The following is a 56,499-nucleotide window of genomic DNA, read 5'->3' as shown; positions in this document are numbered from 1 at the left end:
CGCCGTTGATCGTCTTCGAACCGCTGCCCTCGGCGAGGAGGTAGAAGAAGTGGTTCGCGACGCCGGACGAGTAGTGCACGTCCTTGTTGCCGACGGTGGAGGACCAGTAGTCCGCCGAGCCGCCGTCCTTGCTGGGCTTGTCCATGTAGCGCAGCGGGGTGCCGTCGCCGTTGATGTCGATCTCCTCGCCGATGAGGTAGTCACCGACGTCGTTGGAGTTGTTCGCGAAGAACTCGACACCCGTGCCGAAGATGTCCGAGGTGGCCTCGTTCAGGCCGCCGGACTCGCCCGAGTACTCCAGGCCGGCGGTGTTGGAGGTGACACCGTGGCTCATCTCGTGGCCGGCGACGTCCAGCGAGGTGAGGGGGCTCACGTTGCCCTCGCCGTCGCCGTAGGTCATGCAGAAGCAGCTGTCGTCCCAGAAGGCGTTCACGTACGAGCTGCCGTAGTGGACGCGGGAGTAGGCGCCGACACCGTTGTTCTTGATGCCGCTGCGGTTGAACGTGCTCTTGTAGAAGTCCCAGGTCTCCTGGGCGCCGTAGGCGGCGTCCACGGCGGCCGTCTGGTCCGTGGAGGAGCTGGAGGCGCTGCCCGTGCCCCAGACGTTGTCGGCGTCGGTGAACAGCGTGCCCTTGCCCGACGTCTTGTGAGCCAGGTTGTACGTCTTGTGGCTGCCCCGCGTCGCGTCGCTCAGCTGGTACGTCGAGCCCGAGAGGGTGGTGGTGAGGCTGACGGTGCCGGAGTACAGGCTCTTGCCGGTGCCGGTCGCGTTCTCGATGCCCTGGTACTCGAAGAGCTTCTTGCCGGTGGTGGCGTCGGTGATGACGTGCAGCTGGTTCGGGGTGCCGTCGTCCTGGAGGCCGCCGACGACGGTCTCGTAGGCGAGGACGGGCTTGCCGGAGCCGGCCCAGATCACCTTGCGGGCGCCGTCCGCGGCGGTCTTGGCGGAGCCGAGCGTCTTGGCGGCGGACACCGCCTGCTGCGCGGCCTTGGCGGCGGTGACCCGCGGCGTGAGCGAGGCCACCTTGATGGCGGACTTGTTCGCTCTGGTGACGCCCTGGGTCTTGCCGGACCTGGAGTGGACGATCAGGTCGCCGCCCAGCACCGGCAGGCCGGCGTAGGTGCGCTCGTAGCGGGTGTGCACGGTGCCGTCGACGTCCTTGACGACGTCCTTGACGACCAGCTTCTCCTGGGTGCCGAGGCCTATCTGCTGCGCGGTCTCGGTCGCGCCGGCCTGGGCCTGCTGGATCAGGGTGGTGCGGGCGGCCGCGGACAGCGTGGTCGGGGCTGCGGCCAGGGGTGTGGCGGCGGCTCCGGCCGGGGTCTGGGCGCTGGCACTGGTGGTCAGACCGGTGGCGAGGAGGGCTCCGGCCGCGACAGCGGTGGCGATGGCCAGAGAGGTGCGCTTGTGACGCGCGTAGAGGGGGCTCACGCAAGCTCCTTCTTGTGGGGAGTCCAGCCAGAGTGGGGTCACTGGCCGACTGTGTGGGGTGGTGAAGTTGCTGTGCTGCGGCGGGTGGAGAGAGAGTGACACCCAGGGCGCGTACATGTCAGGACCCTGAAGTGATGTTGGCTGGAATTCGACTGTCCGATAAACATTTCGGCAATGTGAACGGGCGTTGCCCGAGGAGGTCGAACCCTCGGGCAACGCCGTGATTCCGGGCCTGTTGCGTCCGGTTTACGGGAACGTCAGCTTCCAGCCGTTGATCGTTCCCGTGTCGTAGGTGGCCTGATCCTGTACCCGCAGCTTCCAGGTTCCGTTGGCCGTTTCCGCCGCGGCGTTGACCGTGTAGGTCTCGTTCACGTTGTCCGCCGAGTCGCTGCCGCTGAAGTTCTTCAGGCGGTACGCGGTGCCGGACGGGCCGACGAGGTCGATCACCAGGTCGCCCCGCCAGGTGTGCGTGATGTCGACGGCCACCTGAAGGTTGCTCGGCGCGTTTCCGGTCCTGCCGGTGACGCTGATGTTCGAGGTGACGGCCGGTCCGTTGTCCGGGACGGACACGGGCGTGGTGTTCTCGTACGACGTGCCGCCGCCGCCCCCGCCACCGGAGCGCGAACCGACCGCGACGCCCGCCCAGGCGTCCTGCACCGCCTTGTACTCGGCGCTGGAGGTGCCGTACAGCTCTCCCGCCGCCGCCAGGGTGCCGGTGCGGGCGCCCGCGTAGTTGGTGGTGGACGTCCACTTGGTGGACAGCGCCCGGTACCAGATCTGCAGCGCCTTGTCCCGGCCGATGCCGGTGACCGGGAGGTTGTCCGCGGTCGGCGAGTTGTAGGTGACACCGTTGACGACCTTGGTGCCGCTGCCCTCGCTCAGCAGGTAGAAGAAGTGGTTCGCCGGGCCGGACGAGTAGTGCACGTCGACGCCGCCGATGCCCGAGTACCAGTTGTCCTTGGACGCGCCGTCCTTGCTGGGCTTGTCCATGTAGCGCAGCGGGGTGCCGTTGCCGTTGATGTCGATCTTCTCGCCGACGAGGTAGTCGCCGGGGTCGGTGGAGTTGTTCGCGTAGAACTCCACGCCGGCGGCCATGATGTCGCTGGTCGCCTCGTTCAGACCGCCGGACTCACCGCTGTAGTTGAGGTTCGCGGTGGCGGAGGTGACGCCGTGGCTCATCTCGTGGCCGGCGACGTCGATCGACGTCAGCGGCTTGGCGTTGCCGGAGCCGTCGCCGTAGGTCATGCAGAAGCAGCTGTCGTCCCAGAAGGCGTTCACGTACGAGTTGCCGTAGTGGACGCGGGAGTAGGCGCCGACGCCGTTGTTCTTGATGCCGCTGCGGCCGAACGTGTTCTTGTAGAAGTCCCAGGTGAGCGCCGCGCCGTAGTGGGCGTCCGCGCCGGCCGTGGCGGCGTTGGAGTTGCTGCCGTTGCCCCAGGTGTCGTTGTTCTGCGAGTACAGGGTGCCGGTGCCGGAGGAGCCGTGGTTCAGGTTGTACGTCTTGTGGCCGCCGCGTGCCCCGTCGTTGAGCGTGTACGTCGAGCCCGACTGGGTCGTGGTCAGCGTGACCTGCCCGCTGTACTGGGTGTTGCCGATGCCGTTCTTGACGCCCTGGTACTCGTAGAGCTTCTTGCCGGTGGCGGCGTCGGTGATGACGTGCAGCTGGTTCGGGGTGCCGTCGTCCTGGAGGCCGCCGACGACCGTCTCGTACGCCAGCACGGGCTTGCCCGTCGCCGCCCAGATCACCTTGCGGACACTGTCCGCGGTCGACTTGGTCCCGCCGAGCGCCCTGGCCCGCTGCACGGCCTGCTTCTGCGCCGCGGCCTTCGACAGCGCGGGGGTCAGACCGGCGACCTTCAGCGTGGCGCCGGTGGCCTTGATCACGTCCATCGTCTTGCCCGACGAGGCGGTGGTGACGATCAGGTCGCCGCCGAGCACCGGCAGGCCCCCGTACGTCCGCTCGTACCGGGTGTGCAGCGTGCCGTCGGCGTCCTTGACGACGTCCTTGACGACCAGCTTCTCCTGGCTGCCCAGGCCGATCTGCCGGGCGGTGGCGGCGGTGCCGGCGCCGGCGTGGCGTATCAGCTCGGCGCGCTGCGAGGGGGTGAGCTTGACCGCCGCGTGGGCCGGGTTGGCCCGGCCGGTCTGCGGTGCCGCCGGGGTGGCGCTGGCCGCGCCGGACTGGACGGCGGCGGCGATCAGGGCGGCGACGCCGGCGAGGGCGACGGTGGCGGTGCGGCGGTGCGAGGTGTGGGAGGTGCGTCCGCGAGAGGAACTGCTTCTCAACACTGACTCCTTCTGCGGGACCGCGGGTCGCGCGGCCAGGGGAGACCGGACGGTGGGTTGGGGCGTCCGGGCAGAACAGGCGTTACGCGGAACCAGGTGCAGGTGCGGGTGCAGTTGCTGAGCCGGCCCACACGGGCGTGCACGAACTGTGGGGTTGCTGTGAGTCGGCCAGGGAAGAGTGACAGGAATCACCGGACCTGTCAGGACCGCGTCACAAATTTGGCCAGAAATGCTCCGTTGACCGGATGTTCATGTTCGGTATGCGAACCGGCCGGTCGACGGCGGGGTTTGCGCCATGGTCGCCCGGCCGGTTCCGGCGGGACCGGACCGGCTCCCACCGGCACCGGGAGGGGAGCCGGGCGGGGCGCCGGTCCCGCCGGGCTCAGTTCTTCCCGGTGCCGCCGTGCCACGTGTGCCACAGGGCCGCGTACGGGCCGTCGGCCGTCACCAGGTCCTCGTGCGTGCCCAGTTCCGTCAGCAGGCCGTTCTCCATGACCGCCACCCGGTCGGCGTCGTGGGCCGTGTGCAGACGGTGGGCGATCGCGATGACCGTGCGGCCCCGCAGCACCGCGGCCAGCGCGCGCTCGGTGTGCCGGGCCGTGGCGGGGTCCAGCAGGGCCGTCGCCTCGTCCAGGATCAGGGTGTGCGGATCGGCCAGCACCACCCGGGCCAGCGCGAGTTGCTGGGCCTGGGAGCCGTCCGTACGGCAACCGCCCGCGCCGAGAAGGGTGTCGAGACCGTCCGGCAGGGCGCGCACCCAGTCGTCCGCGCCCACCGCCCCGAGCGCGGCCCACAAGTCGGCGTCCGTGGCGCCCGGTTCGGCGATCAGCAGGTTCTCCCGGACCGTGCCGAGGAACACGTGGTGCTCCTGAGTGACCAGGACCACCTGGCGGCGCAGCACCTCCGGCTCCAGCTCCGCGACCGGCACCCCGCCCACCGTCACCGTGCCGCCGCCCGGCCGGTCGATGCCCGCGAGCAGCCGGCTGAGCGTGGTCTTGCCGGCACCCGAGGGGCCCACCACCGCCAGCCGCTCCCCGGGCCGCACCGTCAGGTCCACCCCGCGCAGCACCTCACCGCCGCGCTCGTACGCGTACCGCACCCCGCGCACGTCGATCCGGTCGTCCGCGGGCACCGGGGACCCGCCCTCCGCCTCCCCGCGCGGCGCCTGCGCCAGACCCTCCACCCGCGCGAACGACGCCCCGCTGCTCTGGAGTTGCTCCACCCGCATCAGGATCTGGTCCAGCGGCTCGGTGAACTGCCGCAGATACAGCGCCGCCGCCACCACCGCGCCGACCCCGACCCCGCCCCGCGCGTGCAGCCACCCGCCGAACAGCAGCACCCCCGCCACCGGGACCGTGTACGTCACCTCGACCGCCGGGAAGAACACCGTCCGCAGGAACAGCGTGCGGAAGCGGGTACGGCGGGACGTCTCCAGCGCGTCCCGGCTCGCCGCGATCCGGCGCCGCCGGAGCCGGAACGCCTCCACGGTCCGGGCCCCGGCCGCCGTCGAGGCGACGACCTCCGCGATCTCCGACGTCGCCGCGCCCTCGGCGAGATAGCCGTCCCGGGCCCGCCGCAGGTACCAGCGCAGCGCCAGCCAGATCGGGGCCAGGCCCAGCACCCCGAACAGCCCGAGGAGCGGGTCGAGCGCGAACACCGCCCCGAGCACGAACAGCGCCTGCACGCCGTTGACCAGCAGATCCGGGCCGACGTCCCGCAGCGTGGTGCCGACGGTCGCCACGTCCGCCGTACCGCGGGCCGTCAGATCGCCGGTGCCGGCGCGCTCCACCGCCGACGCGGGCAGCGCCAGCACCCGCTCGACGTACTCCTCGCGCACCCGGGCCAGCGTCCGCTCGCCGAACCGGTGGCCCACGTACCGCGCCCAGCGGGCCAGCAGCAGCTGCGCCACCGAACACAGCAGGATCCACAGGGCAGGCCGGTCCACCGCGTCGACGCCGTGCCCGGCCCGCACCTCGTCGACGATCCGCCCGACCAGCCAGGGCCCGACCAGTCCCGCGCCCGCCGCGAGCGCGTTCAGCAGCAGCGCCGCGGCGAACGCCCGGCCGTCCGCTCGCACCAGCCGCAGCGCGGCCCGCCGCACCCGGGCCCGGTCCGCGACCGGCAGCAACCGCTCACCCGCCGTCATCGCACAGCCTCCTCGGCGTCCGTGTCCACCGTTCCCACCGCGTCGCCGTTGTCTCCGGTGTCTCCGGTGTCTCCGGTGTCCGAGGTGTCTCCCGTCTCCCCGGCGTCCCGCGCCACCAGGGCCCGGTAGCCCGCCTCCCGGTCCAGCAGCCGACGGTGCGGGCCGGTCGCCGCGACCTTGCCGTCGACCAGGAACACGACGGTGTCCGCACGGTCCAGCACCAGCGGCGAGGTGGACGCCACCACCGTCGTACGGCCCTCCCGCGCCGCGCGCAGCCGGCCGGCGACCGTCGCCTCCGTGTGCGCGTCCAGGGCCGAGGTCGGCTCCACGGCGAGCAGCACCTCGGGATCGGCCAGCAGCGCCCGCACCAGCCGCAGCCGCTGCCGCTGGCCGCCCGAGAGGCTGCGGCCCTGCCCGGCCACCGGCGAGTCGGGCCCGTCCGGCAGGCCGCGCACGACGTCCTCGGCGGCGGCCGCGTACAGCGCCCGGGCGAGGGCCGCGTCGCCGGCCGGACGCCCTGCCGCCACCACGTCCCGCAGCGGCCCCGCGAACAGGTCGGCCTCGTTGTCGGCGACCAGGATCCGCCCGCGCACCGCGTCCAGCGGGACCTCGTCGAGCCGTACCCCGCCCCAGGTGGCGTCGGTCGGCCCGTACCGGCCGAGCCGGTCGACGACGGCGGCGGCCTCGGCCGGCCGGGCCGCGGCGAGGGCGGTCAGCCGGCCCGGCACCACCCGCACCCCGGACGCGGGGTCGTGCAGCTCGGCCGGCCCGTCGGGGGCCGGCCGCCCGCCGGTGTCGGGCTCCGGCTCCAGCCGCAGCAGCCGGACCACCCGGCGCGCGGCCACCACGCCCCGGTTCAGCTCGTAGGCCATCATGACGAAGAACGCCACGGGCCCGATCAGCACCGCCACATAGCCGTACACCGACACCAACTGGCCCACCGTGATGGCGCCCTGGGCCGCCAGCCGGGCCGCGAGCCAGGTCACCACCGCCAGGAACAGGGTGGGCAGGCCCATGCCGAGCGCCTGCACCCAGCTGGCCACCGCACCCACCCGGTAGCCCTGCTCCCGCAGCCGCTGCGAGTCACGCCGGAAGGCGTCCGCGAACAGGCCCTTCCCGCCGAGCCCGTTGAGGACGCGCAGACCGCCCGCCAGGTCCCCGATCCGCGCGGTGAGCACCCCCTGCCGCTCCCGGTACTCGCTCTCCGCACCCTGCAGACGCCGCGTCAGCGGCCCGGTGAGCAGCGCGATCACCGGCACCCCGAGCAGCACCACGGCCGCGAGCGGCACGGAGACGGCCAGCAGCAGCCCGGCCACCACCGCGTACACCACGACCGAGCCGACACCCGGCCCCACCACGGTCAGCGCCTGCGCCAGGGTCTGCACGTCACCGACCCCGATCGTCACCACCTCACCGGCCCCGGCCCGGCGCGGCAGCGCGGCCCCGAGCCGTACGACGTGGTCCACAACCACTTTCACCGTGCGGAAGTTGGCGTCCATCCGCACCCGCGTCATCGTGCGGTGCCGCATGATGCTCAGCCAGGCGTTCACCGCCCCGACCACGAACATCGCCACCGTCCAGCCGGCCAGCACCCCCGGCCGCCCCGGCACCAGACCGTCGTCCACGGCCCGCGCCATCATGTACGGCTGCGCCGCCAGCAGCACCATCCACGTACTGCCCAGCAGCGCCCCGGCCGCCGACCGGCCCGGCTGACGCAGCACCAGCCACCACAGATAGCGCCAGCCGCCCCGGGTGTCGGGCCTGCCCGGGTCCTCGTAGGCGTCGATCATCCGTCCCCCGATCCGCTCGGCCGTGCCGGGAGCGGGGCCCGGCGGCAGACGTCGAACCTATCCAGGGTGGGGAAGGGGCTCCATGGAATAAAGAGCGCCGCCCGGCCGAACGGCCCGGCTCCCGCGGCGGCGCGTACGGCCTCCCGAACGAGCTGGTCGTAGGACCGACGGCGGAGGCGGGTCCGGCCGAAACTCAGTGGGCGTTGTCAGTGCCGGTCCGTAGGCTCGCGGTGATGCCCACGACACGTGCAACCCCCGAGGACCGTTCCGCCGTGCGCACCCTCGCGCGGTTGTGGCCGTACGTCCGGCCCGTCCGCGCCCGGCTGCTCACGGCCGCGTTCGTCGCGGTCGTCGCCTCCTGCACCGGGCTGGTGATCCCGCTCGTGCTGAAGTGGATGGTGGACGGACCGGTCGCCGACCGCGACCCGGCGGGCGTGTGGCTCGGCGCGCTCTGCCTGTTCCTGCTCGGCATCGCCGAGGCGGTCCTGTTCGGCATACGGCGCTGGCTGGTGGCCCGGCCGCTGTCGCACGTCGAGGCGGAGATGCGGGCGGGGCTCTACCGCCGGCTGCAACGCCTGCCCGTGGCCTTCCACGACCGCTGGGCGTCCGGCCAGCTGCTCTCGCGCGCCACCACCGATCTGATGCTGCTCCGCATGTTCCTGGCCTTCCCGTTGACGTTCCTGCTGGTCAACGGGGTCACGATCGTCGCCGGCGTGGTGATCATGCTGGTGCAGGACTGGACGCTGGGCCTGGTCATCCTGGTGCCCGCCGTCCCCGTCCTGTGGACCTGCGTGGTCTTCGAACGGCGGTACGCGGAGGTGGCCCGGCGCGCCCAGGACCAGGTCGGCGACCTGACCACGGTGGTCGAGGAGAGCGTGCTCGGCATCCGCATCATCAAGGGCTTCGGCCGCCACCGCACCCAGGCCCGCGCCTTCCGCGAACTCTCCGGCCGGCTCCGGGGCACGGAACTGCGCAAGGCGCGGCTGCTGGCCACCATCTGGGGCGTCATCGTGACGCTGCCCGAGGCGGCGATCGGGGCGGCGCTGGTGCTCGGCGCCGTCCGGGTGGCCGACGGCGAGCTGTCCGCGGGCACCCTGGTCGCCTTCCTGAGCACGGCTCTCGCGCTGCGCTGGCCGGTGGACTCCATCGGTTTCCTGCTCGCGATGAGCCAGGAGGCGGCGACCGCCACGGAGCGGTACTTCGAGGTGATGGACGAGGAACCGGAGAGCGCGGACGAGGGCGCTCCCGCCCCTCGCACCGCCCCGGGCGGCGACACCGGTCTCCGCTTCGAGAACGTCCAGTTCCGCTACCCCGACGCCGCCCCCGGCTCCCCGCCCGTCCTCACCCGCGTCGACCTCCACATCCGCCCCGGCGAGTCCATGGCGCTCGTCGGAGCCACCGGAAGCGGGAAGACCACCCTCACCGCCCTCGTCCCCCGCCTCCACGAGGTCACCTCCGGCCGGATCACGCTCGACGGCGTGGACATCCGCAAGATGACCCGGGAGGAACTGCGCACCAAGGTCGCCGTCGCCTTCGAGGAACCGACCCTCTTCTCGGCGAGCGTCGGCGAGAACGTGCTCATGGGTGCCCCGGACGACGCCGGGAAGCCCGAGCTGGACCGGGCCCTCGCCATCGCCCAGGCCGACTTCGCGCACACGCTCCCGCAGGGCACCGACACCCGCGTCGGCGAGCAGGGCCTCAGCCTCTCCGGCGGCCAGCGGCAGCGCCTCGCGCTGGCCCGCGCGGTGGTCGGCCGGCCGGGCTTCCTCGTGCTCGACGACCCGCTGTCGGCCCTGGACGTGCACACGGAGGCCGCCGTGGAGGGCGCGCTGCGCCGGGTCCTCGCCGGCACCACCGCGCTGATCGTGGCCCACCGCCCGTCCACGGTGCTGCTCGCCGACCGGGTCGCCCTGCTGTCGGAGGGCCGGATCACCGCCGTGGGCACCCACCAGGAACTGCTCCGCCACAACAGCGAGTACGCCCATCTGATGTCCGGGGAACAGGAGGACTCCCGTTGACCACGACCGCCTCCACCCCCGCCGTCGCCGACGACGACGAACCGGCCCGCCCGCAGGACCCGGGCGACCCCTTCGACCGGGACGTCCTGCCCACCCCGCCCGGCGCCACCGCCGCCCTGCTGCGTTCGCTGCTCGCGCCCATGAAGGGCCGGACCGCGCTCACCACGTCCCTGCTGCTGCTCCAGCAGGCGGTGGTGCAGGCGGGCCCGCTGCTGGTGGCGTACGCCATCGACACCGCCGTACCGGCCTTCCGGGAGCACCGGCACGGCCCGCTGATCGCGGTCGCCGTCGGCTATCTGCTGTGCGCCCTCGCCTCGGGCCTGCTCCAGTTCGCGTTCATCGAGAGCTCAGCCCGGGTCAGCCAGGACGTCCTGCTCGACCTGCGCGGCCGGATCTTCCGGCACGCGCAGGCGCTGAGCGTCGACTTCCACGAGCGGTACACCTCGGGCCGGCTGATCTCCCGGTCCACCACGGACGTCGAGTCACTGCGCGAACTCCTGGAGGAGGGGCTCCAGGAGCTGGTGACCGTCGTCCTGTCCTTCGTCTACATCTCGGCGATGCTGCTCTGGCTGGATCCGGGCCTCGGCGCGGTCGCGGTGGCCTCCTTCGTGCCGCTGTACCTGCTCGTCCGGGTCTACCGGCGGCGCGCGCAGCGGGTGTTCCGGGCGCGGTCGACGGCCATCGCCGCGGTGATCGTGAAGTTCGTGGAGACGATGAACGGCATCCGGCCGGTGCGCGCCTTCCGCCGGGAGGCCGCGAACGACGCCGATTTCGCCGTGCTGAACGAGCGGCACGAGCGGGTGAACGGGGACTCGCTGCTGGAGATGGCCCGCTACGTCGTCGGCTCCCGGCTGGTGGCCAACACGGCGGTCGCGGCGATCGTGCTCTGGGGCGCCCACCGGGTGGTGTCCGGCTCGCTGGAGCTGGGCGTGCTGGCGGCGGCGGTGCTGTACCTGCGCCGGCTGTACGACCCGATCGACCGGCTCGGCATGTTCCTGAACTCCTACCAGTCGGCGGCGGCCTCCCTGGAGAAGATCGCCGGGCTGCTGGCCCAGACGCCCTCCGTGCCCGAGCCCGTCCGGCCGCGCGAGCTGCCCCCGCTGAAGAACGAGTTCCCGGGCCGCGAGGTCGTCTTCGACGGGGTCCGGTTCGGCTACCGCACCGGCGGTGAGGTGCTGCCCCGCTTCGACCTCACCCTCCCCGCCGGGCAGACGGTCGCGGTCGTCGGCACCACCGGCGCGGGCAAGTCGACCCTGGCCAAACTGCTCGCCCGCTTCTACGACCCCTCCGCCGGGCGCGTCCTGCTGGACGGCGTGGACCTGCGCGAGCTGGCGGTCCCCGAACTGCGGCGCGGGGTGGTCATGGTGACGCAGGAGGCGTTCCTGTTCTCCGGCACGGTCGCCGACAACATCGCCATCGGCCGGCCCGACGCCGGCCGGGAGGAGATCGAGCAGGCCGCGAAGGCCATCGGCGCGCACGAGTTCATCAGCGCGCTGCCCGACGGCTACGACACCGACGTACGCAAGCGCGGCGGGCGCATCTCCGCCGGGCAGCGCCAGCTGGTCGCCTTCGCCCGGGCCCTGCTCGCCGACCCGGCGGTGCTGATCCTGGACGAGGCGACCAGTTCGCTGGACATCCCGGGGGAACGGGCGGTGCAGCGGGCGATGTCGACGGTGCTGCGGGGCCGTACCGCCGTGGTGATCGCGCACCGGCTGTCCACCGTGGAGGTCGCGGACCGGGTGCTGGTGATGGAGCACGGCCGGATCGTCGAGGACGGCCGCCCGGCGGAACTCATCGCGGGCACCGGCCGGTTCGCCGACCTCCACCGGGCATGGCGGGACAGCCTGGCCTGACCGTCCGCCGTCCGCCGGGCGGGATCACGGCACGCCCAGCTCGAAGAGGGCGTAGCCGGCGTACGAGCCGGAGGCCAGGGCCGCGATGCCCAGCAGCGTGCACTGCACGGGCAGGCTCAGCCGGCGCATGCCGACGGCGAGCGGCAGGAACAGCGGGAAGCAGGGCAGCAGATAGCGGGAGATGTTGGCGACGATCTGCTGGCTGCCGAGCACCAGGACCAGCGTGAGGACCGTGTACACGACCAGCACGGGCGGCGGGCGCAGCCGCACCAGCAGCGGCAGCAGCGCGCAGGCGAGCAGGATGACGCAGACCGAGATGACGTCCGCGAAGGGGTAGGCGAAGAGATAGTCGAACTTGCCCACGGGCACGGACGTCAGCACGTCCCAGGTCTGTTCGCCGTAGTCGAAGCTGTGCGCCCAGGCGCCCGACTGGAGCTTGAAGTAGCCGCCCAGGTCGCCCATGCGGTTGCCGACCCAGAGCAGATAGCCGAACAGGCCGAGCGGGGCCATGCCGAGGGCCAGCAGCGGGCGCAGGGCACCGTCCTCGCGGTCGCGCAGGGAGAGCAGCGCGGCCACGCCGAGCGCGGCGATCAGCGCGGCGGCCGTGGGCCGGTTCAGACCGGCCGCGAACGTGACCACGCCGGCGGTGAGCCAGCGGCGGGTGAGCACGGCGTAGCAGGCCCAGGCGGCCAGGGCCACGTAGAGGGAGTCGGAGTAGACCGCCCACTCCACGCCCGAGCCCGGCCACACCGCCCACAGCCCGGCCGCCGCGAGTCCGGCCCGCCGGCCGCCGAACCGCTCCGCGACGGCGTAGATGCCGAGGGCGGCGGCGAACGAGGCGAGGATGGACACCAGCAGGCCGGCGCCGTAGGAGCCGAGCCCGGTGACCGCCGAGGCGAGCCGGACCAGGGCCGGATAGAGCGGGAAGAACGCCGCCGAGTTGCCCTCCAGCGTGATCAGGCCGGTGGCGCCCGGGACCGGGACGAGCTTGGGGTCGTAGCCGTGCAGCGCTATCTGCTGGTACCACCAGCCGTCCCAGGTGGCCAGCACGTCCCAGGCGTGCGCGCCGCCGCCGAACCGGGGATGCCTGGTGCGGTAGTCCCCGGTGGAGGACAGCAGGTACATGAAGGAGCAGAATCCGGCCAGCTTCAGCGTGCCGAACATGGCGAGGACCGGTCCGTGCCGGCGGGCGGCGGCCCTGAACCGGTCGCCGGGCAGGGTGCGGCCGGCGGACGCGCGTATGTGGGGGAGGGTGGCGGTCACCGGGCCACCGGCCTCGGACCGCGGCCCAGGGTGCGCCGCATCCGGGCGATCCCCCGCAGATCCGCCAGCGCGGTGGCGAGGATGTCGACGCTGCTGTCCGGGTCGTCGACCCAGTCCACCGGCACCTCGTGGATCCTCAGCCCGGCCCGCTCGGCGAGCACCAGCAGTTCGGTGTCGAAGAACCACTCCCCGTCCCGCACCAGCGGCAGCAGGCGCTCGGCGGTCTCGCGCCGGATCGCCTTGAAACCGCACTGCGCGTCGGAGAAGCCGACGGCGAGCGTGCAGCGCAGCAGCACGTTGTAGCAGCGGGATATGACCTCGCGCTTGGCCCCGCGCACCACTCGCGCCCCGGGGGCGAGCCGGGTGCCGATGGCCACGTCGGAGTGGCCGGAGATCAGCGGGGCGACGAGCGGCAGCAGCGCGGTGAGCCCGGTGGACAGGTCGACGTCGAGGTACGCCAGCACGGGCGCCCGGGACCCCGACCAGGCGGCCCGCAGTGCCCGGCCCCGGCCCTTCTCGGGCAGCCGCAGCGAGTTCACCTCGGGGAGCTCGGCGGCGAGCCGGGCGGCGATCTCCGGGGTGCGGTCGGTGCTCGCGTTGTCGGCGATGGTGATGCGGAAGGGGTAGGGGAAGGTGTCCCGCAGGTGCGTGTGGAGCCGCCGCACATTGGGCTCCAGGTCCTTCTCCTCGTTGTACACCGGCACGGTCACGTCGAGGACGGGATCCTCCTGGGGCGTCCGCAGGGGGGTGCGGCGGGGCGCCGGCGCCCCGGCCGGAGGCCGGCTCGGTCGGATGTATGTCACGTGTTTCCCCGTTTGTTCTGGAGTGTCGGGCATGCCGAGGGCACGCGCGGGCGTGGTGGACACGAGGTCTAGCCGCTCGGGCTGATCGCCGCCGAGGGGTCGTACGACGGCTCGGAGGTCTCGCTCGCCGATGCCGTGGCCGGTGGCGTGGTGCCGCCGGCGGTGGCGGTGGCGGTGTCCGTCGGCGGCGACGGGTACGAGGCGGTGGCCGAACTCCCGCTGGTCGAGGGCGGTTCGGAGGTGGTCGGGGTGTAGCCCGGAGTGGGGAAGCCCGTCGGCGTCGAGGACGGCGTACCGCTCGGCGCTTGCGACTCGGAGGTGCTCGGCTCGGGTGCCGGGCTGATCACGGGCCGGGGCTGCGGTGCGGTGGGCCGGTCCTCGGTGTGGCCGTGCGGCCACAGGAACAGCCCCAGGCCGACCCCGGCCACCGCCAGTACCGAACCGGCGGCCCGGCGCGCCGCCCGCGCCCGGCGCCGGACCCGTACGCCCGCGCGCAGCGCCTCCCGGTGCCGGGCCTCGAAGGAGACCGGCCGGCCGTCCTGCTGCATGAGGCGTGTCAGCTGCCGCTCGAAGTGATCCATGCGATCCGTCTGATCCATGCGGTCCATGGCTTCTCCCTCACCCCACCGGCTCGATGACGTCGGCCAGCAGGCCGCGCAGCCGGGCCACCCCGCGCGAGGCGTGGGACCGGGCCGTGCCCACCGGGCAGCCCAGCGCCTCGGCCACCTGCCGGTCGGGCAGGTCCTGGTAGTAGCGCAGCACGACGGCGGCCCGCTGCTGCGGGCTCAGCTGCGCGAGCGCCGCCTCCAGCCGGGAGCGCTCGGCGACCGTGGCCGACAGGTCGCCGTCCGCCGCCGTCTCGGGCAGCTCCTCCACGGGCCGCTCGCCCCACCAGCGCCGGCGGGCCGAGCGGGCCGCGGCCCGCGCCAGCACCTTGCGCACGTAGGCCTCCGGTGCCTCGTCGGCGATCTTCGGCCAGACGAACCACAGCTTCACCAGGGACTCCTGCAACAAGTCCTCGGCACGGTGCCGATCGCCCCCGGTGAGCAGACGGGCCAGATGGAACAACACCGACCAACGGGCCGCCACGAACGCGTCGTACTCACCGGCCCGAGCCTGCTCCATCCTCACGGTTCCTGTCCTCGCCGGCTGTCTCTCACAAGGGGAAAGGCCCTGGACCCCCTCCCGCGCTGCACTCGGCGGGCGTGATCCGCGTCACGCACAGCCGGGACACAGGCCCAGGGGATTCTCCCGCACAGCCTTGGCCAAGGATTCAGGCGACCCGCAGCAGCAGCACCGACCGCTCCGGAACCGTGATCCGGGCCCCCGCCGGATGCACCGCGCCCGGCGCCTGCGCCTGCTCCTCCGCGGCGGTGTCCACGACCACCTCGTACCGCTCCGCCCACGGCGGCCCCGGCAGCACGAACCCGGTCGGCCGGTCGCCCGCGTGCAGCACCGCGAGGAAGCTGTCGTCCACCACCGGCGCGCCCCGCTCGTCCCGGCCCGGGATGTCCCGCCCGGACAGATACATGCCGAGCGTGGCCGCGGGCGCGTACCAGTCGCCCTCCGTCATCTCCGCGCCCCGCGAGGTGAACCACGCCAGGTCCCGCAGCCCGTCCGCGGTCTGGGACCGGCCGGAGAAGAAGGCCCGCCGGCGCAGCACCGGATGCCGGTGGCGCAGCGCGATCAGCCGCGCGGTCAGGTCGTACAGCGCCCGCCAGCCGGGATCCTCCAGCAGGGACCAGTCCAGCCAGCTGATCTCGTTGTCCTGGCAGTAGGCGTTGTTGTTGCCGCGCTGGGTGCGGCCGAGTTCGTCGCCGGCCACCAGCATGGGCACACCGGTGGACAGCAGCAGGGTGGTGAGGAGGTTCCGCAGCTGCCGGCGGCGCAGCGCCCGCACCCGCTCGTCACCGGTCTCGCCCTCCGCCCCGCAGTTCCAGGAGCGGTTGTCGTGCGTGCCGTCCCGGTTGTTCTCGCCGTTGGCCTCGTTGTGCTTGGTCTCGTACGACACCAGGTCGCGCAGGGTGAAGCCGTCGTGCGCGGTGACGAAGTTGACGGAGGCGTAGGGCCGCCGGCCGCCCCAGGCGTACAGATCGCTGGAGCCGGAGAGGCGGTAGCCCATCTCCCGCACATCGGGCAGCGCGTGCCGCCAGAAGTCCCGGACGGCGTTGCGGTAGCGGTCGTTCCACTCGGTCCACAGGGGCGGGAAGGCGCCCACCTGGTAACCGCCGGAGCCGATGTCCCACGGCTCGGCGATGAGCTTCACCCGGCGCAGCACCGGGTCCTGGGCGATGACCGCGAGAAACGGGGAGAGCATGTCGACGTCGTGCATCGAGCGGGCCAGCGCCGCCGCGAGGTCGAAGCGGAAGCCGTCCACGCCCATCTCGGTCACCCAGTAGCGCAGCGAGTCGGTGATCAGGCGCAGCACCTGGGGCTGGACGACGTGCAGGGTGTTGCCGCAGCCCGTGTAGTCGGCGTACCGGCGGGCGTCGCCCTGGAGCCGGTAGTAGCCCCGGTTGTCGATGCCCTTCAGGGACAGCGTGGGGCCCAGCTCGCCCGCCTCCGCCGTGTGGTTGTAGACCACGTCGAGGATGACCTCGATGCCGGCCGCGTGCAGAGCGCGCACCATCCGCTTGAACTCGCCCACCTGCTGTCCCGTCGTGCCGGCGGCCGCGTAGGCCGCGTGCGGGGCGAAGTAGCCGATGGAGTTGTAGCCCCAGTAGTTCCTCAGACCCCGGCGCAGCAGGTGGTCCTCGTGCGCGAACTGGTGCACGGGCAGCAGCTCGACGGCCGTGACGCCCAGCTTCACCAGGTGCTCGACCGCGGCCGGGTGCGCGAGCCCGGCGTAGGTGCCGCGCAGTTCCCGGGGGATGCCGGGATGGAGCCGGGTGAAGCCCCGGACGTGCAGTTCGTAGATGACCGAGTCCGCCCACGGCGTCTTGGGGCGGTGGTCGTCGGACCAGTCGTCGTCGTCGTGGACGACGACGCCCTTCGGCACGTGCGGGGCCGAGTCCCGTTCGTCCCGCACGGTGTCCGCGGCCTGCTGCTCCGGCCAGTCCCGGACGTGCCCGTACACCTCGGGCGGCAGCCGGAACTCGCCGTCCACCGCCCGGGCGTACGGGTCGAGCAGCAGCTTGGCCGGGTTCCAGCGGGCGCCGGTCCACGGGTCCCAGCGGCCGTCCACCCGGTAGCCGTACCGCTGCCCGGGCATCACCCCCGGCACGAACCCGTGCCAGATCTCGTGCGTCAGTTCGGTCAGCGGGATCCGTGTCTCCCGTCCCCCCTCGTCGAACAGGCACACCCGGACCGCCTCGGCCCCGGCCGCCCACAGCGCGAAGTTGGTGCCGGCGACCCCGTCCGGGCCGACCCGGAACCGGGCCCCCAGCGGGGTCGGCGCGCCCGGCCACACGGCCGGGGTGGGCGGTACGGCCCGCCGGGCGCCGTTCGCCGCCGCCGGTTGCCCGCTCCCGGCGGCCGGCTCCCCGGCCGGTGCCCGCTGCTCGGCTGCGCTCGTCACTGTCGGCCCTCTTCTCAGTGGCTCACCCGAGGGGCGCGGTCGGCCGTGCCGCGGACCGGGGAGCGTCTCGGCACCCCGGACCCGGCCACCCGGCACGACCGCGCCCCGACGGCTCCCGCGCGAGCTGGGGGTGCCTCCCTTGTGGGGAGGCTCCCCAACGTGTCGTCCTTCCCTGTGTTCTGCCCAGTGCGTGGCTCGCACTCACGTTTCCCCGGAGCGGGCCCGGTCGTTGAGCCCCGCGTGACGCACGTACAAGGACGCGCACGGCGCGCGGGGGCCGCGCTGGCGGCCGTACTGACATGGGCGGGGCTGCTCACGGGCTGCTCCGCGGACGGCCCGGGACCACTGGGCATGGGCGGGGCGATGGGCAAGCCACCGGCTCCCGAGGACGTCATCAGGGTTACTCCGGACGACGGAGCCAAGGGCGTGCATCCGGGTGACCGGCTGCGCATCCGGGTGCCCGGCGGGCGGCTGGAGAAGGTGACGGTCGTCAGGTCGCAGGACGCACAGGACTCACCCGTCCCGGGACACATCAGCGAGGACGGGCTGACCTGGCTGCCCGACCAGGACCGGCTGGCGCTCGCCGCCAAGTACACCGCCGACGTGGTGGCGCTGGACTCCCGGGGCCGCCGCTCGGCCCGGCACACCACCTTCACCACCTACGTCCCCGATGAGCGCTTCATCGGCTACGTCACGCCCGAGAACCGCTCCACCGTCGGTACCGGGATGATCGTCTCGCTCGCCTTCAGCCGGGACATCGGGAACCGGGCCGCCGTCGAACGGGCCGTCCGCGTCACCGCCCGGCCGCCCGTCGAGATCCGCCCGCACTGGTTCGGCAAGAACCGCCTGGACTTCCGCCCGGAGCACTACTGGAAGCCCGGCACCGAGGTCACCGTCGACCTGGACCTGCGGGACGTCGAGGGCGCGCGGGGTGTCTACGGCCTGCAGGACAAGTCCTTCTCCTTCACCGTCGGCCGCAGCCAGGTCTCCGTGGTCGACGCGGCCAAGCACACGATGGACGTGACGCGTGACGGACAGCTCCTCGCCACCGTCCCCATCACGGCCGGCGCCCCCAAACACCCGAGCTACAACGGGAAGATGGTGGTGATGGACATGCTGGAGGTCACCCGCATGAACAGCCAGACCGTCGGCTTCGGCGGCGAGTACGACATCCCCGACGTGCCGCACGCCATGAAGCTCACCGACTCCGGCACCTTCCTGCACGGCAACTACTGGGCGCCGGAGGCCCCCGGGGTGGCCAACGTCAGCCACGGCTGTGTGGGCCTCAGGGACGTCAAGGGCGGCGGCTCGGACACCCCGGCGGGCTGGTTCTTCGACCGCAGCCTCGTCGGTGACGTCATCGAGGTGGTGCACAGCAAGGACAAGACGGTCGCGCCCGACAACGGACTCGGCGGCTGGAACATGCCCTGGGACGCATGGAAGGCGGGCGGCGCGGTGAAGTAGCCGGGGAGGGGGGAGCGCGGAACACGGGTGCCAGGCGGAAGTTGCGACGGAACGGTGACATTCGTCTGACACCGCGCACAAATCCTGGCAGTTAATATGCGCGCAAAGAGGTGGGGAGCGGGCCTGACCTGGGCCTGTCGAGGGGAGAACAACTTGAACATGCGGCCTGTAACGGGGGCGTCGGCGAGAGGGCGGCGAGGCCGTAGGGGACTGGCGGTCATAGCCGGCGCCCTGGTGCTGTCGCTCGCCGCGTGCGGCGGAGGCGGGGACTCGGGCTCCGGCTCCGGCTCGGGCAAGGGCAAGGGCAAGGGCGGCGCACAGGGCGGGCAGTCCACGGCCGCCGTCAGCATCACGCCCAAGTCCGGTGCCACCGGTGTCGACACCAGCGGCGCGCTCAAGGTCAGCGTCGCCCAGGGCAAGCTGACCGAGGTCACGGTCAAGGACGAGAAGGGTGCGAAGGTCGAGGGGGCCATCACCGGGGGCGGTGCGTCCTGGACGCCGTCGACCCATCTGGCCGCCGCCACCAAGTACTCCGTGCACGCGGTCGCGAAGGACTCCGAGGGCCGCGAGGCCGCCGAGGACGCCGCCTTCACCACGCTCACGCCGAAGAACACCTTCGTGGGTTCCTTCACCCCCGAGGACGGCTCCACCGTCGGCGTCGGCATGCCGTTCTCCATACACTTCACGCGGGGCATCACCAGCCCGGACGCGGTGGAGAAGGCCATCCGCATCAAGACCGAGCCGGCCGTCGACGTCGAGGGCCACTGGTTCGGCAACGACCGCCTGGACTTCCGGCCCGAGAAGTACTGGAAGGCCGGCACCAAGGTCACCGTCGACCTCGACCTGGACGGCGTCGAGGGCCGCGACGGCGTCTACGGCGAGCAGCGCAAGACCCTGAAGTTCACCATAGGCCGCAACCAGGTCTCCGTCGTGGACGCCAAGAAGCACACGATGAAGGTCACCCAGGACGGAAAGGTCGTCAAGACCGTCCCGGTCACCACCGGCAAGCCCGGCTACGACACCTGGAACGGCCAGATGGTCATGAGCGAGAAGCTCACCGTCACCCGGATGAACGGCGAGACCGTCGGCTACGGCGGCGAGTACGACATCAAGGACGTGCCGCACGCCATCCGCCTCACCACCTCCGGCACCTTCATCCACGGCAACTACTGGGGTGGCGACGTCTTCGGCAACTCCAACGCCAGCCACGGCTGTGTGGGCCTGCGCGACGTGCGCGGCGGCTACGACAGCGGGGTCCCGGCGGCCTGGTTCTTCAACCACTCGATGGTCGGTGACGTGGTGGTCGTGAAGAACTCCGACGACCGCACGGTCTCCCCGGACAACGGCCTCAACGGCTGGAACATGTCCTGGGCCGACTGGAAGAAGTGAGCCCCACCGACGTGCGGGCCCGGTGCTGTGAGGAACGGCACCGGGCCCATTGTCGTTAGTGGCCGTTAACCTGGCCCCCATGACCGTCACTCTGGAAGTCGCCGAAGGCGTCGGCACCCTGCGGCTGGACCGGCCGCCGATGAACGCGCTGGACATCGCCACCCAGGACCGGCTCAAGGAGCTGGCCGAGGAAGCCACGCGCCGCGACGACGTGCGCGCCGTGGTGATCTACGGCGGCGAGCGGGTGTTCGCGGCGGGCGCGGACATCAAAGAGATGCAGGAGATGGACCACGCCGCGATGGTCCAGCGCTCCCGCGCCCTGCAGGACGCCTTCACCGCCGTGGCCCGCATCCCCAAGCCGGTCGTCGCCGCCGTCACCGGTTACGCGCTCGGCGGAGGCTGCGAGCTGGCCCTGTGCGCCGACTACCGCATCGCCGCCGACAACGCCAAGCTCGGCCAGCCCGAGATCCTGCTCGGGCTGATCCCGGGCGCCGGCGGAACCCAGCGGCTGCCCCGGCTGGTCGGCCCCTCCAAGGCCAAGGACCTGATCTTCACGGGCCGGCAGGTCAAGGCCGACGAGGCCCTGGCGATCGGCCTGGTGGACCGCGTCGTACCGGCCGCCGAGGTGTACGAGCAGGCGCACGCCTGGGCCGCGAGGCTCGCCCAGGGCCCGGCGATCGCGCTGCGCGCGGCGAAGGAGTCCGTCGACACGGGCCTGGAGGCCGACATCGACACCGGTCTCGCCGTCGAACGGAACTGGTTCGCGGGCCTGTTCGCCACCGAGGACCGCGAGCGGGGCATGCGCAGCTTCGTGGAGGAGGGGCCGGGCAAGGCCAAGTTCCTCTGATCGTCAACGGTGTGCACGTCTCGCGGACTCCCGTGTGAGCGCCTGCACTTGACGTGTCGTCTTCTTCGGGTCCCTCGATGGGGCGGTTTATGGGAGCCTTAAGGCAACCTTAAATCTGTGGTGTCGAGGGGACCCGGCGCTTGCCCGGAAGTGGGCCGTCGCCGCAGGTCAGTCGGCCTGCGCCGGACATCGACATGCCCTCGGCATATGCCGGGCGACGGGCGCGTCTTGGGGGCGTGCGGGGGGCGTATTCCTCCGGAACGGCCCCCAAGGCGGCTCCGGACGGCCATCATGGGGGGCATGGCGGGGCTGGAGGGCATCGAACAGCCGCGGGGACACAGCCGTGCAGCCGCGGCGCGCTGGTCGCCCGCGGTCGAGGACGAACAGGCGCTCAAGGCGCTCGAACTGTTCGGCAACCCGACGGAGGCGGAGGTCCCGCTGCCGTCCCGCCCGGAATCCGCCGCCACGGCCCGCCGGCTCGCCCAGGTCGTCGTCCTGCGCACCTGGCACCTCACCCCCAAGATGACCGAGGACGCCGTCTTACTCGTCTCCGAACTCGTCGGCAACGCCGTCCGGCACACCGGGGCCCGCGTCTTCGGTCTGCGGATGCGCCGCCGCCCCGGCTGGATCCGGGTCGAGGTCCGCGATCCCTCACGCGGGCTGCCCTGTCTGATGCCGGTGCAGGAGATGGACGTCAGCGGCCGCGGACTGTTCCTCGTGGACAAGCTCTCCGACCGGTGGGGCGTGGACCTGCTCCCGCGCGGCAAGACCACCTGGTTCGAGATGCGGGTCGCCGACCGCTAGGACCGCGCGTCCGGATCACGCGGCGGCCACGGCACACCGTGCGGTCCCGCCCCCCTCCGGGACGCTTCCGCACGACCCGAAGTCGTTACACACCGGGCTAATCAGCGGTTTTCATGCCGACTCCGCCTTAAATGGTGCGGGTGACCTCCACCCCTCGCCGTGATGTGCTCCGAGCCGGCGCCGGGCTCGTCGCCGGCGGTGGGCTCGCCGCCGGGTGCGGCACCGGCCGGGCGGCCCCACCGCCCGCCCCGGACTCCCCGTCCGCCTCCGCCTCCCCCTCCGCCTCCCGCGCCGGGTCCCGCTCCGTGGCCCCCGCCCCACGCGCCTACCCCGGGCAGCCCGCCCAGATCGCCCACGGCCCGCGCACCCGCCCCCGGGTGGCCCTCACCTTCCACGGCCAGGGCGACCCCGCCCTCGCCCGCACCCTGCTCGCCACGGCCGAGCGGTACGGCGCCCGGCTCACCGTGCTCGCCGTCGGCACCTGGCTGGACGAGCACCCCGGCCTCGCCCGCCGCATCCTCGACGGCGGCCACGACCTCGGCAACCACACCCAACGGCACATCGGCGTCAACACCCTGCCCGAGCCCGACGCCCGCAGGGAGATCACCGACTGCGCCGAGCGGCTCGAACGGCTCACCGGTTCCATCGGCACCTGGTTCCGCCCCTCCCGCGCCCCGGCCGCCTCCCCGCTCGTCACCCGGCTGGCCCACGCCGCCGGCTACCCGCACGTGCTGTCCTACGACGTCGACTCGCTCGACTACACCGGCCCCGGCGCCGCCGCCGTCACCCGCAAGATCCTCGCCGAGGTGCGCAACGGATCGGTGGTGAGCCTGCACTTCGGACACCCGGACACGGTCGCCGCCCTCCCCGACGTCCTCACCGAACTCGGCCGGCGCGGACTGCGCGCGGTCACCACCACGGAGCTGCTGAGCTGATGCGAACCACGAAAGCCGCCCGCCTGCTGGCCGCCGGTGCCGCCGTCACCGCCCTGACGCTGCTCTCCGCGTGCGGCGGCGGGCCGGACGGCCACGAGAACGAGGCCCCCGCCAGCAAGGCACCGGTCCAGCCGCGGGTGAGGGAACCGCGGGTGAACGTGCTGCCCGGGATGCCACCGGTCGACGACCCGGCCGACCTGTACTCCGCCGACCGGCCGAACCGGCTCTCGCCCGTGGTCGAGGACTTCCCCTCCCGGGTGTACGTCCCCAACACCAACTCCGACACGGTCACCGTCATCGACCCCGCGGCCTACCGGGTCCTGGAGACCGTCCGGGTCGGCCGCCAGCCCCAGCACGTCGTACCGTCCTGGGACCTGAAGACCCTCTGGGTCAACAACGACCTCGGCAACAGCCTCACCCCGATCGACCCGCGCACCGGCAGGGCCGGCGCGCCGGTCGAGGTGCACGACCCGTACAACCTGTACTTCACGCCCGACGGCAAGTACGCCGTCGTCATGGCCTCCATGGACCGCCAGCTGGTCTTCCGTGACGCGCACACCATGAAGGTCGTCAAGGCCGTCCCGGTCAGCTGCTACGGCGTCAACCACGCCGACTTCTCGATCGACGGCCGCTACTTCATCGTCTCCTGCGAGTTCAGCGGCGAGATCCTCAAGGTCGACACCGCGCGGATGAAGGTCGTCCGCCAGGAGAAGCTGCCGCTGCACGGGGCCATGCCGCAGGACGTCAAGATCTCCCCGGACGGCAGGCTGTTCTACATCGCCGACATGATGGCCGACGGGATGTGGATCCTCGACGGCGACAAGTTCACCCGGCCCCGGTTCCTCGCCACCGGCAAGGGCGCCCACGGCCTCTACATCAGCCGCGACTCCCGCGAGATGTACGTCTCCAACCGGGGCGAGGGCACCGTCTCCGTCTTCGACTTCACCCGGAACAAGCTCACCAAGAAGTGGCGTCTGCCCGGCGGCGGCAGCCCCGACATGGGCGGCGTCTCCGCCGACGGCAAGGTCCTGTGGCTGTCGGGCCGCTACAACTCCGAGGTGTACGCCATCGACACCCGCACCGGCGCCCAGCTGGCCCGGATCAGGGTCGGCAGCGGCCCGCACGGCCTGGCCGTCTATCCCCAGCCCGGCCGCTACTCGCTCGGCCACACCGGCATCTTCCGCTGAGACGCCGTCACCCGGCCGGCGCGAGCAGCAGGGCCTCCGCGCCCACCGGACGGTACCCGGCCGCCTGGAACGCCCGGAGGCTGCGGGCGTTCCCCGGGGCGATCTGCGCCCACAGCGGCTCCGCGGCGAGCCGCCGGGCGGCGGTCGCCAGCAGCCGCCCCAGCCCCCGGTGGCGGGCGTCCTCGTCCACCTCGACCGACACCTCCAGCCGTCCCGCGATCCCGCGGCCCATGACCAGCACCCCGCCGTCGGTGGTCCAGGCGCGCACCTCGTCCCGCCGCCGGCGGGCGTAGGCGATCCGGGGATGACCCGCGTCCTCGATCTCCCGCAGCGCGAGCGGCGGTTCGCCCGGCAGCGGATCGCCCACCAGCAGTGCGTCGACGGTCTCGGTCCGGCGTCCGGTCCGGTCCAGCAGGGCGGTCAGGAAGCGCGGGTTCAGTGTCGCGGCCAGGGCGTCGCAGTCCGTGCCGCGCAGCGTCCCGCGGACCCACTCCGGGTCCTCGTCGACGAAGACCACCGAGTGCGCGGTGAAGGACACCACCCCGGCGTCCCGCGGCGAGGGCTGCGGCACGACCGTCGTACCGCCGTCCGCCGGCGGGAAGACCCCGGCCGCCGCCGCGTCGAGAATGTCCCGCAAGGTCGTCAAGGGCCCGCTCCCCGAGTCTGCGCCCACTGGAAGGCCCAGACTCCCAGACCTGACCGGCGTACGGCACCCGCCGTCGTGGACCGGCGGCCCGCCCCGCCGCGCGCCGAGGGCCGCGCCCGGGTGGCCGCGGCACTCCGTGCTCGCGGGGGCCGTTAATCTGACCAGCGACAGTACGCCGGCACGGCATCGGAAACACGAACAAAAGGGGCGGATCGGTGGCGGACATCGAGGAAGCACGCAAGCAGTTCCAGCGGATCGACGCGGACGGTGACGGATTCATCACCGCAGTGGAGTTCAAGTCCGCCCTGGCGCAGGAAGGTGACTGGAACGTCACCGAGACGGTCGCGGAGGCCATCATCAAGTCCCGCGACCTCAACGGCGACAAGGTGCTGTCGTTCGACGAGTTCTGGGCCTACCTGAACAAGTGACCCGATGACGGCGGGGACGCCCGTCCCGCGCGGACCGGGCGCCCCCGCCGTCGTGCCGTCATCCGGCGCGCCGGATGCGCACACTCCAGCGGCCGTCGTGCCGCTCCAGCGCCAGCGGCAGGTCGAAGCACTTGCCGACCTGGTCGCCGGTGAGCACCGACCCGACCGGCCCCGAGGCCAGCACCCGCCCCTCGCGCAGCAGCACGGCATGCGTGGTGCCCGCCGGCAGCTCCTCCAGATGGTGGGTGACCAGCACCGTCGCCAGTGCGGGACGGTCCGTCCGCAGCTGCTGGAGGGCCTCGATCAGCTGCTCCCGGCCCGGCAGATCCAGACCGGTCGCCGGCTCGTCCAGGAGCAGCAGCCGCGGCTCGGGCATCAGCGCCCGGGCGATCAGCGTCCGGCCCCGCTCCCCCTGGGAGAGCGTCGGCCACCGGGCGTCCCGGAACGCTTCCAGCCCCAGCGTCACCAGCAGCGCCTCGGCCCGCTCCGCCTGCTCCGGGGTCGGCCGCCACCGCGGCACCGGCTCGATCGAGTTCGTCGCCCCGGTGAGCACCACGTCCCGCACCCGCAGCGGTGAGGTGAGCGGGTGGCGCGGGTCGACGTGCCCCACCTGTGTGCGCAGCTCGCGCAGGTCCACCCGGCCCAGCCGGCGTCCGAGCACCTCCACCGTGCCCCGGGACGGATGCACCAGCGCGCCGAGCAGCCGGAGCAACGTGGACTTGCCCGCGCCGTTGGCGCCGAGCAGCGCCCAGTGCTCGCCGGCCCGGACGCTCAGGGACACCTCCCGCAGCAGGGGCCGGCCGTCCCGGACGACATGGACGTCCTCGGCGCGCAGCACCTCCGTCATCGCAGCCCCCGGTTCACCGCGGACGGCACCGCGTGCACGGCGGCCGACGGGCCCGTGCCCGCGCCCCGGGCCGGCGCCTGCCGCTCGGGCACCCCCTCCTTCGCCGCCCGCCGGGCGTGGTGGGCCGGCCCCTTGCCGATCGCGTCCTGGTGGGTCCCGGAGAACGCGGTGTGGACCAGTTCGCCGGCGTACGGGTGCCGCGGGTGCACGGGCAGCTGGTTGCAGTGCTCCACCGTCTCCCGCACGGCGTCGAGGTCGCTGAAGTCGGCCGACGGATCGACCCCTTGGGTGTAGAGGTTCAGGGCGAGGGTCACCAGGTCGACGTTACCGGTGCGCTCGCCGTTGCCGAAGAGGCAGCCCTCCACCCGCTGGGCACCGGCCGGCACGGCGAGTCCGGCACAGGCGACCCCCGTGCCGCCGCAGGGCCGCCGCCGGTGACGACACGGGCTTCGAGGCCACCCTGGCCCTGCCCCGCGGAACACGCTGAGCCCGCGGGGCCGCGGCCGGCGAACGGAATAGCCCGCGTTCCCGCGAGGTTGTCCGGACGACAGAAGCATGCGCATGCATGAAATACGCGGAGGGTCGGACATGAAGATCGGCATCATCGGCGCGGGGAACATCGGCGGCAACCTCACCCGGCGGCTCACCGCCCTCGGCCACGACGTCTCCGTCGCCAACTCCCGCGGCCCCGAGACGCTCCGGGAACTGGCCGAGGAGACCGGCGCGACTCCGGTCCCGGCGGCGGAGGCCGCGAACGGCGCCGAGGTCGTGGTCGTCACCGTCCCGCTGAAGGCGGTACCGGGGCTGCCCGCCGGCCTGCTGGACGGCGCGGCCGAGGGCGCCGCGGTGATCGACACCGGCAACTACTACCCGCAGCGCGACGGCCGGATCGCGGCCATCGAGGACGAGGGCCTCACCGAGAGCCGGTGGACCGAGCGGCACCTCGGCCACCCGGTGATCAAGGCGTTCAACGGCACCTACGCCCAGGACATCCTGGACCGCCACCGCCCCGCCGGCGACCCGGACCGCATGGCCCTGCCGGTCGCCGGCGACGACGAGGCGGCCAAGCGGACCGTCCGCGACCTGATCGACGCACTGGGCTTCGACACGGTCGACGCCGGCACCGTCGCCGACTCCTGGCACCAGCAGCCCGGCACGCCGGTCTACGGCCTGCGCGGGGACGCGGCGGCGGTGCGCAAGGCCCTCTCGGAGGCGTCCCCGGAACGCCCGGCGGACTTCCGGGCCTGACCCGGCCCGACGGCACTACGCGCCGGCGGCCCACTTCCTCAGGGCGGCCTTGCTCGCGAAGCGCGCCACGTTCTTGTCGTGGGGTTCACTGGTGTACTGGTGGAACAGCCACTTCGCCTCGATGCGGGGCTTGCCGGCGGTGACGTAGTCGGCGATCCACAGGCCGTCCCCCGCGTAGGAGGTCGTGTCGACGGTCAGCCAGTAGTGGCGGTTCGCGTACAGCACGACCCGGTTGTCCGGTCGTGACTCCTTCAGCCTGCGGATGAAGCGGTCCTTCTCCGCGTTGCTCGCGTGCGTCCCGTCGCCGGTGGTCTCCCAGTCGACGGCGAGGACGTCGCCCGGGCGGTCAGGGGCGTGGCGGAGGAAGTAGTCGGCCTGGGCGGTGAGGTTGCCGGGCCACAGGAAATGGTAGAAGCCGACGACCAGTCCGGCGTCACGGGCGGTCTTCGTCTGCGCGGTCAGGCGGGGGTTGACGTACGAATGCCCCTCCGTCGCCTTGACGAAGGCGAAGGAGAGGCCGTCCGTGTCGTAGGAGGAGGACTGGTAGGCGCTCACGTCGATGCCGTGGAGCATGGGGTACTCCCAAAGTGCCAGTGGGGATGACAGGAGTTGACTGATATATGCCCCGCCCCGGCGTGAGCGATCCGCCCGTCCGCGCGGAAAACGTCAGCCCCGGGGCACCACCGAGCTCAGCACCGACGCCGGCTTCGCCGACCAGTCGGAGGTGATGAGGCTCGCGTGTTTCTGGGCCAACAGGGCGAGCCGCGCGGCGGCTTCGGCGTCCGTGGGGTCGGTCGAGGAGATCGCCGGGGACACGCTGTGGGCGCCCGTCATGATCAGGACGTAGTGGTTGGCGGAGTAGAACGAGGTGTCGTACCCCTTGTCCACGTAGGTCGCCGCGTCACCGTCGAAGAACACGAACCAGGGGCGGATCGAGGCGTCGTACCTGCCGGTGCGCGGGTCGCCGTTCTCGGCGCCCAGGACGACCGGGAAGGCCTGGGCCGCGGAGATGCCGCCGGCCGCGGACAGGTCGCGCAGATGGTCGCCGTACTCCTCGTCCGTCCAGTAGTGGTCGAAGGGGTTTGCCTGCTCCACCGTGCCCGGGATCAGGTCGAAGACGAACTTGCCCTTGAGGGAGTCCCGGGCGGCCCAGGCGTTGGCCTTCGCCGCCGCGTCCAGCGTGGGGTACGTCCCGCCGAGCAGGTCGGCCGGCTTGTAGACGCTGCCGCCCAGTTTCTGTGCGACGAGCGTGTCGAACTCGTCCGGTCCGAGACCCGCCCTGTCGTTGAAGCCGACCTTCATCTCGACCTTGACGACGATCGGCGCGTGGTCGGGGTGGAGCCGGCTCCAGGTGGCCATGTCGTCCAGGCAGCCGCCGAGGTCCTGGTTGCGGCTCTTGCTGTACAGCTCACCGGCGGTCTTCGCCGCCTCGCAGTTGTTGTCGTTGCCCAGCGGGTTGCTGTGGCTGACCCGCCAGCGGTGGGTGAGGCTGTCGACGTAGACGTCCAGTTCCAGCAGCGAGGCTCCCGAGTCCAGCGCCTGGGCGAAGTACGTGTACTTGGCCTTGTCGTAGGCGTTGTGCGTGCCGATGGCGGTCGTCTCGGAGAACTTCGGCGACGCCGCGTGGGCGTTGCCCGGCATGACCGCCAGCAGAGCGGCGGCGCCCATGAGCGCCGCCGGCCTTCTCTTCACCCGCATGCCCGAACTCCCTCTCCACGTCGCGAATTTGACCGCAGCGTAGAAGGAAGTGATTACTGTGCGGTAGCCCCTGAGGGAACATCAGGCGCGTGGGCCTCCGTGCCCGGCGAGCGCCACCACAGGGTCGCCGTCCCGTCGGCGCCCACCGTGGCCACCAGCCGGCCGTCGGGGCTGAAGGCGAGCTCGGCGACCCGTTCGGTGCCGTCACCCAACGGGCGCCCCAGGGAACGCGGGTGCGCGCGCTCCGTGAGGTCCCACAGCCGCACGGTGCGCCCGGAGTCCACGGTGGCCAGCATGCGGGCGTCCGGGCTGAAGGCGAGTGCGGTCGTCTCGTGACCGGAGGACGCCGGGAGCGGCCCCCCGGCCCTGGGGTGCCGGGGATCCGACACGTCCCACAGGCGGACCGGTCCGCCTGCCTCGGCGACGGCGAGGGTGCGGCCGTCGGGGGAGAACCGCGCGGACCGGGCGGTGAGGCCGAGCCTGCTCAGGCGCCGGGCCTCCCGCGTCCCCGCCCCCAGCGCGGTGATCCCGGTCGTACCGTCCCGGGCGGCGTCCGCCAGCAGTACCTCCCGGCCGGTGACCGCCAGGGCCTTCACCTCGCCGGCGACGCCTCCGGCGGACCAGCGGGTCGTTCCCGAGTCGAGGGACAGTCCGCGCACCCCCTCCGCCCCGGCCGCCACGAGAGTGCGGCCGTCGGGACTGGTCCCGACGGCCGTCACATGCCGCATGCCGTGCGGCAGGGCGATGTGTTCCGGATCTTCGGGGTCCCACACCTCCCAGGTCCGGGCCGAGGAACGGCTGACCGTCACCAGCGACCGGCCGTCCGGTGTGAAGGTCAGTGCGTCGGCCCGTCCCGCGGGCCCGAGCCGTCCACCGTCGACGAGCCGCCACTGTTCAGGAGGCAGTCCGCCGGCCCGCTGCGGCTCCACCTGTTCCCAGGGCGTCGGCAGCACCTCCTGCACGGCGGCGGCGGTCAGGCAGGTCAGGACGATGAGCCAGGTGGTGAGCAGACCGGAGAGCCAGCGCCCCCGGGCCAGCGACAGGTGCGCCGATGGGCGGTGCGCCGACGGCCGGTACGCCGAGGTGCGGGGCGCCGGCGGCATCCGCACCGGGATCGCCGCCACCGGCACCGGTCGCGCCCCCAGCGCCGCCACCAGCCGGGCGCCCGGCCGGCCGGGCGGAACCGCCGGCTCCTGCGGGGGGTACGCGGCCAGCGCCAGCACCAGCCTGCCGAGCGGGCTGTCAGCTCGCAGCATTGGACCCCCTCGGCCGTGACAGCGCCTCCTCGGTCTCCTCGCCCGCCTGCCGCGCGGTGGGCAGCGGGGGCTCGGGGGGTTGTCCGGCGCCCGGGCCGGTGAGCGGGATCGACTGGAAGAACTTGGCCACGACCAGCGGGGTCGTCACACCGACGGCGAACGCGGCGGTGGCGTTCGGCAGCTGGGCCGAGTTCCCGAGCGCCGCGGTGAGGCCGAAACCGGCGAACAGCCGCAGCCCGATGGCCACCAGCATCACCGGCCGGTCGGCACGGTTGCGCCAGGGCCAGCGCCAGCGGCTGCGCGGCCCCGACGGACGCATCAGCGCGGAGAGGTTGAGTGCTTCGGCGACACTGCTGCCGAGCAGACCCCACAGCGCGGGATACAGGTCGATCACAACACCGATGGTAGCGATCGGTGACGGAAAGTCAGCTTTCCGTGACGACGGCGTCGGCGGCCGGCCTGCCTCAGCACTCGATGATGTTCACCGCGAGCCCGCCCCGCGCCGTCTCCTTGTACTTCACGCTCATGTCCGCGCCGGTGTCCTTCATGGTCTTGATGACCTTGTCCAGGGACACCTTGTGCGAGCCGTCGCCGCGCATCGCCATCTTCGCTGCCGTGACCGCCTTCACCGCGGCCATGCCGTTGCGCTCGATGCACGGGATCTGGACCAGGCCGCCGACCGGGTCGCAGGTCAGGCCCAGGTTGTGCTCCATGCCGATCTCGGCCGCGTTCTCCACCTGCTCCGGGGAGCCGCCGAGCACCTCCGCGAGGGCACCCGCGGCCATGGAGCAGGCGGAGCCGACCTCGCCCTGGCAGCCGACCTCGGCGCCGGAGATGGAGGCGTTCTCCTTGAAGAGCATGCCGATCGCGCCCGCGGCGAGGAGGAAGCGGACCACGCCGTCCTCGTCGGCGCCCGGCACGAAGTTCATGTAGTAGTGCAGGACCGCGGGGATGATGCCGGCGGCGCCGTTCGTCGGCGCGGTGACCACGCGGCCGCCCGCAGCGTTCTCCTCGTTCACGGCCATCGCGTACAGAGTGATCCACTCCATCGCGTGCGCGGCCGGGTCGCCCTCGGAGCGCAGCTTGCGGGCCGTGGTGGCGGCGCGGCGGCGGACCTTCAGGCCGCCGGGCAGTATGCCCTCGCGGGACATGCCGCGGGAGACACAGGCCTGCATGACCCGCCAGATCTCCAGCAGGCCCGCCCGGATCTCCTCCTCGGTGCGCCAGGCCCGCTCGTTCTCCAGCATCAGGGACGAGATCGACAGGCCCGTCTCCTTGGTCAGACGGAGCAGCTCGTCACCGGTGCGGAACGGATACTTCAGGACCGTGTCGTCGAGCACGATGCGGTCCGCGCCCACCGCGTCCTCGTCCACCACGAAGCCGCCGCCGACCGAGTAGTACGTCTTGGACAGCACCTCGGCACCCGTGGCGTCGAACGCCCACACGGTCATGCCGTTCGCGTGGTACGGCAGCGCCTTGCGGCGGTGCAGGACCAGGTCGTCGTCGAAGGAGAACGGGATCTCGTGCTCGCCGAGCAGCGAGATACGGCCCGCCTGCCTGATCCCCTCCACCCGCTCGTCGGCCGTCTCCACGTCCACCGTGCGGGGCGAGGCGCCCTCCAGGCCGAGCAGCACGGCCTTCGGGGTGCCGTGTCCGTGGCCGGTCGCGCCCAGCGAGCCGTACAGCTCGCAGCGCACGGAGGCGACGGAGCCGAGCAGATCCTCGTTGCGCAGCCGGCGGACGAACATGCGCGCCGCGCGCATCGGGCCGACGGTGTGGGAGCTGGACGGGCCGATGCCGATCGAGAACAGGTCGAAGACCGAGATGGCCACGGATGACTCCTCAATACGGGGGGTGGTGCAAAGGGTGGTACAGGGGCGTGGGCACCGCGCACGCCGGTACTCCCAGTGTGCGCGGTGCCCCGCGAAAGGTGACTTACTTGTTCAGGCCCGGGTACAGCGGGTGCTTTCCGGCGAGCGCCTGCACGCGCGCCTTCAGGGCCTCCGCCTCGGCCGCCCCGAAGGGGGAGGGCGCCTTCAGCGTCTCCGCGATCACGTCCGCGACCTCGGCGAAGTCCTCGGCCGTGAAGCCGCGGGTCGCCAGGGCCGGCGTACCGATGCGCAGACCCGAGGTGACCATCGGCGGCCGCGGGTCGTTCGGGACGGCGTTGCGGTTGACCGTGATGCCGACCTCGTGGAGCCGGTCCTCGGCCTGCTGCCCGTCCAGCTCGGACTCACGCAGATCCACCAGGATCAGGTGCACGTCCGTGCCGCCGGACAGCACGTTCACGCCGGCCTCGCGGGCGTCGGGCGCCGTCAGACGCTCGGCGAGGACACGGGCACCCTCCACCGTACGACGCTGGCGCTCCTTGAACTCCTCCGAGGCGGCGACCTTGAAGGAGACCGCCTTGGCCGCGATCACGTGCTCCAGGGGACCGCCCTGGAAGCCCGGGAATACGGAGGAGTTCAGCTTCTTCGCGAACTCCTTCTTCGCCAGGATGATGCCGCCGCGCGGGCCGCCGAGCGTCTTGTGCGTGGTGGAGGTCACCACGTGCGCGTGCTCGACCGGGTTCGGGTGCAGTCCGGCGGCGACCAGACCGGCGAAGTGGGCCATGTCCACCCACAGGTACGCCTCGACCTCGTCGGCGATCCGGCGGAACTCCGCGAAGTCCAGCTGACGCGGGTACGCGGACCAGCCCGCGATGATCACCTTCGGGCGGTGCTCCTTGGCGAGCCGCTCGACCTCGGCCATGTCCACGAGACCGGCCTCGTCCACGTGGTACGCGACCACGTCGAACTGCTTGCCGGAGAAGTTCAGGCGCATGCCGTGGGTCAGGTGACCGCCGTGCGCGAGGTCCAGGCCGAGGATCGTGTCCCCGGGCTGGGCCAGCGCGAACAGGGCCGCCTGGTTCGCGGAGGCGCCGGAGTGGGGCTGCACGTTGGCGTACTCGGCGCCGAACAGCTCCTTGATCCGGTCGATGGCGATCTGCTCGGCGACGTCGACGTGCTCGCAGCCGCCGTAGTAGCGGCGGCCCGGGTAGCCCTCGGCGTACTTGTTGGTGAGGACCGAGCCCTGCGCCTCCATGACCGCGAGCGGCGCGAAGTTCTCGGAGGCGATCATCTCCAGGGTCGACTGCTGGCGGTCCAGCTCGGCGTCGACCGCGGCGGCGATCTCCGGGTCCAGCTCGTGCAGAGACGTGTTCAGGACAGTCATGGGGCTACGACTCCTCAGCCGGTGGTGAAGGCGGTGTACTCGTCGGCGGAGAGCAGCTCGGCCGGCTCCTCCGAGACGCGTACCTTGAACAGCCAGCCGCCCTCGAAGGGGGCGGAGTTCACCAGCGACGGGTCGTTGACGACATCCTCGTTGACCTCGGTGATCTCACCGGTGACCGGCGAGTACAGGTCGGAGACCGACTTCGTCGACTCCAGCTCGCCGCAGGTCTCGCCCGCGGACACCGTGGAACCGGCCTCGGGGAGCTGGACGAACACCACGTCGCCGAGCGCGTTGGCCGCGTGCTCCGTGATGCCGACCGTCGAGACGCCGTCCTCGGCGGCCGACAGCCACTCGTGCTCCTTGCTGTAGCGCAGCTGCTGGGGGTTGCTCATGGCCTGAATTCTCCTGTACGCGCGGGAGTGCTGATGACGGGGGGACTGCGGGAACCGCTGGTGAGCGGCGGGTGTGCGCAGGGTCACGCGCCGGCCACGGGGCCGGGGCCCCGCAGACACGCGACCGCGCTCGGTCGTTGCTTCTGACGCCGTGTGGCGCGCCCGGTCGTTACTTCTGGCGCTTGTAGAACGGCAGCGCCACGACCTGGTACGGCTCGTGGGTGCCCCGGATGTCCACGCCGACGCCCTCGGTGCCCGGCGCGGCGTGCGCCGCGTCGACGTAGGCCATGGCAATCGGCTTGCCCAGGGTGGGGGAGGGGGCACCGGAGGTGACCTCGCCGATCACCTCGCCGCCGGAGACGACGGGGTACCCGGCACGCGGCACCCGGCGGCCCTCGGCGACCAGGCCGACCAGGACCCGCGGGGGCTCGGAAGCGGCCCGCTCGGCGGCCTGCGCGAGCGTCTCGCGCCCGACGAAGTCGCCCTCCTTCTCGAACTTCACCACGCGCCCGAGCCCGGCGTCGAAGGGCGTCAGAGAGGTGGTCAGCTCGTGCCCGTACAGCGGCATGCCCGCCTCCAGGCGGAGGGTGTCGCGGCAGGACAGCCCGCAGGGCACCAGGCCGACGCCCTCGCCGGCCTTGGTCAGCGCCTGCCACAGCTCGACCGCGTGCTCGGGCTTCACGAACAGCTCGAAGCCGTCCTCACCGGTGTAGCCGGTGCGGGCGATCAGCGCCGGGACGCCGGCCACCGTGCCGGGCAGACCGGCGTAGTACTTCAGGCCGTCCAGGTCGGCGTCGGTGAGCGACTTCAGGATGCCGGGGGACTCCGGGCCCTGCACGGCGATCAGCGCGTAGGCGTCCCGGTCGTCACGGACCTCGGCGTCGAAGCCGGCGGCACGCTCGGTCAGCGCGTCCAGCACCACCTGGGCGTTGGAGGCGTTGGCCACGACCATGTACTCGGTCTCGGCCAGCCGGTAGACGATCAGGTCGTCCAGGATGCCGCCGTCGGCCCGGCAGATCATGGTGTAGCGGGCGCGGCCGACGCCGACGGAGGCGATGTTGCCGACCAGGGCGAAGTTCAGCAGGGCGGCGGCCCCGGCGCCGGTGACGGTGATCTCACCCATGTGGGACAGGTCGAAGAGACCCGCCTTCGTGCGCACGGCGATGTGCTCGTCGCGTTCGGAGCCGTAGCGCAGGGGCATGTCCCAGCCGGCGAAGTCGGTCATCGTCGCGCCCAGCGAGCGATGCAGCGCGTCCAGCGCGGTGTGACGGAGTTCGGTACTGCTCATCGGTCGGTCGTCTCCCAAGGCACAGGGATGGGGCGAGGAACGTTCCTCCCCATCTGTCATCGGAACCTGAGAGGTTCGCCACGACCGCCACGGGGACGATCACGGTTTGCACCTTGGGTGGAGCCACTTCGCAGCGGCCCGCTTTTCAGATGTGCCTCGCCCGCGCGGTAACGGGGCCTGAGAGATTCAAGGGAGGGACTTGCTCCTTCGGCGCCCCGGGGGTCCAGAGGACCCGGGGACTCTCCCGCGCGGATTCAAACGGCCGGTATGCAGTTGGCGCGCACATCATTGCACGGCCGACCCCGGCCAGCCAGAGCGTGCTCTTTGTGACCGACCTGTGGCAGTACGCGCACGAAGCGCCGACCGTTGCCCATTACCTTCTCTTTACATAGAACGGGCATGGGGATGACCGGACCCACTGGGGAGGACGATCACGGTGAACAGGACATCGGCCTACGCCACCGACGCGGGCATCGCGGTACCGAAGCAGCCCTCCGCCCCGGCCCGCGAGCGCGCGGACCGCCCCGCCCCCGTCGTCCGCGACCTGCGCGACCGCGCCGGCCACAGCCCGCACGCCCTGCTCTTCGGCCGCCACGACCTGGTCGTGATCACCGGCCTGCCCGGCAGCGGCAAGTCCACCCTGATGCACCGCGCGGTCACCGGCCACCGCGTCGACTCCCAGGACACCCGCGACCGGTGGGACGCCCGCGCCCCCCGCTGGCTCCCCTACGCCCTGTACCGCCCGCTGGTCCGCCTCGACCACTACGCCGGACTGCGCCGCGCCCTGCGCACCGGCGAGGGAGTCGTGGTCCACGACTGCGGCGCCCAGCCCTGGGTGCGGGCCTGGCTGGCCCGCGAGGCCCGGCGGCGCGGCGCCACCCTGCACCTGCTCCTCCTCGACGTCACCCCCGAGACGGCCCGGCAGGGCCAGCGCGAGCGCGGCCGCGGCGTCTCCCGCTACGCCTTCGGCCGCCACCGCCGTGCCACCGCCCGGCTGCTGCGCGCGGTGCGCGAGGGCGAGCTGCCCGCCGGCTGCGGGGCGGCGGTGCTGCTCGACCGGGATGCGGCGGACGTCCTGGGCCGCGTCGGCTTCACTCGGTGAGGGGCTGTCACCGCCACCCGCTAGCCTTTCTGCTCACAGCAGTGGTTACCAGCAGGCGGTAGGCAGATGGACTTCCCGGCGGACTTTCCCACGGACTTCCCGGCACAGGCGCACCCCCACCCGCACGGCGGTTGGCCCGGCAACGAGCTGGAGGAGGTGCTCTCGGCCTCCCTCGGCATCCCCGCCGCGGGCGGCCGGATCGTCGAGGTCCTCGGCCGCAGCTTCCTGTGGATCCCGCTGCCCAACGGAGGGGGCCCGGACAGCGTCCCGCTGGACCTGCCGACACTGGAGATCGACGGCCAGGCGTACGTCCCGGTGTTCAGCTCCGAGGAACAGCTGCGCCAGGTCACCGGCCCTCACATGTCGTACACCATCGCCCCGGCGGGGGAGTTCGCCCGCGGCCTGCCCCCGCAGGTGGGCATCGCGGTCAACCCCGACGGCGTGGTCGGCATACCCCTGCCGCCCGAGGCCGTGGCCGAGCTGTGCCGGGTGGGCCGCACCCCGCTCGACGGCCCCGGCACCGGCGGCCGGGTCCGCCTCTTCGAGCCCGACTGGCAGGACGACCCGGTCGACTTCCTCTCCGCCGCCTCCGCCGAGTTCGCCGAGACCGGCGTGGTCCTCACCGCCCGCCGCTGCCTGGCCGCCGTCGAGACGGCCGACCCGGTGCTGTTCGTCGGCGTCGAACTCTCCCAGTGGGAGGGCGATCTCCGCGCCCGGCCGCTGGAGGCCCTGGGCAGGGCCCTCGGCAAAGTCCCGGTCAAGTGGCCGGTCAACCTGATCCTGCTGGACGTGGCGCAGGACCCGGTCGCCGACTGGCTGAAGACGAACGTCCGGCCGTTCCATCAGTACGGTCACTAGATTCCCGCCCGGAGTCGGCCCGGCCCGAAGGGGCGCGGGGAACCGCGCGGGATCCCACCACGACCCGCACGCGCGCACGACCCCCGGGGCCCCGAGCTCTCAGGCGCTTAAGCTGTCTCCGAACGCGGGGCACTGAAAAGAAGGGCCGGTACGACAGGTGAGCGCGAGCCACAGCGGCAGCGTCGAGCACATGCTGCGCCAGGTCACGCCCGGACGCTACGACGCGTACGAGGCCCTGCTGCGCGCCCTCGCCACCCCCTCCTCCGGCCAGATCTGGATGCTCCTGTGGCACGGCCAGGGCGGCTCCCCGGACGCCCAGTACGGGAACATGGAGGTGGACGGCGTCCACTACGCCCCCTGCGTGACCTCCGCCCAGGAACTGTCGGCCAGCGGCTGGAACCGTTCCTACGAAGTGGTCGACGGCCTGGACGTCGCCCGCACCCTCTACCCGGACCACTACGGCCTCTGGCTCAACCCGCACGCCGCGGGCGGCGGTGTCGGCATCCCCTGGCTGGACCTGCGCCGTATCGCCACCGGCCTGGAGCGACAGCCCGCCGGCCCCCTCCGCCTCTCGGAGCCCGGCATCGAGATCCCGCAGTTCTACGCCCTGCTCGCGCAGAACGCGCACCGCACCCCCGCGCTCCGCTCGCTGCGCCGCGCCTGGGTGCAACCCGCGCTCGGCGCGCCGTACCTCGCCCTCGGCCTGGACGTCTACGACACCTCGCCGGCCGCGGTCGACTCGGTCCGCGCGATGATGCAGCAGTCCGTCGGCGCCGTCCCGGAGGGCCTGCCGGTGTCGACGGTCGCGATGAGCGACGACTACGACCCGGTGGTGATGTGGATGCGGGTCAACGCCCGCCCCTTCTACGACCGCGAGGCCCACGCCCCCGCACCGCAGCCCCAGCTCCAGCTCCCGGCCCCGCCGCAGGCCCCGGCCGGCGGCTACGGCTATCCGCCGGTGCGCGGCGGATACTGAGCCGGCGGGCCCCGAGCGGGGCCGTGCGCAACTGGACCGCACGGCACCCGCTTGGCCCGGATCGCAAGTTTTACGTGACCGAAGCGCTTCTGCGCGCGTAGACATCGACCGAACGTCCCGAACCGCGCAAATTTGCCGTTCTGCCCCAACTGGACCGCGTCCGAGAGCCGTTACCCACTGTTCGGATAACGGAATCCCCCGGACTGCATCACGGTTGCGCATACTTTCGCCGCCACATCTGGCGGGTGATCGCAACGACGCTGAAGACTCGCGACTCAGACCACGAGGTGGAGATCTCGTGATCGATGGCAAGTCGACAAAGCCGCAAACCGCGGCAGGCGCAGGCCGGTCACCACCGGCGAGAGGGGTCGCTCACCGTGACCGCACCGATCGAGACCACCGGGGCGGCAGCCGAGGCACAGCCGGAGGCTGTGCTGGAGGGTGCCGGTAAGGGGCAGATCGAGGGTCGTTCCCTGGGGCAGATCGCCTGGACCCGGTTCAAGAAGGACAAGGCCGCCGTCGCGGGCGGCGTCATCGTGATCCTGCTGATCCTCCTCGCTGTCCTCTCGCGTCCCCTCCAGGCCATGCTCGGCCTCGACCCCAACGCCTTCAACCAGGACCTGATCGACGCCAACACCTCGCTGCCCAAGGGCAGTTGGGGCGGCATGAGCGCGGACCACCCGCTCGGCGTCGACCCGAAGTTCGGCCGGGACATCGCCACCCGCATCCTGGAGGGCTCCTGGGTGTCGCTGGTGGTCGCCTTCGGCGCCACCATCCTGTCCAACGTCATCGGCGCGATCATGGGTGTCGTCGCCGGCTACTACGGCGGGCGGGTCGACTCGATCATCAGCCGGCTGATGGACACGTTCCTCGCCTTCCCCCTCCTGCTGTTCGCCATCTCCATCTCCGCCACCCTTCAGGGCGGCGCCTTCGGCCTGGAGGGGCTGCCGCTCCACCTGAGCGTGCTGATCTTCGTCATCGGCTTCTTCAACTGGCCGTACCTGGGCCGGATCGTGCGCGGTCAGACCCTCGCCCTGCGCGAGCGCGAGTTCGTGGACGCCTCCCGGGGCATGGGCGCCAAGGCTCCCTACATCCTGTTCCGGGAACTGATGCCGAACCTGGTCGGCCCGATCATCGTCTACTCGACGCTGCTCATCCCGACCAACATCCTCTTCGAGGCCTCCCTCAGCTTCCTCGGCGTCGGCATCCAGCCCCCGCAGGCGTCCTGGGGCGGCATGCTCCGTGAGGCGGTCACCTTCTACCAGGTCGACCCCCAGTACATGATCGTCCCCGGCCTCGCCATCTTCGTGACCGTCCTGGCGTTCAACCTGCTCGGCGACGGTCTCCGCGATGCTCTCGACCCGCGCAGCCGCTGACGCCGGCCGCGGAGAGCCCGAAAAGTTTCCGACTATGGAGGGGAAAGCGCCCATCATGCGAAGGTCAGCGCTGGCCGCGATCGCGGCCATCGGCACCGCCAGCCTGTTTCTTGCGGGTTGCAGCAAGGCCGATGACAACAAGAACGAGAACGGCACCAAGTCGGCCGGGGCCAACGCCGCGACCAAGGGCGTCGTGAACGCGTCGGACAAGAAGGGCGGGACGCTCACCTACGAGATGTCCGACGTCCCGGACTCCTTCGACCCGGGCAACACGTACTACGCGTACATGTACAACCTCAGCCGGCTGTGGGCCCGCCCGCTGATGACCTTCCAGCCCGGCGCCGGCGAAGAGGGCAACACCCTGGTCCCGGACCTCGCGGCGAGCAAGGGCGTCCCGAGCGACGGCGGCAAGACCTGGACGTACAAGCTGCGTTCCGGCCTGAAGTACGAGGACGGCTCGCCGATCACCTCGAAGGACGTCAAGTACGCCGTCGAGCGTTCCAACTTCGCGCGTGACGTGCTCTCCCTCGGCCCGAACTACTTCCAGCAGTTCATGGCCGGCGGCGACAAGTACAAGGGCCCGTACAAGGACAAGAGCGCCAAGGGCCTGTCCTCCATCGAGACGCCGGACGACACCACCGTCGTCTTCCACCTGAAGCAGGCCTTCCAGGAGTTCGACTACCTGGTCGCCGCCCCGCAGACGGCCCCGGTGCCCCAGGCCAAGGACACGGGCGTCGACTACGTCAAGCACATCGTGTCGTCGGGCTCCTACAAGTTCCAGAGCTACGAGGACGGCAAGCAGGCCGTGCTCGTGCGCAACGAGAACTGGGACGCCAAGACCGACCCGCTGCGCAAGCAGCTGCCGGACAAGATCGTCGTCAAGCTGAAGGTCAACCCGGAGACCATCGACCAGGACGTCATGGCCGGCAAGGCCATCGACCTGGCCGGTACCGGTGTCCAGGCGGCGACGCAGGCCCAGGTGCTCACCGACCCCGCCAAGAAGGCGAACACGGACAACACCTTCGGTGGCCGTCTCGTCTACATGGCGATCAACACCACGGTCGCGCCGTTCGACAAGCTCGAGTGCCGCAAGGCCGTGCAGTACGCCGTCGACAAGGTCTCGGTGCAGACCGCCGAGGGCGGCCCGATCCGCGGCGACATCGCCTCCACGGTGCTGCCCCCGGACATCCCGGGCTACGCCAAGTCCGACGTCTACGCGACCAAGGACAGCAAGGGTGACGTCGCCAAGGCCAAGGAGCAGCTGAAGGCCTGCGGCAAGACCTCGATCTCGACCAACATCTCGGCGCGGTCGGACCGTCCGCAGGAGATCGACGCGGCCACGGCGATCATCAACTCGCTGAAGAAGGTCGGCATCAACGCCAGCCTCAAGCAGTACCCGTCCGGCAAGTACTTCACCGACTACGCGGGCGTGCCGAAGTTCACCAAGAAGCAGAACATCGGCCTGGAGATGATGCAGTGGGGCGCCGACTGGCCCTCCGGCTACGGCTTCCTGCAGCAGATCCTGAACGGCAAGGCGATCAGCCAGTCCGGTAACACCAACCTGTCGCAGTACGACAGCAAGGACGTCAACGCCCTGCTGGCGAAGGCGATCGGCACTCAGGACAACAACGAGCGCAACAGCCTCTACACCCAGATCGACAAGAAGACCATGGACGACGCCGTCCTGGTCCCGCTGACCTACTTCAAGGTCCTGCTGGGCCGCCCGACGACCTACACCAACCTGGTTTCCACGGCGGCCTTCAGCGGTCAGTACGACTACCTCAACATCGGCGTCGCGTCGAAGTAGCAGCCCCGGAAGGCAGGTGAAGGCATTGGTGCCCGCGGGCTTCGCGGCCCGCGGGCACCAGCGCCGGTCCCCGTGATCTCGTACATCCTCCGCCGGACGTTCGCGGCAGTGATCCTGCTGCTGGTCGTCTCCGCGGTCACCTTCGCCATCTTCTTCCTGCTGCCACGGCTCGCCGGCCAGACAGCGGACCAGCTGGCGCAGCAGTACATCGGCAAGAGCCCGTCGCAGGCGGACATCGACGCCGTCAAGCACAACCTCGGTCTGGACCAGCCTGTCTACGTCCAGTACTGGCACTTCATCAAGGGGATCGTGGCCGGCGCCAGCTATGACCTCGGCCCCACCACGGTGCACTGCGACGCACCGTGCTTCGGCTACTCCTTCAAGAACCACCAGGCGGTCTGGCCGGAGCTCACCTCCCGTATCCCCATCACCCTCTCGCTCGCCGTGGGCGCCGCCGTGCTGTGGCTGGTCTCCGGCGTGGTGGCCGGTGTGATCTCCGCGCTGAAGCCGCGCTCGGTCTACGACCGCGCCTTCATGGGTATCGCGCTCTCCGGCGTCTCGCTGCCCATGTTCTTCACGGGCAACCTGGCGCTCCTGCTCTTCACCGTCAAGCTGCCGATCTTCGGCCGCACCTACGTCCCGTTCACCGAGAACCCGGCGCAGTGGGCCAACACCCTCTTCCCGGCGTGGTGTTCGCTGGCCCTCCTGTACTCCGCCATCTACGCGCGGCTGACCCGCTCGGGCATGCTGGAGACGATGAACGAGGACTTCATCCGCACGGCCCGCGCCAAGGGGCTGCGGGAGCGCACCGTCGTCACCCGGCACGGTCTGCGCGCCGCCCTCACCCCGATCATCACGGTCTTCGGCATGGACATCGGCCTGCTGCTCGGCGGTGCCGTGATCACGGAGTACGTCTTCTCACTGCCCGGCATCGGCCAGTACGCGGTGCAGGGCATCACCGACAACGACCTGCCCAAGATCCTCGGCGTCACCCTGCTCGCCGCTTCCTTCGTCGTGATCGCAAATCTTGTGGTGGACGTGCTCTACGCCGCCGCCGACCCGCGGGTGAGGCTCTCGTGACCGAACTCTCCAAGACCGGCGCCGCAGTGGGCGAGCCCACCTCCGGCCGCCAGGCGCCCGAAGCCTTCCTGGAGGTCCGCGACCTCAAGGTGCACTTCCCGACCGACGACGGCGTGGTCAAGTCCGTCGACGGGCTCAGCTTCTCGCTGGAGAAGGGCCGGACCCTCGCCATCGTCGGCGAGTCCGGCTCCGGCAAGTCGGTGACCTCGCAGGCCATCATGGGCCTGCACCGGCTCGGCACCCGCGGCAAGAACGTGCGTATGTCCGGCGAGATCTGGCTGGACGGCCAGGAACTGGTCTCCGCCTCCCCGGACGAGGTGCGCAAGCTCCGCGGCCGGGAGATGGCGATGATCTTCCAGGACCCGCTGTCCGCGATGCACCCGTACTACAAGGTCGGCGACCAGATCGTGGAGGCCTACCGGGTCCACCACAAGGTGAGCAAGAAGGTCGCCCGCGCCCGGGCCATCGAGATGCTCGACCGCGTCGGTATCCCCGAGCCGGCCAAGCGCGTCGACGGCTACCCGCACGAGTTCTCCGGCGGTATGCGCCAGCGCGCCATGATCGCCATGGCGCTGGTGAACAACCCCGAGCTGCTCATCGCGGACGAGCCGACCACCGCCCTCGACGTGACCGTCCAGGCGCAGATCCTCGACCTGATCCGGGACCTGCAGAAGGAGTTCGGCTCCGCGGTCATCATGATCACCCACGACCTCGGTGTGGTCGCCGAGATCGCCGACGACGTCCTCGTGATGTACGGCGGCCGGTGCGTGGAGCGCGGTTCGGCCGGCGAGGTCTTCGAGCAGCCGCAGCACCCCTACACCTGGGGCCTGCTCGGCTCGATGCCCCGCATCGACCGCGAGACCTCCGAACGGCTCATCCCGGTCAAGGGCTCCCCGCCGAGCCTCATCAACGTCCCCTCGGGCTGCGCCTTCCACCCGCGCTGCCCGTACGCGGACGTCCCCAAGGGGAATGTCACCCGCACGGTGCGCCCCGAGCTGGAGCAGGTGAGCACCGGGCACTGGTCCGCCTGTCACCTCTCGGCAGAGGACCGTGAGCGGATCTGGACCGAAGAGATTGCGCCGAAGCTGTGAGTGAGACCAAGAAGACGGACACCGTCGCCGAGGCCGCGGTCCCGAAGCAGGCGTCGGCCCCCGAAGAGCGTGACGTGCTGCTGAAGGTCGAGGGACTGACCAAGCACTTCCCGATCAAGAAGGGCATCCTGCAGCGCCAGGTCGGCGCCGTGAAGGCCGTCGACGGCATCGACTTCGAGGTGCGCAAGGGCGAGACCCTGGGCGTCGTCGGCGAGTCGGGCTGCGGCAAGTCGACCATGGGCCGGGTCATCACCCGCCTCCAGGACCCGACCGGCGGCAGGATCACCTTCGAGGGCCGGGACATCACGCGGCTGAGCACCGGGCAGATGCGCCCGCTGCGCCGCGACATCCAGATGATCTTCCAGGATCCGTACGGCTCCCTGAACCCCCGCCACACCATCGGCTCGATCGTCTCGGCGCCCTTCCGGCTCCAGGGCGTCGAGCCGGAGGGCGGGGTGAAGAAGGAGGTCCAGCGGCTCCTCGAACTGGTCGGCCTCAGCCCCGAGCACTACAACCGCTACCCGCACGAGTTCTCCGGCGGTCAGCGCCAGCGCATCGGCATCGCCCGCGCGCTCGCCCTGAAGCCGAAGCTGGTCGTGGCGGACGAGCCGGTCTCCGCGCTGGACGTGTCGATCCAGGCGCAGGTCGTCAACCTCATGGACGACCTCCAGCAGGAACTCGGCCTCACCTACGTGATCATCGCGCACGACCTCTCGGTCGTCCGGCACGTCTCGGACCGGATCGCGGTGATGTACCTCGGCAAGATCGTCGAGCTGGCCGACCGCACCTCGCTGTACGAGTCGCCGATGCACCCGTACACCAAGGCGCTGATGTCGGCGGTGCCGGTGCCGGACACCAAGCGCCGGGGCCAGAAGAACGAGCGGATCCTGCTGCGCGGCGACGTGCCCTCGCCGATCGCGCCGCCGTCCGGCTGCCGGTTCCACACCCGGTGCTGGAAGGCGACGCAGATCTGCAAGACGACCGAGCCGCAGCTCGTGGAGCTGAAGCCGGGTCAGCGGGTCGCGTGCCACCACCCGGAGAACTTCGCCGACCAGGCGCCGCAGGACACGGTCCTGCTGTCGGCGGCGAAGAAGGCGTCGGAACTGGTGCCGGACGCCGCCGACGGTTCGGCCGAGGAAGCTTCGGTGGCCGAGAAGGCTCCGGTGACCGAGAAGAAGCCGGAGCCCGAGAAGGCTTCGGACGCCGAGAAGAAGCCGGTGGCGGAGAAGGCGTCGGAGCCCGAGAAGGCTTCGGAGGCCGAGGAGGTGACGCTCGCCGAGGAGGTGGCGGCCGAGGAGGCCGCCGCGGCGGAGGAGGCCGGCGAGAAGACCGGCCCCGGCGCGAAGACCTCGACCGGCAAGCCCTCGACCGGCAAGCCCTCGACAGGGAAGGCCGCCCCCGAGGCCGCCGAGCCTGCCGAGCCCGCCGAGGAACCCGCCGCCCCCGCGGCCGAGGCCGACGCTCCCGCCGAGGAGCCGGAGGCCGCCGCCGAGGAGACGGACCGTCAGGCCGGCACCGACTCCCAGGAGTCAACCGACAAGTAGCACATGACAACTGGGCAAAGTCATGTACATGCCCGAGCGGGGGAGTGCAGAGTCGTCCGTGTCCGACCACTGATCGGTACACGCTCGAAAGGGACGATTCATGGCACTCTCCCGTTCGGCACGTTCAGGAGTCCTCGCCACCGCGGCGGCTTCCTTCCTCCTCATCGCCGCCGCCCCCGCCCCCACCGCGGGCGCCCCCGGCATCGGCGACCCCTACTTCCCCCGGCTGGGCAACGGCGGCTTCGACGCCCGTCACTACGACCTGGACATCGCCTACACCCCCGACACCGGTCGCCTGGACGGCCGTACGACCCTGCGGGCGCGGGCGACCCAGAACCTCTCCTCCTTCGACCTCGACCTGCAGCAGCTGGAGGTCACGCGCGTCGAGGTCGACGGCAGACGGGCCCGGTTCACCCGCGACGGCGACGAGATCACCGTCACCCCGCGCGACGCCCTGCGCAAGGGCCGCACCTTCACCGTCTCCGTCGTCTACGGAGGCGTCCCCGAAGCCCTCGGCGGGCCGATCGTGTTCGGCTCCAGTTACGGCTGGATGAAGACCGGCGACGGCGTCTTCGTCGCCTGCGAGCCCAACGCCGCCTCCACCTGGTTCCCGTCCAGCGACCACCCCGCCGACAAGGCCACGTACGACATCCGGATCAAGGCGCCGAAGGGCCTGACCGCCGTCTCCAACGGCCGGCTCGTGTCGACGTACGACAGGCACGGCTCCACGTACACCCACTGGCGGGAGAGCCGGCCGATGGCCACGTACCTCGCCACCGCCACCATCGGCAAGTTCGACGTGCGCACCGGGCGGACCCCGGGCGGCACCCCGATCTACGTCGCGGTCGACCCCGTGCTGAAGAACGGCAGCACCGTCGACGTGTACGCCGTCACCGCCGCCGCCACCGACTACTGGTCGCAGGTCTTCGGGCCCTACCCCTTCGAGGAGACCGGCGCGATCGTCGACGACATGCCCGAGGCCGGGTTCTCGCTGGAGGTGCAGAGCAAGCCCGCCTACTCGGCCGTGCGCAGCGAGTCGACCATCGTGCACGAGCTGGCCCACCAGTGGTTCGGCGACTCGGTGAGCGTGGCCCAGTGGAAGGACATCTGGCTCAACGAGGGATTCGCCACCTACGCCCAGTGGCTGTGGGCCGAGCACCAGGGCACCCGCTCCGCCCACGACTCCTTCCGCGCCGGCTACGACTCCCGCCCGGCCGACTCCGCCTTCTGGCAGATCAAGCCGGCCGACCCGCAGCGCGACACGATGTTCGCCTCCGCCGTCTACCAGCGCGGCGCGATGACGCTCCAGATGCTGCGCGAGCGGATCGGAGACCCCGCCTTCTTCAGGCTGCTGCCGGCCTGGACGAAGCTGCACCGGTACGGCAACGCCGACACCGACGACTTCATCCGCCTGGCCGAGCGGGTGAGCGGGCAGCAGCTGGACGATCTCTTCGACACCTGGCTGTTCACGGCAGGGAAGCCCACCCTGTGAGCCTGGCTTTGTAAGGTTCACGCCTCCTGACAGGTGAGAATGTCAGGGTGCAGCTCCAGCAACTCTTCAGTCCCTCCGTCCAGCACACGCTCGATGTCGTCGGCATCTTCGTGTTCGCGATCTCCGGCGCCCTGCTGGCCGTCCGGAAGAACTTCGACGTCTTCGGTATCGCCGTCCTCGCCGAGGTCACCGCGCTGGGCGGGGGGCTGTTCCGCGACCTGGTCATCGGAGCCGTACCCCCGGCCGCCTTCACGGACCTCGGTTATTTCCTGACCCCGCTGATCGCCGCGCTCGTCGTCTTCTTCCTGCATCCGCACGTGGAGCGGATCCAGACGGGAGTGCTCGTCTTCGACGCGGCCGGCCTCGGCCTGTTCTGTGTCAGCGGTACGACGAAGGCGTACAGCTACGGCCTCAACCTGACCGCCTCGGCGACCCTGGGCCTCGCCACCGCCGTGGGCGGCGGTGTGCTGCGGGACGTGCTGGCCAACGAGGTGCCCTCGCTGCTGCGCTGGGACCGCGACCTGTATGCGGTCCCGGCGATCGTCGGCGCCACGATGGTGGTGCTGTGCATCCACTACGACACGCTGACCCCGTTCACCAGCGGGCTCGCGGTCGTCACGGCCTTCGTGCTGCGGCTGCTCGCGATGCGGTTCCACTGGCGAGCGCCGCGTGCCTGGAACCGGCGCTCGACGGTGACCGAGGAGTAGGCCCGGCGACGGAGGTGTCGCGCCCCTTGGCGCGGCTCTGGCCCATCTGCAGGGTCAGCCAGTGGAAGGCGGTGCCGACCTGCGGACGCCACAGCGTCATGGTGTGCCCGCCCGCGCCGGGCGGCAGGGGCACCACGCGCACGGTGGTGGGCGCCCTGGCGACGGACTCCAGGGCCATGCCCGCCTGGTACCCGTCGCCGGACTCGCCGGAGAGGTACAGCGCGACCGGGGGCGGTACGGCCGCCTTGCGCAGCAGCAGATAGGGGTTGTTCGCGGCGCGCAGGGCGGGGGTCTGGGCGGCCAGGGAGCTGCGCTCGCCGATCGGGTCGTTGTAGCCGGACAGGCTCACCGCGGCCCGGTACCGGTCGGGGTGCGCCACGGCCAGCTTGACCGCGCAGTGCGCGCCCGCCGAGTAGCCGGCCGTCGCCCAGCCGCGGGGGGCCGGCTGGGCCCGGAAGTTGTCCATGACCATCTTCGGCACGTCGACGCTGAGCCAGCTGTCGGCGTTTACCTGGCCGGGGACGTTGGCGCAGCCGGTGTCCACGGCGGCCAGCAGATTGGTGCGCGGGGCGACCAGGATGAACGGCGCCACCTCGCCGCTCGTCATCAGGGGCAGCAGTTGCTCGGGGGCCCGCATCGCCTCGAACCAGGCCCTCGCGGAACCCGGATAGCCCGGCAGCAGCTCCACCACCGGGAACTTCCGGTGCCGGTGGGCCGGGTCGTCGTACTGCGGCGGCAGCCAGACGTAGACCTCGGCGTTCACCCCGGAGACCCGGCCCCTGAGCTGGGTGACGCGCACCGCGCCGGCCGCGCGCATGCCGGCTCCGCCGGCGGCCGTGAAGGTCTGCCGGACCCTGGGCAGCCGTTTCACCGCGATGCCGCCGGTGCCGTCCCGGCCGAGGTCGGCGGCCCGCTGGACGTGACCGGCGGTGCCCAGCAGGTCGGCCCAGTCGTCGTAGAGGCTGTTCCGGTCGTTGACCAGCACGAAGACCAGCGTCACGGCCGTGCCCTGGGCGAACAGCAGCATCAGCAGCCGGGCCGCGGCCCGCAGGGGCTTCGGCCCGGGCGTCCGCGACCACAGGACGAGCGGCAGTATGACGGCGACCACGGCCAGCACGACGGTCGTGCAGAGGAACGGAGTCCCGGTGAGGCTCATGTCCCCATAGAGGGAGATCGCGGGCCCGGGGGCGGGGACATGTACGGACACTTACCGAGAAATTGCCGGACTCTCACCCGGAGGGAAGATCATGTCATCCGCCCGCAACCTAAAAAGCTACCGCTTAGTAATTGTCTGCTGTACCGTTCACGCATGCCAGAAGCAGCTACCGCCCCCGCCCGGCGGGCCATGATCGGCGACAGCGAGTTCGACCGTGATACGGCGGTCACCCGGCGCGAGCCCGGCGTCTACGACATCGACCTCTCGGCCGGCTGGACCATCATCAACGCCGTCAACGGCGGCTACCTGCTGGCCGTGCTCGGCCGGGCCCTCGCGGACGCCCTGCCGCACCCGGACCCGTTCACCGTCTCCGCGCACTACCTGACCGCGTCCCAGCCCGGCCCGGCGGTCGTCCGCACCGAGACCGTGCGCGCCGGCCGCAGCCTCTCCACCGGCCAGGCCTCGCTCTTCCAGTACGACGACGAGGGCAACGAGGTCGAGCGCATCCGCGTCCTCGCCTCCTACGGCGACCTCACCGCCCTCCCCGACGACGTGCGCACGACCGCCGTCCCGCCGTCGATCCCGCCGCTGGAGCAGTGTTTCGGCCCGGACGACTCGCCCGCCCCGATCCCGGGCAGCTCCGCCATCACCGACCGGCTGAAGCTCAAGCTCGACCCCGCCACCCTGGGCTGGGCGCTCGGGGCACCGTCCGGCAAGGGCGAGATGCGCGCCTGGTTCGGCCTCGCCGACGGCCGCGACGCCGACCCGCTGTCGCTGCTCCTGACGGTGGACGCGCTCCCGCCCACCGCCTTCGAGATCGGCCTCATGGGCTGGGTGCCCACGGTGGAGCTCACCGTCCACGTCCGCCACCGCCCGGCCCCCGGCCCGCTGCGGGTGTCGATCACCACCCGCAACCTGGCCGGCGGCTTCCTGGAGGAGGACGCCGAGGTCTGGGACAGCGAGGACCGGCTGGTCGCGCAGTCCCGTCAGCTGGCCCGGGTCAGGCTCGGCTGAGCGGCTCGCGCCCCAGCCAGGCCGCCAGCCGCTCGTAGACACCGGCCCCCTCGGGCGCCTCGCGCCGGACGGCGAAGGGGGTCTGCTCGTCGCGCGGCCGGGAGTCGGGCAGCACCGCGCGCGCGGTGGCGAGGGCGAACTCTGCCAGGTCCGGGTCGAGCCCGAGGGGGTGCCCGAGGGCCTCGGCCAGGTCCCAGGTGTGGGTGACGATCTCCATGACGTAACCCGACAGGGCCGCGTGACCCGGGACCTCGCCCCAGGGCACGCGCACCGGGGACGTCATCCGGTCGTCGCCCGCCCATGCCTTCAGGGCACGGACGCGCACCTCGTCGTAGGCCGCCGCCCAGCCGTCGTCCGCGACTCCCTCGGTGGTGGGCGGCACCGCGAGTCCGTCGCCGCCCTCGCCGACGACCGCGATCCGCCGGGTGCCGCCGACGATGTGGCCGAGCAGGCCCCGCACGTCGAACTCGGCGCAGGGAGTCGGCCGTTCGAGCTGCTCGGGCCGTACGGTCCGGATGACGGCCGCCGCCTGCTCGGTGGCCCGCGTGTAGACGGGGCGGGGGTCGACGAAGCCGTTGCTGGTCATGGATGTGCCTCTCTGCCGGTGATCGGTAGGGGCAGGATGGCCGGATAACCTGACAGGTGCCGTCAGCATTTGCGCGGCCGGCGCCGAACGGTGGACCGTGGGCGGGTGAAATCCGGCCGACTCCTGTCGATCCTGCTGCTCCTGCAGACCCGGGGCCGCGTCCCCGCGCCCGAACTCGCCGAACGGCTGGAGGTGTCGGTCCGCACCATCTACCGGGACGTCGAGGCGCTGTCCGCCGCCGGAGTCCCGGTGTACGCCGAGCGCGGCCGGCACGGCGGCATCGAACTCCTCGCCGGTTTCCGCACCGACGTCACGGGGCTGACCACCGACGAGTCGCGGGCGCTGTTCATCCTGGCCGCGCAGGGCGCCCACGCCGCGCTCGGTCTCGACGCGGCCCTCGGCTCGGCCCTGCGCAAGGTGATGGCCGCGCTGCCGGCGCCGCACCGTCCCGCCGCCGAGGTGACCAGCCGCCGCATCCTGGTGGACGCCACCCGCTGGAAGAGCGGCCCGGGGCAGGCCGTCGACCTGGAGGTGCTCCAGGACGCGGTGTTCTGCGACCGGCGGCTCAGGCTGCGGTACCGGCACAGCGGGGAACGTCAGCGGCGGACGTACACCGTGGATCCGTACGGCCTGGTCGCCAAGGCCGGGGTCTGGTACCTGGTCGCCGACCGGGGCGGCCGGCCGCGGCTGTTCCGCGTGGACCGGGTGGAGGCGGCCCGTCCGCTGGACGAGCCGGTACGCCGCAGGGCCGGGGCCGAGCTCGCCGACGTCTGGGAGGTGTTGCGCCGGCAGGTGGAGGAGCGGGAGGGCGGGATCGAGGTGACCGTACGGGTGCCGCGCGACCTGCTCGACATGTTCCGGCGGATGGCCGCCGCCCAGCTGACGGCTCTGCCCGACGACGACGGCGAGAGCGAGTGGGTCACCGCGCGGCTGACCTACCCGGTGCTCCGGGCGGTGCGCCAACTCCTCGCGTTCTCCGACCGGGTGGAACTCCTGGACCCGCCCGAGGCACGCGCCGAACTGCTGGCTGCGGCCCGTTCCGTCACCGCCCTGTACCGGGACGCGGACCCGGCCGGCGGCTGAGGGCGCGGGCGGGCGGCGCGGCGGGCAGGCATGCCGCCGGGGCCGGTTCAGTCGAGCCAGTGGCCGCGGCCGATGGTGATGAGCCGCAGCTGGCGGGTGGCGAGCTGGGTCACCCGCTCCCGCTCCTCCTCCGGGGCTTCCAGCGCCTCCAGGAACAGCGAGGCGGTGATGAGCATCTGGTCGACGTACAGGTGCGCGAGCATCAGCAGGTCGTCGTCGCTCCAGCCCGCCGCCTCCGGGTCCTTGGCCAGCTCGGCCTTCACCTCCTCGGCGAACCGCTGCAACTGGGCGCGGATGGCCTCGCGCACCGGCTGGACCCCGCCGTGCCGCTCGCGCGCGATGAAGCGGACGTGCGCGGGGTGCGTGGCCACGTGACCGGCGATCAGCTCGACGGCGCGCGCGATGCGCTCCTCGCTGTCGCCCGTCGTGGACACCGTCGTGCGCACCATCGGATGGAGGCTGCCCAGCGCCTCGTCGACCAGGGCCACGCCGAGGTCGGCGGTCGAGCGGAAGTGCCGGTAGAAGGCGGTCGGGGCGACACCGACGGCCCGGGTGACCTCGCGCAGCCCCAGGCTGCTCAGGCTCTGCTCCTCCAGCAGGGTGAGCGCCGCGTCGAGGAAGGCCTGCCGGGTCTTCTGCTTCTGGGCCTGGCGGATTCCGAGGGTGTGACTCATGTCATCCAGTTAACAACTGTTCTCTGGAATTGAAAAGCCGTCGGGGGCGCTAGACTCGAAGTCAGTGAACAACTGTTACTACAACTGTTCACCGAAACTTCACACAGGCTGAACACGAGGCATCCCGGAGGGGGGATCCGATCCCATGCTGTTCCTCGTCGCCGCACTCATGCTGCTCGGCGTCGCGCTGGGCACCGTCGCCCACGTGCCGCTGACCGTCACCGGCCTGCTGGCCGCCGTCATCGCCGTCTGGCTAGGCGTCTTCGCACTGCGCGAGCGCCACGCCCGCCGCCGGCGCACCTCGGTCGACTGACCGCGGGAGCGCACCCCGGCCGACCCGACCGCAGGACAGGAAAGGACCTCAGGAGCTGAGCATCATGCATCTCATCGCACCGGCCACCGGCCGCACCGACCTCCGTCCCCGCACCCGCGACGCCGACGGCATGGCCGTCGCGTCCTTCATCCTCGGCCTCCTCGGCCTGCTCGTCCTCAACCTCTTCCTCGGCCCGATCGCCATCGTGCTCGCCGTGGTCGCCCTCTGGCGCGACACGACGCGCCCGGGCCGCGCCTTCCTGGGCCTGACCCTGGGCATCGCCGACCTGGTGGTCCTGGTGACGGCGATGGAGCTGTCGGGGACGGTCTCCTGGAGCCTGTGACGGAGCCGCCCCCGGGCGCGGCCCGGGCGAGGGCCCCGGGCCGACGGCACCCGCATGCGGCCGAGGTCCGGCCGCGGGGGAGCCGTAGAATCACCTCACCATGGCTTACCTCGACCACGCCGCGACCACCCCGATGCTCCCGGAGGCGGCAGAGGCGCTCACCGCCCAGCTGAGCATCACGGGCAACGCCTCCTCCCTCCACGCGTCCGGTCGGCAGGCCCGTCGTACGGTCGAGGAATCCCGCGAGACCCTCGCGGAGGCACTGGGCGCCCGCCCCAGCGAGGTCGTCTTCACCTCGGGCGGCACCGAGGCCGACAACCTGGCCGTCAAGGGCCTGTACTGGTCCCGTCACGACGCCGAACCGGCCCGCACCCGCGTCCTGTCCAGCCCCGTCGAGCACCACGCCGTGCTGGACGCCGTGCACTGGCTCGGCGAACACGAGGGCGCCACCGTGGAGTACCTCCCCGTCGACTCCTACGGCCGGGTCCACCCCGAGGCGCTGCGCGAGGCCATCGCCCGCAACCCCGACGACGTCGCCCTGGCCACCGTGATGTGGGCCAACAACGAGATCGGCACGGTCATGCCGGTCCGTGAACTCGCCGATGCCGCCGCCGAGTTCGGAGTACCGCTGCACGCCGACGCGGTCCAGGCGTTCGGCCAGGTGCCGGTCGGCTTCGAGGCCTCGGGCCTGGCGGCGATGACGGTGTCGGGCCACAAGATCGGCGGCCCGTACGGCATCGGCGCCCTCATCCTCGGCCGCGAGTACACCCCCGTCCCGGTCCTGCACGGCGGCGGCCAGGAGCGGCACGTGCGCTCCGGCACGCTCGACGTCCCGGCCGTGGCCTCCTTCGCCGTCGCCGGCCGGCTCGCGGACGAGCAGCGCGAGTGGTTCGCGCGCGAGATCGGAGCCCTGCGCGACCAGCTGGTCGACGCCGTGCGCGGCGCCGTACCGGACGCGATCCTCGGCGGCGACCCGGCTCCCGGCGGCCGGCTCCCGGCCAACGCCCACTTCACCTTCCCCGGCTGCGAGGGCGACTCCCTGCTGCTCCTGCTGGACGCCCAGGGCATCGAGTGCTCCACCGGCTCCGCCTGCACCGCGGGCGTCGCCCAGCCCAGCCATGTCCTCCTCGCCACCGGCACCGACCCGGACCTGGCCCGCGGCACCCTGCGCTTCTCCCTCGGCCACACCTCGACGGAGGCGGACGTCGAGGCGGTGGCGAAGGCCATCGGCCCCGCGGTGGAACGGGCCCGGGCGGCGGGCCTGACGTAGCGTCCGCCGGACGCCGGACGCCGACGCCGGTCGGCCGTCAGGCGGTCGTGGAGGCGGCCGGGGCGGTCCGGGTGCCGCGCCCGGTCAGCCGGACCGCCGTACCAGCCGCAGATACCGGTCCCAGTCCCAGTGCGGCCCCGGATCCGTGTGGTCGGTCCCCGGCACCTCCACGTGCCCGATGACGTGCTCGCGGTCCACCGGTATGCCGTACCGCCCGCATATCGCCGCCGTCAGCCGCGCCGAGGAGGCGTACATCGCGTCGGTGAAGGAGTCGGCCTTCTCCACGAAGCCCTCGTGCTCGATGCCGACACTGCGCTCGTTGTACTCCCGGTTGCCCGCGTGGAAGGCGACGTCCAGCTCCCGGATCAGCTGGGTGACCCGGCCGTCCCCGCGCACGATGTAGTGCGCCGCCGCCCCGTGCGCCGGGTCCTGGAAGACCTTGACCGCCGACGCGTAGCCGCCCTGCGTGACATGGATGACGACCCGGTCGACCGGATAGTCGGCCGGCCGGTCCGCCCGCCGGTAGTTCGCCGGCGAGGCCGCCACCCAGCGCGCGCCCCGGAAGTCCACCACGCCCGCCACCCGCGGCTTGTCCACCCCCGGCAGCCGCCACCACAGACGGGACAGCTCCTCGCGGGCCAGCACGGCCGTGCCCAGCGCGGCCGCGGCCCCGCCGACGAGCAGGGCCCGCCGCCCCAGCCGCCGGTCGCCGTCCTTCGCCGTCACCTCTGTCGTCGCCCCCATGTGATCGTCAACGGATATCCGTCGGACCAGGTTCCCGCACCCCCGTACCCTGGAAGGGCTATGACTGACACCCCGCAGCGCCCCCGCCCCCTCCGCGTCCTCGCCGCCATGTCCGGCGGAGTCGACTCCGCCGTCGCCGCCGCGCGTGCCGCGGAAGCAGGCCACGACGTCACCGGCGTCCACCTCGCGCTCTCCGCGAACCCGCAGTCCTTCCGTACCGGCGCGCGGGGTTGTTGCACCATCGAGGACTCGCGCGACGCCCGCCGCGCGGCCGACGTCATCGGCATCCCGTTCTACGTCTGGGACCTCGCCGACCGTTTCCGCGAGGACGTCGTCGAGGACTTCATCGCCGAGTACGAGGCCGGCCGCACCCCGAACCCGTGCCTGCGCTGCAACGAGAAGATCAAGTTCGCCGCGCTGCTGGACAAGGCGCTGGCCCTCGGCTTCGACGCCGTCTGCACCGGCCACTACGCCCAGGTGATCGTGAACGAGGACGGCTCCCGCGAGCTGCACCGCGCCTCAGACATGGCCAAGGACCAGTCGTACGTCCTCGGCGTGCTGGACGAGAAGCAGCTCGCGCACGCGATGTTCCCGCTCGGCGACACGGTCACCACCAAGGAGGAGATCCGCGCGGAGGCCGAGCGCCGGGGCCTGGCCGTCGCCAAGAAGCCCGACTCGCACGACATCTGCTTCATCGCCGACGGCGACACCCAGGGCTTCCTGGCCAAGCGGCTCGGCAAGGCCGAGGGCGACATCGTGGACGAGTCCGGCGCCAGGCTGGGCACGCACGACGGCGCGTACGGCTTCACCATCGGCCAGCGCAAGGGGCTCCGGATCGGCACCCCGGCCCCGGACGGCAAGCCCCGCTACGTCCTCGACATCTCCCCGGTCTCCAACACGGTCACCGTCGGCCCCGCCGCCGCCCTGGACGTCACCGCCCTCACCGCGATCAAGCCCCGCTGGTGCGGCAGCGCCCCCACCGGCCCCGGCACCTACACCGCCCAGCTGCGCGCCCACGGCGGCGAGACCGAGGTGACCGCCGAGCCGGTCGACGGCGAGCTGCGCGTGGCCTTCACCGAGCCGGTCCGCGGGGTCGCCCCCGGCCAGGCGATCGTGCTGTACGACGGCACGCGCGTGGTGGGCTCGGCGACGATCGCGTCCACCACGCGCGCGACGGCGGCGGTCTGACCCGGCGCGGGTCGCCTCACCCCGCGAAGAACTCCGCCAGCACCGGCCCCAGCACGTCCGGTTCCACCATGTGGGTCTGGCCCTCCAGGACCCGGTGCGTGCCCTGGGGCACGGTGTCCGCGACCTCCCGGGACGCCGTGCGCATCCACTCGGGGCTCGCGCCGCCCGCGACCGAGAGCACGGGCACGGCGATCCCGGCGAGCAGGTCCCGGGGGAGCAGTCCGTCGCCCATGACCGCGTCGTCGTACGCGAGACTCGGCGCGACGGCCTCCATGCCGGCCCACATCGGGGACTGACGGGCGCCCCGGATCATCTCCTCGCCCAGGCCCGTCAGGCGCAGGAACAGCTCCACCGCGTCCCCGCGCCGGCCCTCCCCGAGCGCCTTGCCCAGCTGCTCCTTGTAGGCGGCCTCCCGCGCGGCACCGCCCTCCAGATGGTCGGCGTACGGCACCTCGTACACCGCGGCCCGGCGCACCGGCAGCCCGCTCGCCGCCGCGTGCAGGACCAGCGCGCCGCCCGAGGAGACCCCGAACAGCGCCGCGTCGCCGCCGACCGCGTCGATCAGCGCGGCCAGGTCCTCGACCTCACGGGCGACCGCGTACGGCGCCGTGTCGCCGCTCTCGCCGCGGCCCCGGCGGTCGTGGACGACGGCCGTGCAGCGGTCCGCGAGGCGCTGCGCCAGGGGAGCCACGGTGCCGCCGGTGGACATCGCGCCGCTCACCAGGATCACCGTGGGCCCCTGGCCGGTCACCGTGTACGCGAGGGAGGTGCCGTCACGGGAAGTCGTCTTCTTGTCCATGCCCGTGCAGACTGCCGCACGGCACAGCACTCATCGGTCACGACACGTCGGGTTCGTAGAAGCAGTAGTGGTCCTTGATCTCGGCCACGCCGGGCTTCGGATCCGGGTAGGCCCAGACGAGGTCGGGCGCGTCCGGCAGCGACCAGTAGGACGCCGTTCCCTTGAAGGGGCAGACCGTGTGCGTGTCGGAGGGCGTCAGCAGATCGAGGCGCACGTCCTCGGCCGGGATGTAGTACCGCACCGGACAGCCGGTCTCGCGCAGCTGAAGGGGGCGGTCGGTCTCCGCGAGCACCTGGCCGCCGTGCACCACGCGCACGTGCCGCTCGCTCTTGTCGATCGTGATCGTGTGTCCTTGGCTCATACCGGATCAGCACCCGGGGAGCCGCGCTTCTTCCCGGCCGGAGGGGGGACCGTACGGTAGAGACCATGAACATCTGCGTCTTCCTGTCCGCCGCCGACCTCGACGAGCGTTACACGCGCCCCGCGCGCGAGTTCGCGGAACTGATCGGCAAGGCCGGCCACACCCTGGTCTGGGGCGGTTCCGAC

51 protein-coding genes, 2 pseudogenes and 2 riboswitches (2 of these 55 only partly in view) are annotated in these 56,499 nt (G+C 72.0%); of the genes and pseudogenes, 27 read left to right on the top strand and 26 right to left on the bottom strand.

Annotation, left to right across the window (positions count from 1 at the left end):
• The 4 genes from FHS34_RS28835 to FHS34_RS28820 form a co-directional block, all read right to left on the bottom strand.
• Positions 1-1,432 carry the 5' portion of a M4 family metallopeptidase gene (locus tag FHS34_RS28835; RefSeq protein WP_184970678.1) on the bottom strand. The gene continues 224 nt to the left of window position 1, outside the view, so the window shows 1,432 of its 1,656 coding nt (coding positions 1-1,432); the start codon lies at positions 1,430-1,432; the stop codon falls past the left edge of the window.
• Positions 1,433-1,678: 246 nt separating this feature from the next.
• Complete coding sequence (locus FHS34_RS28830; protein WP_184970676.1) at positions 1,679-3,718, bottom strand: M4 family metallopeptidase; 2,040 nt, start codon at positions 3,716-3,718, stop codon at positions 1,679-1,681.
• A 382-nt stretch (positions 3,719-4,100) separates the two neighbouring features.
• Positions 4,101-5,864, bottom strand: coding sequence for an ABC transporter ATP-binding protein (locus tag FHS34_RS28825; protein ID WP_184970673.1), 1,764 nt, complete (start codon positions 5,862-5,864; stop codon positions 4,101-4,103).
• Positions 5,861-7,654 (bottom strand): ABC transporter transmembrane domain-containing protein, encoded by a 1,794-nt coding sequence (locus tag FHS34_RS28820; protein WP_184970671.1) that lies wholly within the window; start codon positions 7,652-7,654, stop codon positions 5,861-5,863. The genes FHS34_RS28825 and FHS34_RS28820 overlap by 4 nt, the downstream gene beginning before the upstream one ends.
• A 233-nt stretch (positions 7,655-7,887) precedes the next feature.
• Here FHS34_RS28820 and FHS34_RS28815 point away from each other — a divergent pair, with 233 nt between their 5' ends.
• Positions 7,888-9,672 carry an ABC transporter ATP-binding protein gene (locus tag FHS34_RS28815; RefSeq protein WP_184970669.1) on the top strand — a complete coding sequence of 595 codons (1,785 nt, stop codon included), beginning with the start codon at positions 7,888-7,890 and terminating at the stop codon, positions 9,670-9,672.
• Positions 9,669-11,525, top strand: coding sequence for an ABC transporter ATP-binding protein (locus tag FHS34_RS28810; RefSeq protein WP_184970667.1), 1,857 nt, complete (start codon positions 9,669-9,671; stop codon positions 11,523-11,525). Before FHS34_RS28815 ends, FHS34_RS28810 begins: the two co-directional genes overlap by 4 nt.
• A 24-nt stretch (positions 11,526-11,549) precedes the next feature.
• Here FHS34_RS28810 and FHS34_RS28805 read toward each other — a convergent pair whose 3' ends face one another.
• From FHS34_RS28805 to glgX, 5 genes and pseudogenes are all read right to left on the bottom strand, one after another.
• Positions 11,550-12,788, bottom strand: coding sequence for a putative hexosyltransferase (locus tag FHS34_RS28805; RefSeq protein ID WP_184970665.1), 1,239 nt, complete (start codon positions 12,786-12,788; stop codon positions 11,550-11,552).
• A gap of 2 nt (positions 12,789-12,790) precedes the next feature.
• Positions 12,791-13,624, bottom strand: a pseudogene (locus tag FHS34_RS28800) (dolichyl-phosphate beta-glucosyltransferase); the annotation flags it as partial.
• A 35-nt stretch (positions 13,625-13,659) separates the two neighbouring features.
• Positions 13,660-14,190, bottom strand: a complete 531-nt coding sequence (locus FHS34_RS28795; protein WP_184970663.1) for a hypothetical protein — start codon at positions 14,188-14,190, stop codon at positions 13,660-13,662.
• A gap of 19 nt (positions 14,191-14,209) precedes the next feature.
• Positions 14,210-14,716, bottom strand: a complete 507-nt coding sequence (locus tag FHS34_RS28790) for a SigE family RNA polymerase sigma factor (protein WP_184970661.1) — start codon at positions 14,714-14,716, stop codon at positions 14,210-14,212.
• A 148-nt stretch (positions 14,717-14,864) separates the two neighbouring features.
• A complete protein-coding gene (gene glgX / locus FHS34_RS28785; protein WP_184970659.1) occupies positions 14,865-17,108 on the bottom strand; it encodes a glycogen debranching protein GlgX in 2,244 nt (747 codons plus the stop codon).
• A 240-nt stretch (positions 17,109-17,348) separates the two neighbouring features.
• On the opposite strand from glgX, the gene FHS34_RS28780 reads away from it, so the two are divergent.
• The 6 genes from FHS34_RS28780 (at position 17,349) to FHS34_RS28755 (ending at position 23,734) form a co-directional block, all read left to right on the top strand.
• Positions 17,349-18,572, top strand: coding sequence for a L,D-transpeptidase (locus FHS34_RS28780; RefSeq protein ID WP_184970657.1), 1,224 nt, complete (start codon positions 17,349-17,351; stop codon positions 18,570-18,572).
• 159 nt (positions 18,573-18,731) lie between these two features.
• Positions 18,732-19,961 (top strand): L,D-transpeptidase, encoded by a 1,230-nt coding sequence (locus FHS34_RS28775; RefSeq protein ID WP_184970655.1) that lies wholly within the window; start codon positions 18,732-18,734, stop codon positions 19,959-19,961.
• Between the two features lie 79 nt (positions 19,962-20,040).
• Positions 20,041-20,808: an enoyl-CoA hydratase/isomerase family protein gene (locus FHS34_RS28770; protein WP_184970653.1), complete on the top strand. Its 768-nt coding sequence runs from the start codon at positions 20,041-20,043 to the stop codon at positions 20,806-20,808.
• A gap of 300 nt (positions 20,809-21,108) precedes the next feature.
• Positions 21,109-21,612: an ATP-binding protein gene (locus FHS34_RS28765; protein WP_184970651.1), complete on the top strand. Its 504-nt coding sequence runs from the start codon at positions 21,109-21,111 to the stop codon at positions 21,610-21,612.
• A 131-nt stretch (positions 21,613-21,743) separates the two neighbouring features.
• A complete protein-coding gene (locus FHS34_RS28760) occupies positions 21,744-22,547 on the top strand; it encodes a polysaccharide deacetylase family protein (protein ID WP_184970650.1) in 804 nt (267 codons plus the stop codon).
• On the top strand, positions 22,547-23,734 hold the full coding sequence (locus tag FHS34_RS28755; RefSeq protein ID WP_184970648.1) for a YncE family protein: 1,188 nt from the start codon (positions 22,547-22,549) through the stop codon (positions 23,732-23,734). The genes FHS34_RS28760 and FHS34_RS28755 overlap by 1 nt, the downstream gene beginning before the upstream one ends.
• A 7-nt stretch (positions 23,735-23,741) precedes the next feature.
• Here FHS34_RS28755 and FHS34_RS28750 read toward each other — a convergent pair whose 3' ends face one another.
• Positions 23,742-24,380, bottom strand: coding sequence for a GNAT family N-acetyltransferase (locus FHS34_RS28750; RefSeq protein WP_184970646.1), 639 nt, complete (start codon positions 24,378-24,380; stop codon positions 23,742-23,744).
• A 215-nt stretch (positions 24,381-24,595) separates the two neighbouring features.
• Here FHS34_RS28750 and FHS34_RS28745 point away from each other — a divergent pair, with 215 nt between their 5' ends.
• Entirely contained in the window at positions 24,596-24,808 is a 213-nt protein-coding gene (locus FHS34_RS28745; protein WP_184970644.1) for an EF-hand domain-containing protein, read from the top strand.
• A 58-nt stretch (positions 24,809-24,866) separates the two neighbouring features.
• Here the strand turns inward: FHS34_RS28745 and FHS34_RS28740 are convergent, their stop codons facing one another.
• Positions 24,867-25,655: an ABC transporter ATP-binding protein gene (locus FHS34_RS28740; protein WP_184970642.1), complete on the bottom strand. Its 789-nt coding sequence runs from the start codon at positions 25,653-25,655 to the stop codon at positions 24,867-24,869.
• A pseudogene (locus tag FHS34_RS28735) lies at positions 25,652-26,071 on the bottom strand (hydroxymethylglutaryl-CoA lyase-like TIM-barrel protein); the annotation flags it as partial. The gene FHS34_RS28740 and the pseudogene FHS34_RS28735, both read right to left, overlap by 4 nt.
• A 172-nt stretch (positions 26,072-26,243) precedes the next feature.
• On the opposite strand from FHS34_RS28735, the gene FHS34_RS28730 reads away from it, so the two are divergent.
• Positions 26,244-26,903, top strand: coding sequence for an NADPH-dependent F420 reductase (locus FHS34_RS28730; protein WP_184970640.1), 660 nt, complete (start codon positions 26,244-26,246; stop codon positions 26,901-26,903).
• 15 nt (positions 26,904-26,918) lie between these two features.
• Here FHS34_RS28730 and FHS34_RS28725 read toward each other — a convergent pair whose 3' ends face one another.
• The 8 genes from FHS34_RS28725 to gcvT form a co-directional block, all read right to left on the bottom strand.
• On the bottom strand, positions 26,919-27,476 hold the full coding sequence (locus FHS34_RS28725; protein ID WP_184970638.1) for a glycoside hydrolase family 25 protein: 558 nt from the start codon (positions 27,474-27,476) through the stop codon (positions 26,919-26,921).
• Between the two features lie 93 nt (positions 27,477-27,569).
• Entirely contained in the window at positions 27,570-28,601 is a 1,032-nt protein-coding gene (locus FHS34_RS28720) for a phosphatidylinositol-specific phospholipase C domain-containing protein (RefSeq protein WP_225817635.1), read from the bottom strand.
• 53 nt (positions 28,602-28,654) lie between these two features.
• On the bottom strand, positions 28,655-29,857 hold the full coding sequence (locus FHS34_RS28715) for a WD40 repeat domain-containing protein (protein ID WP_184970636.1): 1,203 nt from the start codon (positions 29,855-29,857) through the stop codon (positions 28,655-28,657).
• A complete protein-coding gene (locus FHS34_RS28710; protein WP_184970634.1) occupies positions 29,844-30,251 on the bottom strand; it encodes a hypothetical protein in 408 nt (135 codons plus the stop codon). The genes FHS34_RS28715 and FHS34_RS28710 overlap by 14 nt, the downstream gene beginning before the upstream one ends.
• 70 nt (positions 30,252-30,321) lie before the next feature.
• Positions 30,322-31,689 carry an L-serine ammonia-lyase gene (locus FHS34_RS28705; RefSeq protein WP_184970632.1) on the bottom strand — a complete coding sequence of 456 codons (1,368 nt, stop codon included), beginning with the start codon at positions 31,687-31,689 and terminating at the stop codon, positions 30,322-30,324.
• A 103-nt stretch (positions 31,690-31,792) separates the two neighbouring features.
• A complete protein-coding gene (glyA, locus tag FHS34_RS28700) occupies positions 31,793-33,070 on the bottom strand; it encodes a serine hydroxymethyltransferase (RefSeq protein WP_221509555.1) in 1,278 nt (425 codons plus the stop codon).
• 14 nt (positions 33,071-33,084) lie between these two features.
• Positions 33,085-33,462 (bottom strand): glycine cleavage system protein GcvH, encoded by a 378-nt coding sequence (gene gcvH / locus FHS34_RS28695; RefSeq protein WP_184970630.1) that lies wholly within the window; start codon positions 33,460-33,462, stop codon positions 33,085-33,087.
• A 169-nt stretch (positions 33,463-33,631) separates the two neighbouring features.
• On the bottom strand, positions 33,632-34,750 hold the full coding sequence (gcvT, locus tag FHS34_RS28690) for a glycine cleavage system aminomethyltransferase GcvT (RefSeq protein ID WP_184970628.1): 1,119 nt from the start codon (positions 34,748-34,750) through the stop codon (positions 33,632-33,634).
• A 43-nt stretch (positions 34,751-34,793) separates the two neighbouring features.
• Positions 34,794-34,905: riboswitch (glycine riboswitch) on the bottom strand.
• A riboswitch (glycine riboswitch) is annotated at positions 34,906-35,007 on the bottom strand. It lies immediately after the preceding riboswitch.
• A 179-nt stretch (positions 35,008-35,186) separates the two neighbouring features.
• Between gcvT and FHS34_RS28685 the strand changes: the two genes are divergently transcribed.
• The 10 genes from FHS34_RS28685 to FHS34_RS28640 all read left to right on the top strand — a co-directional run bounded on the left by FHS34_RS28685 (position 35,187) and on the right by FHS34_RS28640 (position 46,783).
• Complete coding sequence (locus FHS34_RS28685; RefSeq protein ID WP_184970626.1) at positions 35,187-35,852, top strand: AAA family ATPase; 666 nt, start codon at positions 35,187-35,189, stop codon at positions 35,850-35,852.
• A gap of 66 nt (positions 35,853-35,918) precedes the next feature.
• The gene (locus tag FHS34_RS28680) at positions 35,919-36,710 is read left to right on the top strand and encodes an enhanced serine sensitivity protein SseB (protein WP_184970624.1); all 792 of its coding nucleotides are present in this window, start codon (positions 35,919-35,921) and stop codon (positions 36,708-36,710) included.
• A gap of 190 nt (positions 36,711-36,900) precedes the next feature.
• A complete protein-coding gene (locus FHS34_RS28675) occupies positions 36,901-37,686 on the top strand; it encodes an enhanced serine sensitivity protein SseB C-terminal domain-containing protein (protein ID WP_221509609.1) in 786 nt (261 codons plus the stop codon).
• Between the two features lie 377 nt (positions 37,687-38,063).
• A complete protein-coding gene (locus FHS34_RS28670) occupies positions 38,064-39,062 on the top strand; it encodes an ABC transporter permease (protein WP_184970620.1) in 999 nt (332 codons plus the stop codon).
• Between the two features lie 55 nt (positions 39,063-39,117).
• Positions 39,118-40,869 (top strand): ABC transporter substrate-binding protein, encoded by a 1,752-nt coding sequence (locus FHS34_RS28665; protein ID WP_443732465.1) that lies wholly within the window; start codon positions 39,118-39,120, stop codon positions 40,867-40,869.
• A 72-nt stretch (positions 40,870-40,941) separates the two neighbouring features.
• Complete coding sequence (locus FHS34_RS28660) at positions 40,942-41,949, top strand: ABC transporter permease (RefSeq protein WP_184970616.1); 1,008 nt, start codon at positions 40,942-40,944, stop codon at positions 41,947-41,949.
• Positions 41,946-43,040 (top strand): ABC transporter ATP-binding protein, encoded by a 1,095-nt coding sequence (locus tag FHS34_RS28655; protein WP_184970614.1) that lies wholly within the window; start codon positions 41,946-41,948, stop codon positions 43,038-43,040. Before FHS34_RS28660 ends, FHS34_RS28655 begins: the two co-directional genes overlap by 4 nt.
• Positions 43,037-44,584 (top strand): ABC transporter ATP-binding protein, encoded by a 1,548-nt coding sequence (locus FHS34_RS28650; RefSeq protein WP_184970612.1) that lies wholly within the window; start codon positions 43,037-43,039, stop codon positions 44,582-44,584. Before FHS34_RS28655 ends, FHS34_RS28650 begins: the two co-directional genes overlap by 4 nt.
• 100 nt (positions 44,585-44,684) lie before the next feature.
• A complete protein-coding gene (locus FHS34_RS28645) occupies positions 44,685-46,076 on the top strand; it encodes a M1 family metallopeptidase (protein WP_184970610.1) in 1,392 nt (463 codons plus the stop codon).
• A gap of 47 nt (positions 46,077-46,123) precedes the next feature.
• The gene (locus FHS34_RS28640) at positions 46,124-46,783 is read left to right on the top strand and encodes a trimeric intracellular cation channel family protein (protein ID WP_184970608.1); all 660 of its coding nucleotides are present in this window, start codon (positions 46,124-46,126) and stop codon (positions 46,781-46,783) included.
• Here the strand turns inward: FHS34_RS28640 and FHS34_RS28635 are convergent.
• A complete protein-coding gene (locus tag FHS34_RS28635; protein ID WP_184970606.1) occupies positions 46,692-47,939 on the bottom strand; it encodes an alpha/beta hydrolase in 1,248 nt (415 codons plus the stop codon). The two genes, FHS34_RS28640 and FHS34_RS28635, sit on opposite strands and share 92 nt — an antisense overlap.
• Positions 47,940-48,092: 153 nt before the next feature.
• Here FHS34_RS28635 and FHS34_RS28630 point away from each other — a divergent pair, with 153 nt between their 5' ends.
• Positions 48,093-48,953, top strand: coding sequence for a thioesterase family protein (locus FHS34_RS28630; protein ID WP_184970604.1), 861 nt, complete (start codon positions 48,093-48,095; stop codon positions 48,951-48,953).
• Here FHS34_RS28630 and FHS34_RS28625 read toward each other — a convergent pair.
• Entirely contained in the window at positions 48,940-49,539 is a 600-nt protein-coding gene (locus FHS34_RS28625; protein WP_184970602.1) for a TIGR03086 family metal-binding protein, read from the bottom strand. The genes FHS34_RS28630 and FHS34_RS28625 overlap by 14 nt on opposite strands.
• 105 nt (positions 49,540-49,644) lie before the next feature.
• On the opposite strand from FHS34_RS28625, the gene FHS34_RS28620 reads away from it, so the two are divergent.
• The gene (locus FHS34_RS28620; RefSeq protein WP_184970600.1) at positions 49,645-50,622 is read left to right on the top strand and encodes a helix-turn-helix transcriptional regulator; all 978 of its coding nucleotides are present in this window, start codon (positions 49,645-49,647) and stop codon (positions 50,620-50,622) included.
• Positions 50,623-50,669: 47 nt separating this feature from the next.
• On the opposite strand, the gene FHS34_RS28615 is transcribed toward FHS34_RS28620, so the two are convergent.
• Positions 50,670-51,296, bottom strand: coding sequence for a TetR family transcriptional regulator (locus FHS34_RS28615; RefSeq protein ID WP_184970598.1), 627 nt, complete (start codon positions 51,294-51,296; stop codon positions 50,670-50,672).
• Positions 51,297-51,441: 145 nt separating this feature from the next.
• Here FHS34_RS28615 and FHS34_RS28610 point away from each other — a divergent pair, with 145 nt between their 5' ends.
• The 3 genes from FHS34_RS28610 to FHS34_RS28600 all read left to right on the top strand — a co-directional run bounded on the left by FHS34_RS28610 (position 51,442) and on the right by FHS34_RS28600 (position 53,222).
• Entirely contained in the window at positions 51,442-51,609 is a 168-nt protein-coding gene (locus tag FHS34_RS28610) for a hypothetical protein (protein ID WP_184970596.1), read from the top strand.
• 64 nt (positions 51,610-51,673) lie between these two features.
• Positions 51,674-51,952 carry a DUF4190 domain-containing protein gene (locus FHS34_RS28605; RefSeq protein ID WP_184970594.1) on the top strand — a complete coding sequence of 93 codons (279 nt, stop codon included), beginning with the start codon at positions 51,674-51,676 and terminating at the stop codon, positions 51,950-51,952.
• A 100-nt stretch (positions 51,953-52,052) separates the two neighbouring features.
• On the top strand, positions 52,053-53,222 hold the full coding sequence (locus tag FHS34_RS28600) for a cysteine desulfurase family protein (protein WP_184970592.1): 1,170 nt from the start codon (positions 52,053-52,055) through the stop codon (positions 53,220-53,222).
• Positions 53,223-53,306: 84 nt separating this feature from the next.
• On the opposite strand, the gene FHS34_RS28595 is transcribed toward FHS34_RS28600, so the two are convergent.
• Positions 53,307-53,966 carry an N-acetylmuramoyl-L-alanine amidase gene (locus FHS34_RS28595; RefSeq protein WP_184970590.1) on the bottom strand — a complete coding sequence of 220 codons (660 nt, stop codon included), beginning with the start codon at positions 53,964-53,966 and terminating at the stop codon, positions 53,307-53,309.
• Between the two features lie 60 nt (positions 53,967-54,026).
• Here FHS34_RS28595 and mnmA point away from each other — a divergent pair, with 60 nt between their 5' ends.
• The gene (gene mnmA / locus FHS34_RS28590; RefSeq protein ID WP_184970588.1) at positions 54,027-55,154 is read left to right on the top strand and encodes a tRNA 2-thiouridine(34) synthase MnmA; all 1,128 of its coding nucleotides are present in this window, start codon (positions 54,027-54,029) and stop codon (positions 55,152-55,154) included.
• Positions 55,155-55,170: 16 nt separating this feature from the next.
• Here mnmA and FHS34_RS28585 read toward each other — a convergent pair whose 3' ends face one another.
• Both FHS34_RS28585 and FHS34_RS28580 read right to left on the bottom strand, forming a co-directional pair.
• Positions 55,171-55,953: an alpha/beta fold hydrolase gene (locus tag FHS34_RS28585; protein WP_184970586.1), complete on the bottom strand. Its 783-nt coding sequence runs from the start codon at positions 55,951-55,953 to the stop codon at positions 55,171-55,173.
• 37 nt (positions 55,954-55,990) lie between these two features.
• Entirely contained in the window at positions 55,991-56,314 is a 324-nt protein-coding gene (locus tag FHS34_RS28580) for a DUF427 domain-containing protein (RefSeq protein ID WP_184970584.1), read from the bottom strand.
• Between the two features lie 65 nt (positions 56,315-56,379).
• On the opposite strand from FHS34_RS28580, the gene FHS34_RS28575 reads away from it, so the two are divergent.
• Positions 56,380-56,499 carry the 5' portion of an LOG family protein gene (locus tag FHS34_RS28575; protein ID WP_184970582.1) on the top strand. The gene runs 420 nt beyond the window's last position, so 120 of the gene's 540 nt are visible here — the first part of the coding sequence; the start codon lies at positions 56,380-56,382; its stop codon lies beyond the right edge, outside the window.

This window comes from Streptomyces echinatus, assembly GCF_014203595.1.
GTDB lineage: Bacteria > Actinomycetota > Actinomycetes > Streptomycetales > Streptomycetaceae > Streptomyces > Streptomyces echinatus.
The sequence above is the reverse complement of the archived record's forward strand: the minus strand, read 5'-3'. Positions and strand labels throughout refer to the sequence as shown.

Bases quoted from the DNA above. Each gene is read 5' to 3' on its own strand.
- FHS34_RS28740 (WP_184970642.1), bottom strand. From the start codon at position 25,655: ATGACGGAGGTGCTGCGCGCCGAGGACGTCCATGTCGTCCGGGACGGC.
- glyA (WP_221509555.1), bottom strand. From the start codon at position 33,070: ATGACTGTCCTGAACACGTCTCTGCACGAGCTGGACCCGGAGATCGCC.
- gcvH (WP_184970630.1), bottom strand. From the start codon at position 33,462: ATGAGCAACCCCCAGCAGCTGCGCTACAGCAAGGAGCACGAGTGGCTG.
- mnmA (WP_184970588.1), top strand. From the start codon at position 54,027: ATGACTGACACCCCGCAGCGCCCCCGCCCCCTCCGCGTCCTCGCCGCC.
- FHS34_RS28605 (WP_184970594.1), top strand. From the start codon at position 51,674: ATGCATCTCATCGCACCGGCCACCGGCCGCACCGACCTCCGTCCCCGC.
- FHS34_RS28815 (WP_184970669.1), top strand. From the start codon at position 7,888: ATGCCCACGACACGTGCAACCCCCGAGGACCGTTCCGCCGTGCGCACC.
- FHS34_RS28730 (WP_184970640.1), top strand. From the start codon at position 26,244: ATGAAGATCGGCATCATCGGCGCGGGGAACATCGGCGGCAACCTCACC.
- FHS34_RS28755 (WP_184970648.1), top strand. From the start codon at position 22,547: ATGCGAACCACGAAAGCCGCCCGCCTGCTGGCCGCCGGTGCCGCCGTC.
- FHS34_RS28775 (WP_184970655.1), top strand. From the start codon at position 18,732: ATGCGGCCTGTAACGGGGGCGTCGGCGAGAGGGCGGCGAGGCCGTAGG.
- FHS34_RS28625 (WP_184970602.1), bottom strand. From the start codon at position 49,539: ATGACCAGCAACGGCTTCGTCGACCCCCGCCCCGTCTACACGCGGGCC.
- FHS34_RS28610 (WP_184970596.1), top strand. From the start codon at position 51,442: ATGCTGTTCCTCGTCGCCGCACTCATGCTGCTCGGCGTCGCGCTGGGC.
- FHS34_RS28825 (WP_184970673.1), bottom strand. From the start codon at position 5,864: ATGACGGCGGGTGAGCGGTTGCTGCCGGTCGCGGACCGGGCCCGGGTG.
- FHS34_RS28820 (WP_184970671.1), bottom strand. From the start codon at position 7,654: ATGATCGACGCCTACGAGGACCCGGGCAGGCCCGACACCCGGGGCGGC.
- FHS34_RS28790 (WP_184970661.1), bottom strand. From the start codon at position 14,716: ATGGAGCAGGCTCGGGCCGGTGAGTACGACGCGTTCGTGGCGGCCCGT.
- FHS34_RS28600 (WP_184970592.1), top strand. From the start codon at position 52,053: ATGGCTTACCTCGACCACGCCGCGACCACCCCGATGCTCCCGGAGGCG.
- FHS34_RS28720 (WP_225817635.1), bottom strand. From the start codon at position 28,601: ATGCGGGTGAAGAGAAGGCCGGCGGCGCTCATGGGCGCCGCCGCTCTG.
- gcvT (WP_184970628.1), bottom strand. From the start codon at position 34,750: ATGAGCAGTACCGAACTCCGTCACACCGCGCTGGACGCGCTGCATCGC.
- FHS34_RS28675 (WP_221509609.1), top strand. From the start codon at position 36,901: ATGCTGCGCCAGGTCACGCCCGGACGCTACGACGCGTACGAGGCCCTG.
- FHS34_RS28715 (WP_184970636.1), bottom strand. From the start codon at position 29,857: ATGCTGCGAGCTGACAGCCCGCTCGGCAGGCTGGTGCTGGCGCTGGCC.
- FHS34_RS28645 (WP_184970610.1), top strand. From the start codon at position 44,685: ATGGCACTCTCCCGTTCGGCACGTTCAGGAGTCCTCGCCACCGCGGCG.
- FHS34_RS28680 (WP_184970624.1), top strand. From the start codon at position 35,919: ATGGACTTCCCGGCGGACTTTCCCACGGACTTCCCGGCACAGGCGCAC.
- FHS34_RS28615 (WP_184970598.1), bottom strand. From the start codon at position 51,296: ATGAGTCACACCCTCGGAATCCGCCAGGCCCAGAAGCAGAAGACCCGG.
- FHS34_RS28580 (WP_184970584.1), bottom strand. From the start codon at position 56,314: ATGAGCCAAGGACACACGATCACGATCGACAAGAGCGAGCGGCACGTG.
- FHS34_RS28665 (WP_443732465.1), top strand. From the start codon at position 39,118: ATGCGAAGGTCAGCGCTGGCCGCGATCGCGGCCATCGGCACCGCCAGC.
- FHS34_RS28795 (WP_184970663.1), bottom strand. From the start codon at position 14,190: ATGGATCAGACGGATCGCATGGATCACTTCGAGCGGCAGCTGACACGC.
- FHS34_RS28635 (WP_184970606.1), bottom strand. From the start codon at position 47,939: ATGAGCCTCACCGGGACTCCGTTCCTCTGCACGACCGTCGTGCTGGCC.
- FHS34_RS28725 (WP_184970638.1), bottom strand. From the start codon at position 27,476: ATGCTCCACGGCATCGACGTGAGCGCCTACCAGTCCTCCTCCTACGAC.
- FHS34_RS28630 (WP_184970604.1), top strand. From the start codon at position 48,093: ATGCCAGAAGCAGCTACCGCCCCCGCCCGGCGGGCCATGATCGGCGAC.
- FHS34_RS28765 (WP_184970651.1), top strand. From the start codon at position 21,109: ATGGCGGGGCTGGAGGGCATCGAACAGCCGCGGGGACACAGCCGTGCA.
- FHS34_RS28585 (WP_184970586.1), bottom strand. From the start codon at position 55,953: ATGGACAAGAAGACGACTTCCCGTGACGGCACCTCCCTCGCGTACACG.
- FHS34_RS28770 (WP_184970653.1), top strand. From the start codon at position 20,041: ATGACCGTCACTCTGGAAGTCGCCGAAGGCGTCGGCACCCTGCGGCTG.
- FHS34_RS28595 (WP_184970590.1), bottom strand. From the start codon at position 53,966: ATGGGGGCGACGACAGAGGTGACGGCGAAGGACGGCGACCGGCGGCTG.
- FHS34_RS28760 (WP_184970650.1), top strand. From the start codon at position 21,744: ATGGTGCGGGTGACCTCCACCCCTCGCCGTGATGTGCTCCGAGCCGGC.